We start from the raw sequence: 44065 nt of genomic DNA on the forward strand, positions 1-44065 counted from the left end.
CTTTTGGTTACTTTTGGGGCTCTTTTCCAAAAGTGACCCGCTGTAAGAGCGGAACCCATAGCCGCCGTAACCTAAATAACGGATATGTCCCCAAACAACGGACACCCCCCCAATCAATACCCCCGCCCCCGATCCACCTCACCCACCATCTCCTCCCCCCGCTCAAACCGCCGAATATTCTCCAACAACACCCCAAACGCACTCTCCGGCTGCGTCATCGCCGCAATATGCGGCGTCAACAACACCTGCGGATGCCCCCAAAACGGATGATCCGCCGCCGCCGGCTCCTCCCGCAGCACATCCAACACCGCGCCACTCAACTGCCCACTCCCCAGCGCCTCCAACAAATCCTCTTCCACCAAATGCCCCCCGCGCCCCATATTGATCAGCGCCGCTCCCCGAGGCAGTTGCGCAAACAGCCGCCGATCCAGAATCCCTTGGGTCTGTTCCGTCAACGGCAGCACACACAGCACAATATCGCACTGGCTGAGAAACGCCGGCAGTTGCGCTTCCCCCGCATAACACGCCACCCCCGGCACCCGGTGCGCACTGCGCGCCCAGCCCGACAACGCAAACCCCAACGGCGCCAACGTCGCCAAAATCTGCTGAGCCTGGGCACCCAACCCCATCACCCCCACGCGTCGATGCGCAGCCGGCTGTAACAGATGCGCCTGCCAGCACCGTGCAACCTGCTGCTGGTGGTAGCGCAACATGTCCCGGTGCAGGCTGAGCACCGCCCAACTGGCGTATTCGCACATGCCACGGGTGATGCCAGGGTCCAGCAGGCGCACCACGGGCAGTTGCGGTGGCAAACGGGAAAGGTCGAGCTGATCGACCCCGGCCGACAACGCGAACAACACTTTCAGGTTGGGCAGCACGTGCGCCAGATCTTCCGGCGCCTGCCAGGCGGCGAGGTACTCGACGTCTTCGGGGTTGCCGATGTCCGGCCAGGCGCGCCATTCGATGTCCGGTGCGTGTTCGGCGAAGAGTGCCTGCCAGTGTCGGCCGCGCACCGGGTCAGCGTTGTAGAGCAAGGCCATGGGTGTTTCCTGCTGGATGAAGGTAGCGATTATCATCGCCCAAAGCCTGGCGCAGGATCTGTTGAAAGGCAGGGCCAAAACAGTCGATCCGAATTTCTCACGGGCCAAGTTCGGCTGAGTTCGTTGTGGGCACACCGTAATCTGGACAGCATCGCAACCACCTCCAGGTTGCCGGACTCACGATGGGAAATGCCATGAATAGCAAAGTCGACGAAACCCCTCATTTGCTCCGTCAGCGCGAGCAGTTCGTGCCCCGTGGGCTGGTTACCGCGCACCCGCTGGTGATCGACCGCGCCCAGGGCGCCGAGTTGTGGGACGTGGATGGCAAGCATTACCTGGATTTTGTCGGCGGTATCGGCGTGCTTAACATCGGTCACAACCACCCCAAGGTGGTTGCCGCCGTGCAGGCCCAATTGCAGAAGGTGTCCCACGCCTGTTTCCAGGTGGTGGCGTACCAGCCTTATCTCGACCTGGCCCAACGCCTGTGCGAAATGATCGGCGGTCAGGAGGCCTATAAAGCGGCGTTCTTCACCTCCGGCGCCGAGGCGGTGGAAAATGCGGTGAAGATCGCCCGCGCCCACACCAATCGTTCGGCGGTGATTGCCTTTCGTGGTGGCTTCCACGGCCGCACGTTGCTCGGCACCACACTCACCGGCATGAGCCAACCCTACAAACAGAACTTCGGGCCGTTTGCGCCGGAAGTGTTCCATACCCCCTATCCGAACGCGTATCGCGGGGTGACCAGCGAGGTCGCGCTCAAGGCCCTTGATGAGTTGCTGGCAACCCAGGTGGCGCCGGAACGTGTGGCGGCAATCATCATCGAGCCGGTGCAGGGCGACGGTGGTTTCCTGACTGCGCCGCCTGCGTTCCTGCAGGCGCTGCGTGCCTTGGCAGACAAGCACGGTATCGTGCTGATTCTTGACGAGATCCAGACCGGCTTCGGTCGCACCGGCACCTGGTTCGGTTTCCAGCACGCCGGCATCCAGCCCGATTTGGTCACCGTCGCCAAGAGCCTGGCCGGTGGCCTGCCGTTATCCGGTGTGGTCGGCAAGGCGCAGATCATGGACGCACCACTGCCCGGCGGGCTGGGTGGCACCTACGGCGGCAACGCGCTGGCCTGCGCGGCAGCATTGGCGGTGATCACGGCATTCGAAGACGAACACTTGTTGGCCCGCAGCCAAGTGCTGGGCGAGCGCCTGCGCCACGGCTTGCTCGGCTTGCAGGCGCGCTACCCGAACATCGGCGACGTGCGCGGCACCGGCTTCATGCTGGCCATCGAATTGATCAAGGATGACGCGGCGCGTACCCCGGATGCCGACCTCAATCAACGGGTCATCGATGAGGCCCGTGCCGGTGGTTTGCTGGTCATCAAGTGTGGCGTGCACCGCAACGTGCTGCGCTTCCTCGCACCGCTGGTGACCACCGAGGCCCAGGTTGACGAAGCGCTGCAGATTCTCGACGCCGCGTTGGCACGGGTCTTGAACTGAGGCTGTGCCCGCTCGGGGCGAAACGCATCAAAGGAGGCTTGACCCACCATGGGGCTGACAGATTATCGAGCGTTGCTGATCGATTGCGATGAAGTGCTGGTGGATCGTGATTCCGGGGTGTGGGCGGCGCTGCAGCCGTTGCTCGACAGCCGGGGCGGGCAGCCGTCCAGGGAGCAGGTGCTGGCCGAGTTCAATGCGGTGGTGGCCAAACTCTATCCGCGCTTCGCTGAGCTAGGCTTCAGTGGTGTGTTGTGTTTCGCCCATCGCCAACTGGCGGAGGCCTGGGGGCTGCACGCCAGTTGGGAGGAGGGCATGAGCTTTGCCCGATCGGCGGGCAATTGGTCGTTGTTCGAGGATGCGCCGGGGGCGATGCTGTACCTGCGCAAGTTTTATCGCCTGCTGGTGCGCGGCGACCGCGACGCCGAGGATCGTGGGGGGTTGTGCGAGCGATTGGGGATTGCACCGGAAGATTTCATTTCCCTGGCCGAAGACCCGCAATGGCTCACGGATCAAGGCGCGCAGCTGCAACCGGTGCTGCATGTCACGCGACCGTCGGTCGCTGCACACGCGGCGCTGGACCGCTGTTTGATCGGCCGCCACCGGGCGCGGCAGCCTTCGCCCTGTGCGGCACACTACTGCATCAACAGCATGGCGGATCTGGTGGCGCAGCATCAGCTGTCTTTACGGCGCTGATTTTGCTAGAAGATTGTCTTAAAAATGGCAGTCAAGAGGTACGCAATGGAAGGGCTCGTAAAGCTGGACCGGATCGACATCAGCATTCTGGTTGAATTGCAGAAGGACGGCCGGATGACCAATGTCAGCCTCGCCGACGCCGTGGGCCTGTCTGCCAGCCCGTGCCTGCAACGGGTCAAGCGGTTGGAGTCGGCCGGGTATATTTCCAGCTACAAGGCGCATTTGAACCTCGCCAAGATCACCGATTCGGTCACGGTATTTACCGAGATTACCCTCAGCGACCACAAGCGCGAAGATTTCGCCAAGTTTGAATCCAATATCCGTTTGGTGGATGAAGTGTTGGAATGCCACCTGATCAGCGGTGGCTACGATTACCTGGTGCGTTTTATGACCCGCAGCATTCAGCACTATCAGGAGGTGGTTGAAAGTCTGTTGGATAAGAATATCGGGATTTCCAAGTATTTCAGTTACATCGTGATCAAATCGCCGGTGCTCAAGGATGGTGTGCCGTTGCGCAAGTTACTGCGGCATTGAGGTTGCCTGCCGATCAGGTGACCTCGCTTCGGTTGTAACGGGGACATCTCGCCTAGGCTCGGTGTGCCCTCACTCCGGCTTGAATCCGTGGGTCGCTGGGTTGCCCACGGATTCAAGATCAAAAGCAAAGCAAAAGCTAGGCAAACCTGAACGAGGCGCCATGAGCCGAGCTTGGCAGGCGATCGCTGCCGTCGGCGCTCAGGCGCGAGCGCAGCGTGCCGCTTTGCGCGGTGGTGCGGTACAGGCCGCGCTTTTGCAGGGCGGGGATGATCAGTTCGACAAAGTCATTCAGGGAGCCGGGGCTGATCAGTGGGTTGAGCATGTAGCCGCTGGTGCCGGAAATGCGCGCGTGTTCTTCGATCTTGTCCGCGATGTGTTCCGGGGTGCCGACCAGGATCAGGTCGCTGCCTCGGGTGACGTTGGCAAAGCGCTGGCGTACTTCGCCGGCGGTCAGGGGCTTGCCGCTGCCATCGGGTTTCATCACGTAGGAGGTCATGCCTTCGGTGTGGGTCGACAGTGCTTCGTTGTCGGCGTAGCGGCTGATGTCGATGCCGGTGTCGCCGGCGTAGCTCACCAGTTGTGCTTGCAGGTGATAGTTGCTTTGCAGGCTGTCGTATTTTTTCTGCGCTTCGATGGCGGTGGGGGCGGTGACGATGCGCAGCACGGTGAGTGATTTCACATCGGCGGCCTGGCGGCCACGGGCTTCGGCCTGGCGCCAGATGTCTTCCAGGCCCTGGCGGATTTCCAGTGGGTTGGACTTGGCGATAAACACCAACTCCGCATGCTTGGCCGCGAACTGCCGACCCCGCGCCGACCAGCCCGCCTGGATCAGCAAAGGCGTACGCTGCGGCGACGGCGAGGTGAGGTGCGGGCCGGCCACCCGGTAATGTTCCCCGGCATGCTGGATCGGCCGTACCCGTGAACCGTCGGCATAGGTGTGCGCCAGCTTGTCGGCGAGCACTGCGTCATCGGCCCAGCTGCCTTCCCACAGTTTGTAGACCACGTCGAGAAACTCCTCGGCGCGTTCGTAGCGGTCGTCGTGCTTGATCATCTGTTCCAGGCCGAAGTTACGCGCGGCGCTGGAGAGGTAGGAGGTGACGATGTTCCAGCCGATGCGCCCGTCCGACAGGTGATCCAGGGTGCTGAAACGTCGGGCATGGGTAAACGGGTGCTCGTAGGTGGTGGTGACGGTGACGCCGAAGGCGAGTTTTTCGGTGAGGGCCACCAAGGCTGGAATGATCGTCAGCGGGTCATTGGCGGGGGCCTCTACCGCCCATTTCAAGGCCGCAGCCTCGTTGCCCCCGAACACATCGTAAAAGCCCAGCACATCGCCGAAAAACATCAGGTCCAGGTGGGCTTCATCCGCCGTGCGGGCCAGGTTCGACCAGTACTTGAGGGTGTTGATGCCCAGCCTTTCATCGGCCGGGTGGGTCCACAGGCTGGGCGCGCCGCCGCAGCCGACACTGGCTTGTTCGTAGAGGCCGAATAACAGCGGGGTAGGATCGGACATGGTGCTTCCTGCCAATAAAAAAGATGGGGCGACTGACTATCGCCCGTGGAGATAGGCCTTGCCGTAGTGCCGCTCCAGCCGGGCCTGGATCAGTTCCAGTCCGATGGATAGCAGCCAGTAAATCACGGCGGCGGTGGTGAGCATTTCGATGTAGCGGTACGACGAGCGACCATAGGATTGCGCCAGGAACATCACCTCCCACACGCCCATCACCGAGACCAGCGAGGAGTCCTTGAGCATCGAGATGAACTGGCTGGTGGTCGGCGGAATAATGGTGCGCATGGCCTGGGGCAGTACGATCTGCCAGAACGTCACCGCCCGGCCCATGCCCAGTGCGGATGCGGCGTTACGTTGGCCTTGGGACACGCCGAGGATGCCGGCGCGAAAGATCTCGCTCAGGTAAGCCCCGTAGTTCAACGACAACGCAATGATCCCGGCACTGATCGCGCCTGGCACCACCCCCAGCTGGGGCAGGCCGAGGTAGATCAGCAGGATCTGGATCAGCAGCGGCGTGCCGCGAAAGAACGAGGCGTAGAAGCTGGCGATGCCGAACGCCACCGCGCTGTTCGACAACCGCGCCAGGGCGGTGGCGAAGCCCAGCGCCAGCGACAGCCAGATCGAGCAGAAGCATAAAAACAGCGTCAGCGCCGCGCCTTGCAGAAACCCCTGGGGCGACAGGTGCAGCCCCACCAGGTTCTGCCATTTGTCGGCGACGATGGCGAACTTCAGGTCGAAGCTCAGGAACATCCCGGCAAACAGGCACAGCATCACGCCCCAGGTCAGCCACAGGCGTACTCGGAATGACAACAGCGTGCGTTTCACCGGCGGCGGCTTCACCACGGCGGGTGGGGTTGGGAAAACACTCATTGGGTGATGTCTGAGCCGATCCATTTCTGCGAGATCTTCGCCAGCGTGCCGTCGCTTTTCAGCTCGGCCAGGACTTGGGCCAGCTTGGCGTCCCATGCCGGGTCGCCTTTTTCGGTGGCCACCACGTTGGGCTCGGCGTACAGCGCATCGCCGGTGATCTTGAAGCGTGGGTCGTGGTCGATACGTTCCTTGGCGGTGACCAGGTTGGTGACCATCGCATCCAGGCGCTTGCCGGTGCCCAGGGCGAGGTCCTGGAAGGCGATGGTTTCGTTGTCATAGGGCACGGCCTGTACGGCCTTGAACGGGTAATCGATGGGCTTGCTCGCGCCTTCGATCACCAAGTCCTTGGCCAGGTAGGCTTCGTAGGTGGAGGCGCTGACCACGCCGACTTTTTTACCGCTGAGGTCGGCCGCCGATTTGATCGCGTTGTCGTCGGCATTCACCACCACCACGGCGGGCGAGGCGTAGTACTCGAACGGGAAGTTGAAGACTTGGCCACGGGCGGCGCTGGGGGTCATGGAGCAGATGCACACGTCATAGCGGCCATTCCAGCGCCCGGCGGCGATGACTTCCCAGGAGGGGGTTTCCAGTTTCAATTTCACGCCGAGTTTGTCGGCCACGGCCTTGGTCACGTCCACGTCAAAACCATCCAGCTGGTTTTGCTCGTTGAGGAAAGAGAAGGGCGGGTAGTTCTCCATCAGCACACCGACCAACTGCTTGGATTGGGTGATGCGGTCCAGGGTTTGCCCGGCGAACAAGGCCGGGCTGGCCAGAAGGAAAGTGAGGCTGAAGGCGGCGGCAGTGCGTACGTTCATAAAAAGCATCCAAGCGAGTTTTTTATATTTAAACGCGATAAATGCTTTCTGTTTAATGATTTAAAGTGCTGACGAGTGCGCTTTCAGTTATATATTTTGCGATTTACTGCAGGTCCAGTGCGCGCTGCTTGAGTTGGCGCTTTTGCTCGAACGGCAACTTCTCATCATCCCCATAGGGCGCGCTGTACCAGTTGCCATAGGTCGGGTTGGGCAGCAGGAACCAGCGTTGCCCCAACCAGTTCACGTAGGGCTCGACGGCCTTGCGTTGTGCCGCGAGGCTGTTGTGCTCGGCCTGTACGAAGTCGCCGAGGGAATCACCGGCCATCAACAACACACGGGCATGGTTGGCGACCCACTGGCGGCGGCAGTTCTTGCCGTAGCCGGCGCTTTCACAGTGGCCGGTGGGTGTGCTGGCGGCGAGTATTTGTTCATTGCTCTCAATCGGGAAACCGCGCAGCCGCAGGTTTTTCACCGTGGCCGCGACCTGGCTGTGTTCACGGTTGGTCAGGTAGTAAACCTTGATGCCTTTTTGCTGCGCCGCTTGCAGGAACGCCACGGAACCGGGAAGCGCCTGGGCCTTGGCTTGATCGACCCAGGTGTTCCAGCGGTCATAGGAATACACTTGGTTATTGACCACGTCGCGGGCGTTGAGCGGCACGTTGTCCAGCAGGGTTTCGTCGATATCCACCACCAGCGCCGGCGGTAGCCCGTTCAGGTTGCGCGGGGGAAAAGGCAGGGCGTCCCAGGTGGGATCGGCCAGGGCCACGTCCAGTTGGCGGGTCGCGTTGGCGAACAGTTGGCGGTAGATCAGCTCATGCTCGATGGAAGTCTGGGTCCAGAGCACGGCGTCGAGTTGGTCGTTGGCCGGCGGGGTGTGTTGACAGCCCGCCAGCAGGCACAGGCTGGCGAAGAGCAGGTTACGCATGGTGAGGTCTCGTAGGGGGGACAAGCCGATGGCTCAGTTTACAGTTCCAAGCCCTGATAGGGTTTACCCACGCCAGGCGGGGCGCAGATTCTCATCAATCATCCAGTGCGACTGCCCTGGCGTAACGCGTGTGCTGCATGGTCAGGCCAATACGCATCGTCATCGAGCCGCCGTCGCTATTGACGTGTTGGGACATACGATCGCCTTGCACAAACCTTTTCCGCTTCAAGGGTGGGAGTCGTAGAAATGAGGTGTTGCTTGAGTGTCTTGGGCGCAGCCCTTTGCGCGGAAGGTGACCTAGAGAGCGCCAGGCGGGAAATATAGGCAGTGCGACGTTCGATTGCACATCACGCTTGCGCGTCCGGCTGGCGATCAATCCAATGGGTCTTGATGCCCTTGGCCCACGCCACGGTGTAGAAGCAGCTCAGCAACACGATGCCCCATTGCTCGGCATTGATCGACGACCAGAACCAGAACGGCTGGCCGGCCATGCCGAACAGGCAGGCGTAGCGGCGCACTTTCAGGCGTTTGCTCTGGCTGAACCAGATGGCGACGACGCCGAGGGCGGCGATCATGATTTGGGCGATCAAGGGCAGGCTCCTTTGTTGTGGCTGTACTCGGACCCCATGTGGGGAGAGAGCAATCCCCTCCCACAGGTTGAGTGGCGGTGTTCAGGGCTTATTTGTCCTTGCGCGCATCCAGGGTCTTCTGGTGCTCGGCCAAAAACGGCTGTTCCGCGGGATCAAAACGATCAATCCCGGCGGTAAAGCGATGCCAGTACGGGTACAACGGCTGGCGCCGCGTCACGGCTTCGATACGCGAAGACTGTTCCTCGGTCAGCTTCAGTTCAGTCGCGGCGAGGTTATCGTGCAAGTGCGCTTCGGTGCGGGCGCCGACGATCAGCGAGGTGATCCCCGGCCGGTCCTTGAGCCACGCCAGGCACGTGCGCGCGACCGAGACACCATGCTCATCACCGACGGCGGCGAGGGTTTCGATGATGTCCAGCGCGCGCTCCTGGTCATGCACGTAGGGTTCCGGCCAGCCGCTGCCCTGGCGGGTGCTGGCCGGCGCGGGGTGCCCGCGTCGAGTGGAGCCGGTCAGCAGCCCTTCGCCCATCGGTCCCCACACCAGCGTGCCCACTGATTGGTCCAGTGCCAGGGGCAGTAATTCGTATTCGGCCTCACGGGATTCCGGGGTGTAGTAGATCTGCTGGGTGATGGGTTTGAGCATGCCGTGCAGCTCAGCCTTACCCAGGGTTTTCATCATTTGCCAGGCGGTGAAATTACTGGTGCCGAAGTAGCGGATCTTGCCCGAGCCCACCAGCAGCCGCAGCGCTTCGAGGGTTTCCTCGATGGGCGTCATGCCGTCCCAATTGTGCAGTTGGTAGAGATCGATATGGTCGGTGCCCAGGCGTTTCAAACTGGCTTCGCAGGCGCGAATCAGGTGGTAGCGCGATGAGCCGGAATTGTTCGGGTTGTTGTCCACGGGGCTGCGGCCCTTGGTGGCCAGCAGGATATCGTTGCGCTTGGCGCCCAAGGCGTTGCCGACCACTTCTTCGGCCAGGCCGTGGGAGTAGAGGTCGGCGGTGTCGACCATGTTCACACCCGCGTCGAACGCGATATCGAACATGCGCTTGGCCTGTGGCACGTCCACCGCGCCGCACGGCTCAAATTCGGCGCGACCGCCAAAAGGCACGGTGCCCAGGATGATTTCGGACACCAGCAGGCCGGAATGGCCCAGTTGTCGGTATTGCATGTCGCCTCCTACTTAACGTTGCACGTGAAGGTGTGAACGACGTGGGGTGCGATAGTTTGAATTTTTTCATGAAAACTTCGTGCGCCTGCCTCACCATTACGCCCAACAGGATTTAACAGGAACCCGCGTCCATGAGCGCACTGATCGAAACCCGCGCCCTCACGCGCCTGGACGAGCGCCGCCAGGTGCCGTTGCTCCAGCCCACCGATTTCACCCTGCACGCCGGCGACCGCGTGTCGATCACGGGTGCGTCCGGCTCCGGCAAAAGTGTGTTCCTGCGCGCGCTGGCACTGTTGGATGCGCCCACGTCCGGGCAGATCCTGTGGAACAACCAGCCGATCGGCAACGCGCAGATTCCTCACTACCGCAGCCATATCAGCTACCTGTCCCAACGCCCGGCGCTGCTCGAGGGCTCGGTGCAAGACAACCTGTGCTTTCCCTTCAGCCTCAAGACCTTGCGCACCCGCCGCTTCGATCTGGCGGCCGTCACCACACTGCTCGGGCATGCCGGCAAGGCGCCGGATTTTTTGGCCAAGCGCGCCGCCGACCTGTCGGGCGGCGAGTCCCAGGTGGTGTCGTTGATCCGCACCCTGCAACTCAACCCCGAAGTGCTGTTGCTGGACGAGCCCACCGCCGCCCTCGACCCCACCTCATCCCGCGAGGTGGAAGCGCTGATCGATGCCTGGTTTGCCGCTGATCGATCCCGTGCCTGTATCTGGGTCTCCCACGACCTGGATCAGGCCCGGCGCATGAGCGACATCCACTGGCAAATGGACGCGGGTGTATTGAGCGGAGCGAGCCAGGCATGAATTATCAGAACCTTACCGCGCTGGACATGGGCATCGCCGCGTCGCTGATCCTCATCAACGGCGCACTCTCGCTGCTGCTACGCCTGGGTCTGGGCCGCCAGTTGCTGTGGGCGGCGGTGCGCACCGTGGTGCAACTGTTGGCCATCGGTTATCTGCTGGGCTGGGTGTTCGAGTTCGCCTACTGGTACGTGGTGCTGCCGTTGATGTGTGCGATGACCCTGATCGCCGGCCTCTCGGCTGCGGGCCGTGGGCGGCGCACTTACCGGGGGCAGCGCGCCGACAGCGTGCTGTCGGTATGGGGCAGTTCGTGGCTGGTCACCGCTGTGGGGTTGTTTGCGGTGATCCGTATCCACCCGTGGTACGAGCCGCAATACGCGATCCCTATCCTCGGCATGATCCTCGGCAACACGCTGACCGGCGTCTCCCTGGGCATCGAACGCATGACCCAGGAGCTGACCTCGGGGCGCAACACCATCGAGATGATCCTGGCCCTCGGCGGCTCACGCTGGGAAGCGGCGCAGGAAGCCATCCGCCAGGCGGTGCGCGCGGGGATGATTCCGACGCTGAACCAGATGACCGTGGTGGGCATCGTCAGCCTGCCAGGCATGATGACCGGGCAAGTGCTGGCCGGGGAGAGCCCGGTGGATGCGGTGCGGTATCAGATCGTGATCATGTTTCTGATCGCCGCCTCATCGGCGCTGGGCACGGTGGGTGCGGTGTTGCTCACCTACCGGCGACTGTTTTCCAGCAGCCATCGGTTCTTGCGTGACAGGCTCGAGGAGCGCTGAAGCACACCACCGTTCCCCCCAGGGTGGCCATTGTCTGGTCAGGGCGCTTGTTGTGGCGAGGGAGCTTGCTCTCGCTGGGCTGCGTAGCAGCCCCAATCAGGTCTCCGCGTTTTTCCAGACAATTCGCGTTGGCAGGTTTTGGGGCCGCTTCGCCGCCCAGCGCGAGCAAGCTCGCTCGCCACAGGAAGCTAGCGTATCTGGCAGTTATGTCGTGTTTTGCTAGGCTACGAACTGCCGCCACGGCTGGCAGGGCGCAGCATCGGTCTATCCCACATGAGGTACTCGCCATGAACCCGATCGAACAAACGCCCTGGCATGCCGGTGAGCGTCACCTGCAAGAGACTGTTGGCGTGGCCGACCGCATGGCCGTGGTCGGGCCCAAAGTGATTCGTGATCACCTGCCTGAGCAGCATCGGGATTTTTACCCCTTGTTGCCGTACCTGATCTTGGGCGTGGTGGATGAACGCGGCATTCCCTGGGCGACCATGATTGAAGGCGCCCCAGGCTTTGCCCACTCGCCGGCCCCACAGACCTTGCAGATCGACAGTCTGCCGTCGGCCGGTGACCCGGCCCGCAGCGCACTGCGAGACGGCGCATCCGTCGGCCTGCTGGGCATCGACCTCAACACTCGCCGCCGCAACCGTATGAACGGACGGATCGGCGCGCTCGATCACGAGGGCTTTTCGATTGATGTGGTGCAGAGCTTCGGCAACTGCCCCAAGTACATCCAGCTGCGGCCCGTCGACGCCGTCGCCCGCAAACCCGGCACGCTCGTCGAGCGTTCCGACAGCCTGGACGCCGCCGCTCAAACGACAATCCGCAACGCCGACACCTTCTTCGTCGCCAGCTACGTCGAGGTCGACGGCCAGCGCTCGGTGGACGTTTCTCATCGGGGTGGCAACACGGGTTTTGTGCGGGTTGAAGGCAACCTGCTGACCATTCCCGACTTCGCCGGCAACTTGTTCTTCAACACCCTGGGCAACCTGCAGGTGAACCCGGTGGCGGGGTTGCTGTTTATCGATTTTGAATCGGGGGACGTGCTGCACGTGGCCGGGCGCACCGCGCTGATCCTGGACGGCCCGCAAGTGGCCCTGTTCGCCGGCGCCCAGCGCTTGTGGACGGTGAGCGTGGAACACGTGGTGCGGCGCCCGGCGGCGCTGGCGTTGCGGTGGCAGTTCGCGGAGTTTTCGCCGTTCAGTCTGGCGATGGGGCAGTGGTAGCCTGGCTCGGACCGTAGGAGGCGGTAAATGTGAACGCAGTCACTGATATCTGGCGCATCACCACCTCCCTGTCACAAATGATGGCCTATCTTGTAGTGAGCGGGCTTGCCCCGCGCGGGGCTGCGCAGCAGCCCCAAAGCCGCCCCTGTACATTCACTTGATACGCCGCAGTGGTCCGATTGGGGCGGCTTCGTCACCCCGCGTGCTCGCCATGGGCGCAGGCATGCCATCCCCCCACGCGCCCCCCAGCGCCGTATACAAATTCACCTCCGCCACCAACTGCGCCAGGCGGTCCACGATCAATGCCTGCTGCGAGCTGAACAACGCACGTTGCGCATCCAGGAAGGTGAGGTTGCTGTCGACGCCGCTGCGGTAGCGGTGTTCGGCCAGGTTGTAATACTGCTGGTTGGCCGCGACGAAATCCCGCTGCGCGTCCAACTGGTCGATAAAGGTCTGCCGCGCCGCCAGGCCGTCGGCGACTTCCTGGAAAGCGGTCTGGATGGATTTTTCGTATTGCGCCACGCTGATGTCTTTTTGCAACTTGGCATAGTCGAGGCTTGCGCGCAGGTTGCCGGCGTTGAAGATCGGCAGGTTGATCTGCGGTTGGAACGTCCAACTGCCCGAGCCCCCCTTGAACAGTCCCGACAGTTCGGTGCTGGCGCTGCCGGCATTCGCGGTGAGGCTCACCGAAGGGAAAAACGCCGCGCGTGCGGCGCCGATATTGGCGTTGGCGGCGCGCAGTTGGTATTCGGCCTGGAGGATATCCGGGCGGCGTTGCAGCAGGTCGGAGGGCAGGCCCGCCGGTACGCGCGCCACCCAGTCAGCCGCGAGTGGGCGCGCGGGCAGTTGTTCGTCCACCGGGCCGCCCACCAGCAGGGCCAGGTTGTTGAGGTCCTGGGCCACTTGGCGCTCGTAGCGGGCCACGCTGGCGCGGGTGCTTTCGACGCTGGTACGGGCTTGGACCACGTCCAGAGCCGAGGCTTTGCCCGCGGTTTTACTGCGGCTGGTGAGGCGCAGGCTGTGGTCGTTGGCCACCAGGGTTTGCTGGGCGAGGGCCAGCAATTCCTGGTCGGCGCGCCAGGTCAGGTAGGCATTCGCGACGTTCGCCACCAGGCTCAGTTGCGCGCTGCGCCGGGCCTCCTCGGTGCCCAGGTAGGTGAGCATGGCCTGTTCGCTGAGGCTGCGCACGCGGCCAAAAAAATCCAGTTCGTAGGCACTGATACCCAGGGTCGCGGAGTAGCTGGAGGTAATGGCCGGCTTGCCCGTGCCATTCACATCGCCGGGCAAACGCCGACGCTGGCCGGCCCCGGTGGCGGACACGGCGGGGAAAAGATCCGCACGCTGGATACGGTACTGTGCCTGGAACGCCTCGACGTTCAGCGCCGCCACCCGCAGGTCGCGGTTGTTGACCAAGGCATCGCGAATCAACTGCTGCAGCGCCGGGTCGTGGAACAGCTGCTGCCAGTCAGCGCTGCCGGCCTGCGCCTGTGCATACACCCCCTGCTGCGGATACTGCACAGGCACCGGCGCTTGCGGCCGCTGGTAGTCCGGGATCAGCGAGCAACCGCTGAGCATCGATGCCATCGCGAAGGTGCTCAATGTGCGCATCAGGCCCCCACCATCCATTTGGCCAGGCCATGCCGGCCACTCACGCCCAGCTTGGCGGCGGCGCGCTTGAGGTAGGTTTCGATGGAGCTGTTCTTCACACTGAGTTTTTCCGCCATCTGCGGCACGGTACCGCCGGTCAGCAGGCCGAGGCACACCTCTTGCTCGCGTGCCGACAGGGTGATGTCGCCCAGGGACAGGCGCTTGTAGAACTCACGCTGCAATTGGGATTGCTCCAGCAGGGTATGGGCCGCTTCGATCTCTGGGTGCGGTGCCTGGCGCAGGCTTTGGGCGTGGCACTCGATCAGCGGCAGCAGGGTGTCCGACAGGCATTTGAGAAACGACAGCTCGGGCAGGGAAAAACCGCGGTGGTTTGGCGGCCGGTAGAACGAAATCACACAGCGCCGGTTGCCCTGGCGCGACACCAGGTTGCACTGGTGCGAGGTGCCGCGAGGGTATGCACTCTTGGCCTTGGCCTTCAGTTGGATCAGCAGCGGGTCGTGCATGCCGAGCATTTCCCGCAGCAGCGGGTGATCGTCCATGGAGTTCAGGGCCAGGGGCGGTGGCAGGTCCTGCTTCTGGCCGGCGCTGCCCAGCAGCTTGATATCGAGCACGCGGTCGCGCAGCTCGTCGAGGGTCCATTCGCTGAGGTCCACCAGGTGGATCGGTACCCATTTGTCCACCAAGTGCAGCATGTGCGCGGCGAAATCCGGGTGGCCGCTGTTGGCAATCAGTTCGCCCATTTCTGCATAAAAATTCGGGCTTTGCGTGTTGGCGGTAGTGCTGATCAAACTCATAGCCATCTCATCCTTGATGTCGAAAACCGTCAACAGATTCTCTGAGCCTCTGCGGGGGCGATCCGTTGCTCACCCACCAGAGTCGGTATTCGAAATTGTATTTAGCCAGGGGATTCGTCCTACGTATGTAGCGGAAACGAGGGACACAACGTGCCATAAAAACAACGTCATTAATTCGACGTTTCTGAGCGATGATTCCGGCCACGAAAAATCAGGAGATGCTTTTAGATTTATTTAACTGTTTGATAAATATGGAAAATAATTATTTTTTAAAAACCTCTATCCAACCTGACATCGGCCAGATATAGCCAATCTCCTACATCTCTTTAATCGTTTCAGCAATGAACCCTCAGCCAAGCCCGTTCCGTGCGTTTGGATGTCCGGGTTTAGGGTGACAGACAGCCCCGGGGCCCCATGCTCCAATCCGGCCCATTCGTCGTAATGGGCCTCCCTGCGCGGCCAGTGCCTGACCCCCATGAGAAGGATCTTATGAAGCATTCCTCCCGCCTGCCGGCCAGCTTCCCCCTTACCGCCGCCCAACAGGACATCTGGCTCGACCAACTGCGTGCAGGTGACTCACCGCTGTACAACATCGGCGGTTATGTGGACTTTGCCGGCGCCGTCGACCCGAACCTGATGCAGCGTGCCATCGAGCTGCTGGTGGCCAAGCACGATGCGTTGCGCACGCAATTGCACAGCGACGCCAACGGCCTGCCTCGGCAGACCTTCGCCGCCACGGTGGCCGTGGACCTGACGCTGCACGACGTGAGTGCAGCCCCCGACCCGCACGCCGCCTGCCACGCCCTGATGCAGGCGCAAATGGCCTTGCCGTACGCGCTGCAGGGCGCGCCACTGTTCCGCTTCTTGCTGGTCAAGCTGGATGCCGATCACTACCGCCTCGGCACCCAGGCCCACCATCTGATTCTCGACGGCTGGGGCTTCGGCCAAATGCTGCAATCCCTCGCACGGCTGTACACCGCCCTGGCGCAAGGCCAACAGCCGGAGCCGCTGGCGCCGTCCTATATCGACTTTATCGACGCGGACGAGCGCTACCGTGCCTCGGCTCGCTATGCCCGCGACCGCGCCTATTGGCTGGCCAAGTACCCGGTGCTGCCGGAACCGCTGCTGACCCCGCGGCACGCCGCCAAGGCGTCCAGCAACACCCTGGTGCAAGCGTTTCCGGCGGCCCTGCTCAACCGCATGGAGCAGGTGGCCAACCGTTACCAGGCGTCGGCATTTCATGTGCTGCTGGCGGCGATGTATGTGTATTTCACGCGCACCGCCCAGCGCCAGGAGTGGGTGGTGGGGCTGCCGATTCTCAACCGTTCCAATGCGCAGTTCCGTTCGACCGTCGGGCTGTTCACCCAGGTCAGCGCAGTACGGTTGCAGTTCGATGAGCAGTTGCCGTTCAGTGCCGTGGTGCGTGGCGTGCGCGACCAGCTCAAGCAGGATTTCCGCCACCAGCGTTTTCCCCTGAGTGAGATGAACCGTGAGTTGGGCGTGCGCCGCAGCGATCGCGGCCAGTTGTTCGACCTGTCGGTGTCTTACGAGCAGGACGACCATGAGCTGCGCTACGGCGCCACCGAGGCGCGTGCGGTCAAAGTCTCCAACCACCATGAGCCGCTGCCGCTGGCGATCCACTTGCGCAGCAACCGCTACCAGGACACCGCGTGCCTGCATTGCGTGTACAACGAGGCGTACTTCGAGTACGACGAAGTGCTCGCCCTGGCGCAACGCTTTACCTGGCTGCTGGAGCAAGGGCTGGAAAACCCTGCGTTGAAGCTCAGTGATTTCTCGGTGGTGACGCCCGCCGAACAGGCCCGGTTGCACCAGTGGAACGCCACCACCCAGCCCGGTACGCAGCCGCAGACCCTGCACGCGCGCATCGAAGGCCAGGCCGCGCGCACGCCGGACGCGGTGGCGGCGGTTTATCAGGGCCGGCAGCTGAGCTACGCCCAACTCAACCAGCAGGCCAACGCCCTGGCCCATCAACTGCTGGAGCGTGGCGTACAGCCGGACGACCGCGTGGTGATCCTGGCGCGGCGCGGGCTGGACACGCTGGTGGGGTTGCTGGCGATTCTCAAGTCCGGCGCCTGCTACGTGCCCGTCGACCCGGCCCATCCGGCCGAACGCCTGAACTACTTGCTGCAAGACAGCGATCCGGTGGTGGTACTGACCCAGCATGACCTGCTGCACCGTCTGCCTGCGCTGGATGTGCCTGTGCTCCAACTGGACCGCCCGACCTTTCACTTGGGCACCAACCCCCGCGTAGCGGTCAGCCCCTCCCACCTTGCCTACGTGATCTACACCTCAGGCTCCACCGGCTTGCCCAAGGGCGTGATGGTCGAGCACCACACTGTCTCGAACCTGGTGGACTGGCATTGCCGGGCCTTTGACCTGCACGCCGGCAGCCACACCGCCAGTGTCGCCGGGTTTGGTTTTGATGCGATGGCCTGGGAAGTCTGGCCGGCACTGTGTGTGGGCGCCACGCTGCACCTGCCGCCCGCCCATGACGGCGCCGAAGACATCGACGCGCTGCTCAGCTGGTGGCGCGCGCAGCCGCTGGACGTGTGCTTCCTGCCGACGCCTGTGGCCGAATACGCCTTCAGCCAGGGCCTGCAACACCCAACGCTGCGCACCCTGCTGATCGGTGGCGACCGTCTGCGCGCTTTCCCCCAGGCGCAGTCCTTTGCCGTGATCAACAACTACGGCCCCACCGAAGCCACGGTGGTCGCCACCTCCGGCCGCATGGACGTGGGCAAGCCGCTGCATATCGGCGCGCCGATCGCGAATGCCACCGCGTACGTGCTCGACGAGCAGCAACGCCCGGTGCCCATCGGCGTAGCAGGGGAGTTGTACGTGGGGGGCAAAGGGGTGGCGCGCGGCTACCTGAACCGCCCCGATCTCAGCGCCGAACGCTTTCTGGATGACCCTTTCACCCAGGGCCGGATGTACCGCACCGGTGACCTGGCGCGCTGGCTGCCGGACGGCAACCTGGAATACCTGGGGCGCAATGACGACCAAGTGAAAATCCGTGGCGTGCGCGTCGAGCTGGGCGAAATCGAATCCGCGCTGGCCGCCCACCCGCATATCCAAGAGGCCGTGGTGCAGTCGCGCGAAGGGCAATTGCTGGCCTGGTTCGTGCCGCGTGAAGCCGTGCCGATCGAGGCCTTACGCAGCCACCTGCAAGCTTCGCTGCCCGACTACATGCTACCGGCCGCCTACCAGCCAATGGACGCGCTGCCCCTGACCGCCAACGGCAAACTCGACCGCAAGGCGTTGCCGGCACCCAGCCAGGACGCCTTCGTCACACGCCGGTATGAAGCCCCGCACGCGGGCGTGGAAACAGTCTTGGCGCAGCTGTGGGCCGAGCTGTTGCACGTGCATCAGGTGGGCCGCCACGACCACTTTTTCGAACTCGGCGGGCATTCCTTACTGGCGGTGCAATTGGTGCAACGCATGCGCCAGGTCGGGCTGCGCGCCGATGTGCAGGTGTTGTTCGGCCAGCCGACCCTGGCGGCATTGGCGGCGGCCAGTGACTACAGCGAGGTGGATGAGGCGGACCTGGCCGAACCGGATCAGGCCAGCCTGGCGCTGATCGTCGCCGGCATCCCCGGTGGCGCGGCTAATGTGCAGGCGGTCTATCCGCTGGCGCCGTTGCAGGAAGGGTTGCTGTACCACCACCTCACCGATGAGCACGACCCCTACCAGCAGCAGGCGCTGTTCAGCTTTGCGCGACGCGAGCAATTGGACGCGTTTGCCCAGGCCTTGCAACAGGTGATCAACCGCCACGACATCCTGCGCACCAGCCTGGCGTGGGAAGCCCTGGAGCAACCGATGCAGGTGGTCTGGCGCCAAGCACAGTTGCGCGTCGAACCGCTGCGCGAGGGGCATGAGCCGCTGGATTTGCGCCAGGCGCCGCTGATGGCCCTGGACTATGCCGAAGAGCCGCAGCAGCAACGCTGGGTCGCGCGGCTGCGCTTCCATCACTTGGTCAACGACGCCACCTCGACCACGCTGCTGATGCAGGAAATCCGCGCCCACTTGCTCGGTCAACAGGCGCAACTGCCGGCGTCGGTGCCGTACCGCAATGTGGTGGTGCAAGCCCGATCACCGGCGCGCCAGGCAGGGCATGAAGCGTTTTTCCGTGAGCAGTTGGGGGATGTGGACGAGCCGACCCTGGCGTTCGGTCTACAGGCGCGCCAGGCGGATCGGGCGCAAACCGACGAAGCCGAACGCGCACTGGGCGACCGTCTGCATCAGCGCGTGCGGGCACAGGCGCGTGGGCTGGGCGTGAGCGCCGCCAGCCTGTTCCATCTGGCTTGGGCCCAGGTACTCAGCCGTGTCGCGGGCCGCGATGATGGGGTGTTCGGCACTGTGCTGCTCGGCCGTTTGCAGGCCGGTGAGGGCGCCGACCGCGCCTTGGGCATGTTCATCAACACCTTGCCGCTGCGGGTGCGCCTGGCCGGGCGGACGGTGGCCGATGCCCTCACGGACACCCACACCCAGCTCAGCGCCTTGCTCGCCCATGAACAAGCCTCCCTTGCACTGGCCCAACGCTGCAGCAGCGCGTCGCCGTTGTTCAACAGCCTGCTCAATTACCGGCACACCGACGCCGAGCGCGACCTGAACCTGGTGCGGGGCATCGCCTTGCTCAGCAGCGAAGACGTCCTCAGCTACCCGCTGATGCTGACCGTGGACGATATCGCCAGCGGCTTCCGAATCAAGGCCAAGGCCCCGCGCAACGTTGGCGCCGGGCGCCTTTTGGATTACCTCGAAACCGTACTGGTCAACCTGGTGGACGCGTTGGAGCAGGCGCCGCAAAGGCCATTGCGCGAGGTGCAGGTGCTACCCGCCAGTGAGCTGAAAACCCTGCTGGTGGACTTCAACACGACCGCCACCGACTACCCCGACACCCTCACCGTGCAGGCGCTGTTCGAAGCCCATGCGCGGCAGATCCCCCACGCCGTGGCGGTGCAGGCCGGCACGTTGCAACTGACCTACCGCGAACTCAACGAACGCGCCAACCAGCTGGCCTTCCACTTGCGCGAACGTGGCGTTCAACCGGACTCTCGCGTGGCGCTGTGCGTCGAGCGCGGACTGGACCTGGTGGTGGGCCTGCTGGCCATCCTCAAGGCGGGCGGCGCCTATGTGCCGCTGGACCCCGGCTACCCGCGTGAGCGTCTGGCCTACATGCTTCACGACAGCCAACCGGTGGCGCTGCTGGTACACGCCGCGACGCGCGATTTGCCGGGCGAGGTGTCGATCCCGGTGATCGACTTCGACCACTGTGCCTGGCGCCAGGCACCCATCGGCAACCCGCTGGTGCCGGGTTTGAGCGTCGCCAACCTGGCCTACGTCATGTACACCTCGGGCTCCACCGGCACGCCCAAAGGCGTGATGATCGAACATCGCGGCCTCGGCAACCTGCTGCACTGGGGCTCGCAACTGTGCCCCAACGCTGAAGGCGGTGCGCTGTTGCAACGGGCGCCGTTCAGCTTCGACGGTTCGGTGTGGGAGCTGTTCTGGCCGCTCGCCAATGGCATGCGCCTGGTACTGGCACGCCCCGATGGGCATCGCGAGCCTGCCTACCTGGCGCAGGTGATTCGTGAGCAGCAGATCACGGTGATCAAGTTCGTGCCGGCGATGTTGCAGCAGTTCCTTGAACTGGAAGAGTCGGCCCTGTGCACCAGCCTCACCGACGTATTGTGTGGCGGCGGCGAGCTCACCGAAGCCCTGGCCCGTGGCGTGCAGGAGCGATTGCCCAAGGTGCGCCTGCATAACGTCTACGGCCCCACCGAGGCCACGGTCGACAGCAGCGCCTGGACGCTGGAACCGGGCGCACCGGTGCCCGCGCTGCAACTGCCGATCGGCCGGGCGATCAACAATACCCGCTTGTATGTGCTCGACGCGCAGGATTCGCCGGTGCCGATGGGCGTCAGCGGGCAGCTGCATATCGGTGGCGTCGGCGTGGCCCGTGGTTATCTGGGGCTTGAGCAGATGACCGCCGAGCGCTTTATCGACAGCCCGTTTGTGCAAGGGGATCGGCTGTACCGCACCGGCGACCTGGTGCGTTACCTGCCGGATGGCAATCTTGAGTTTCTCGGGCGCAATGACTTCCAGGTCAAACTGCGCGGTGTGCGCCTGGAACTGGGGGAAATCGAGTCACGGCTGGCGGCGCATCCGGCGTTGCGCGAAGTGGCGGTGTTGATTCGGGAAGAGCGGCTGGTGGCGTATTTCACCGTGCGTGCCGACGCGCCGAGCCTGGAAGCGCTGCGCGCTCATGTGCTGGAGCAATTGCCGGAGTACATGGTGCCGGCGGCGTTTGTGCGGCTTGATGAAATGCCCCTCAACCCTGCGGGCAAACTCGACCGCAAGGCATTGCCGGCGCCGGGGTTGGAGGCGGTGGTGAGCCGAGCGTATGCCGCACCGATCGGGGAAGTGGAGACCGTGATGGCCGGGATCTGGGCGGAGGTCTTGAAGCTGGAGCGGGTAGGGCGGCATGACCATTTCTTTGAACTGGGCGGGCATTCGTTGCTGGCGGTGAACCTGGTGGCGCGAATGCGCAAGGCCGGGTTGGAAGTGGATGCGCGGAGCGTGTTCAGCCAGCCGACGTTGGCGCAACTGGCGGCGTGTACCTTGACGCAGGTAAAGCGTGTGGAGATCCCGCAAACCGCCATTCCTCAACTCAATCGCCGTCGCAGGATCTGAAGTGGCGGGCGGGCCCTGAAGGGGCTGGCTGAAAGCATTCAACTTACTGCGGGCAAGGGCCTTATAACTCGAATGTTTTCGGCTATGCGATTCAGCTATTGGATTGTTCATGAGGTAATGCCTTTAATTCGGGACCTAACTCATTGTTGTTCGAAATAAATCAGCGCTGTCTGGCGTTGTAATGAGTCATCGTTGCGCCTTAGAGATTAGCCATGAGCAACCCCGTTGCCCCCGAGCCTTTGATCCGCCTGGTTGGCCTGTGCAAGACGTATGGTGCCCAGCAGGCGCTGGATCAAGTCACCCTGGATATTTACCCGGGCGAGGGGGTGGCCTTGCTCGGTGCCACGGGAGCGGGCAAATCGACCTTGGCCAAGGTCCTCAGCGGCAGCCTGGCGCCGGATAGCGGCGAACTGTGGGTCGAGGGCCAGCGCCAACGCTTTACCTCGCCGTTGTCGGCACGCCGGCTCGGCATCGTCGCCGTGCATCAACGGCCCGACGATGCCATCGCCCCCGGCCTGAGCGTGGCCGAGAACCTGTTGCTCGATGAGCTGGGGCAGCCCGACGCGGATTTTCTGCTCAACCGCAAAAGCCTCCTGCAACGTGCCGAAGCCATCGCCGCCGGGCTGGGCCTGGACCTGCCGCTGCAACACCCGGTCGAACGCCTCGGCCAGGCGGACCGTCAACTGCTGGTACTGGCGCGTGCCTTTGCCCAGCAACCCAAACTGCTGATCCTTGACGAACCGACGGCGGCCTTGTCGGAAACCGACGCCGAACGCCTGCTCGGCCTGATCGACAGCCAGCGCGCACGCGGTGTGGCCATCCTCTACATCTCCCAGCGCTTGTCCGATCTGCAACGCGTCACCAACCGCGCGCTCGTGTTGCAAGCCGGACGCCTGACCGGCGACCTCAATACCCGGCACTTGCCGAGCGCGGCGTACACCCTGTTCGGGGAGGTGGCCGAGCATCCTGCGGTGCCCCCTGACAAGGCCTTGCCGGTGCCGTTTCTGGAGCGGTTTACCCGCGCCGGGTTTATCCGCAACCGGGCGGAGGGGCGGGCGGTACAGGAGCACGTGGCCGGGTTGGGGGGTAGCCTGGGGCCTATCGGCACCGTGGACCCCGGCAAGGCTCGCAAGACCTGATCAGCGCGGCGATGGGATAAACGCCACGCTGCCTCCCTCACGCTTCGCAAACCACCGCTCGCCGTTGTCCGGCTGTGTGGTGATCACGTGATGATCCGCGCCCAGGTAGGCCAGTGGCGTTGGGTCGTCCTTGGAGAATTGCGCAACGATAATCGTGTGTTGCGGGTCGAAATTCTGGCCGCTGGTGTTGGCCAGCCAGGCCATGAACGCGGCGCTGTCGCCCTGGCGCGGGAAGTCCTGGGTTTCGGCTACGTAGTAGAAGGGTTTGCCGTGGTTTTGCAGGTACAGAGGCAGTTTGTTGTCGACTTCCACCAGCACCATCTGCCATTGGTTCCACGGTGCTGTTTGGGTCGCCTGGGTTTCCACGTCCTCGGCAAAACGCGTCACGCCGCCATTGCCGTTGGTCCAGGGATACAGCACCCCGAGCACCAGTAGCATCAGCACGGCGGCGCTTGCGAAACCTTTCTGCCAGCGCGGCCAACTCGCCGGGTTTTTCGCCAGCCGTTCACTCACCCACCAGGCCCCCAGCAACTGCGCGAACGGCACCAACGGCAGCACGTAGTAACTGCGTCGGCTGCCACTGGCGGTGAAGAACACGAACAGCAACCCCAGGCCCCACACCAGCCAACGTACGTTGGGCGGGGTCTGGCGCCAATGCCGCAGCGCCAGCCACAGGCCAAGCAGCCAGCACGGCACCCATGGCAGGGTGTAGGCGGGCAGGTAGATCAGGTACGTGTAGATCGGGCCCATGTGGTCGAACGGGTCGAAAAAGCGCACCACGTTTTCGCGGAACACCAGCGCCAAGCCACTTTCGCCGTAGCTGGGTGCGCCGTAGACATGGGACAGCACGAACGGCACGGCATACACCGCGCCCGCCATCAGCAGGGCGAGTGGCAGGCGCAGGTTGAGATGGCGTTTGTAGCGATGCTCACTGAGCAGGTGCGGCAGCAGCACCAGGCCGGGCAGCACAAAGCCGATCAAGCCCTTGAACAGGGAGGTCACCGCCAACAACAGAAAGAACACGGTGTAGCGCCCAAGCCGTGTGTCCTGCGGCCCGCGCCAATACCACCACACGGCCGCCAGTACGCCGCACACCGTGAGCACGTCCGCCGTGGCTACACGCGCCCAGAACAGAAAGTAGAAGGTGGTGGCGAGCATCCAGCCGGCAATCAGCCCGGTGCCCTTGCGCAACAGTTGTTCGCCGATCAGGTAGATCAGCCACACGCTCAGCCAGGCGCCGATCACGGACGGCAAACGTAACGACCACGGGCCGAGGCCGCCCATCGCGTGGGCGGTCGCGGTGATCAGCCAGTAGGAAGGCAGGGGCTTGTCGTAATAGGGCACGCCTTTGAGATACGGGTCGAAGTAGTCGCCGCTTTGCAGCATCTGCAAGGCAATGTTGGCCCAGCGGGTTTCGGGGCCCCACAGGTCGCGTGCGCCGAGGCCGGCGAGCAGCAGCACGGCCGTGACACCCAGCAATACCACCAGGGCGCCGCGTTCGGTTTTCCAGAAGGCCGCCATCAGGGCGATTTCGCGTAGATGATCAGTTCGAGGGCGCCCTTGTAGTAGCGTTTGCCCCCCGGCGGCAGTTGCCCTGCCTCACGCATCTCGCTGGTGCTTCTGACCCGCATCAGCACGCCCACCGAGCCGTGCTGGCGCGCGTCCTTGAGCCACGTCTGCACCTGTTCCAGTGCGACTTTGCGCTGCACCGAACCTGCGTACTGCAAGCCGTAGCGCAACTCGCCCTCGGTGTCATACAGCGCCACCGTCGGGCGCTGCAGGCGCCAGGCCAGGGCGCTGGCACTCTCCAGTTCGTTGCTCAGCAGTGCCTGGGTCTGTTGCAACTCTTCCAGGTGCTCGAGCACAAACTGGTCGGGCATTTCGTTGTCGGCGATCCACGCCGGCATGCTCGCCGGCAACAGGATCACCAGCAGGCCGATGCCCAGTGTCGGCGTGGCCCATAGCGTCAACGGGCGGAACGCTTGCAGCAGGTTAGTGAGGATCCATGCCAACAGCACGATAAAGGCCAGCGACAGGCTGAACATTTCGGCGTGGCTGTTGCTGTACAGCGGCCGGGCGATCTGCAGGTAGATCAGGCCGACCATGGCGACCATGCCGATCACGAAGTTGAGCAGGCCGTTGAGGCAGAGGGTGCGGGCACGGCCGGTGCTGATCAGGTCGACCAGGGTATGCCCCATCAACAACGCCAGGGGCAGCAGGCACGGCATGATGTAGGTCGGCAGCTTGCCGTTGCTCAGGCTGAAAAAACCCAGCGGCAGTAGCAGCCACAGGGCCAGGAAGGTGATTGCCGGCTGGCGTTTGTGCTGCCAGGTGGTGCGCAGGGTGGCGGGCAACAGCCCGGCCCAGGGCAGGCAAGACACCGCGATGATCGGTAGGAAGAACCACCACGGCCGCACGTGTTGCGCGTTGTCGGCGCTGAAGCGGCGAATGTGTTCATTCCAGAAAAAGAAGCGCCAGAAGTCAGGTTCCTGATGATGGATCGCCAGCGCCCACGGCAGGCAGACCACTGCGGCGACGGCGATTGCCAGCGGGCCGTAGCGCAGCAATTCTCCCAGGCGCCGTTGCCAGAGCATGTAGGGCACGGCAATCAGCACCGGCAGCACCCAGGCCAGGAAGCCTTTGGTCAGGAAACCCAGGGCGCAGGCCAGGCCCACCACGGCCCACGCCCCTAGACGGCGCCGCAGTGTGGTGCTGTCGAGGGCAAACCACAGGGCCACCAGGCTCAGGTTGACCCACAGGGTGAATTGCGGATCGAGGTTGGAATAACCCGCTTGCCCGGCCACCAGGCCGAAGCTCAGGTAGAGCAGGGCGCAGGCGAAGCTTTTGCGTGGGTCATTCCACAGGCGACGGGCGATCAGGTAGGCCAGCAGCACGCTTAAGCCGGTGGTCAAGGCCGAGGCGATGCGTACACCGAACAGGTTCTGGCCAAACACGGCCTGGCCGAGGGCGATCAACCAGTAGCCGCCGGCGGGCTTTTCGAAGTAGCGGATACCCATGAAGTGTGGCGTGACCCAATTGCCGCTCAGGAGCATTTCCTGGCTGATCTGGGCGTAGCGGGTCTCGTCGGGGATCCACAAACCGTGCAGGCCCAGCGGCAATAGGTAAAACGCGACAAAGGCCAGCAACAATATCGGCAGCGGTTTTAATCGGGTCATGAAAACGTCGCTCCCTGACGTTTAGTGATGGATGTTTGAAGTAATGAAGTAGCGGAGACAGTCACGACGTTCACTGAATTACACAAAATATTCATGAGGTCCTTAATTAAAAGGCGCAACTAAACATGCCAGAACCGGGCTGTCTTTTTGCTGAACAGGCAGGAGGGGAGAGTTATTAAAGTTGTTTCAGCGCGGCGGGCCAATCCGGGTTATTGACGATACCCAATGTCTTGAACTTGCCGTTGGGCAATACCTGCACGAACAGGGCGCTGCCGTACTGGGGGAATGTGGCGTGGGGGAAACCCAGGGTGCTTTCGAAGTCGGCAATACAGCCGCTGTGGGTGACGAAGACCAGGTTGCGTCCCGGGGTTTTGTGGCTGAGCAGTTCTTCGCCCATGGCCGCGCCGCAGACGGCTTGCTGGCCGGAGGTCAACTCGTTTTTGCCGAACATGAAGCGCAAGGTCTGGGCGGTGCGGATGGTCGGGCTGGCAAGCACGTCACTGCCTTCCATGCCCAACGTTTTAAAGGCTTTTCCCAGGTTTTCCGCGTGCTGGCTGCCGCTGATCGTCAAGCCTTCGACAGGCCCCAGGCAGGGGTTGGTGGAGCGGTCGCAGCGCTCTTCGTGACGCACCAGCACGATCAGGTCGCCATCACGCCAAAGGGGCAGCACATGGGAGTTCAACAGGCGGTTGCCGACGCCCAGGTCGCGTGGCGAGGCGTGCCAGAACAGGCTGCCGGCGAGCAGCAGGCCGACCACGAAAAGCCCCAGCCACAGCGGTTGCAAGCGCTTGAAAAAGGCTCGCCGCGAGCGTGGTTTGGTCAGGGTAAGGTCAACCACTTCATTCACCATGGGCACTGTTGGCAGCGTTGTAATTAGTTAGGCGCAACGTGTGGGCGAATGCCTCAGTGACGCAGGAGGCTGTCACAGGGCGGCTGTCTTTTCGCTGAACATGTTGCGGTTAAAAGTTGTCAGGCAGGGCAACTAACAAGTTGCCGACGAATGACCGATGGCCGGTAATCTAAACAGCCATGGGTGGGCAGTCGGTGAAATCCATGTGAAAAATTTGCATGGCCTTGGGCGGCAGCCGTTATTCTCGATGGCCACCCATCAAACGAGAGTTGTCATGTTGCAGGTGCACGCCGTGTTTAAAAGCTATGTCACTCCGCAAGGGCCGCTGGCGGTGTTGGCCGGTGTGGACCTGCACTTGGCCGAGCGCAGCAGCCTGGCGTTGATGGGCGAGTCGGGCAGCGGCAAGAGCACCCTGTTGCACCTGGTGGCCGGGCTCGACCGGCTGGACGGCGGTAGCATCCAAGTGGGCGAGCAACGCCTCGACCAGCTCAGCGAAGCGCAATTGGCCCATTGGCGGCGCACCGAAATCGGCCTGGTGTTCCAGCAGTTCAACCTGATCGGCAGTTTGCGGGTCGAGGACAACCTGGCGTTCCAGGCGCGGTTGGCGGGGCGGTTTGACCCGCAGTGGCAAGCGCAATTGGTTGAACGCCTGGGCCTGGGCGATCTGCTCAAGCGTTACCCGGAACAACTCTCCGGGGGCCAGCAGCAGCGGGTCGCGGTCGGGCGCGCATTAGCCTCAAAACCGGGCCTGTTGTTGGCCGACGAACCCACCGGCAACCTTGACGAAGCCACCAGTGACGAAGTTTTGCAACTGCTGCTGGACCTGCTGCGCGACAGCCCCACCAGCCTGTTGATGGTCACCCACAGCCCGCGCATCGCCGCACGGCTGGACCGGCAGGTGGTGCTGCAGCGTGGGCGTGTCGTCCCTGCAGGCGCCGCTTGAGATGGCGGTGTTTTACTGGACATTACGCGCACTGCTCAGCCACTGGCGACGGCATCCCGTGCAATTTTTCAGCGTGCTCACCGGCCTGTGGCTGGCCACGGCGCTGCTGATTGGCGTGCAGGCCCTCAACGGCCAGGCGCGCGACAGCTACGCTCGCGCCAGCCAGTTGATCGGCGGTGAACCCCAGGCCAGTCTCAATGCGCCGGACGACGCGAGTTTCCCCCAAGCCGTGTTTGCCCAATTGCGCCGCGCCGGCTGGCCGGTGTCGCCGGTGGTGCAGGGGCGGGTGCAGCTCCAGGGGCATGAGGCAGTACGCTTGCAATTGATGGGCATCGACCCGGTGTCGTTGCCCGGCAGTGGCGCGGTGGCGGGGCAGCGCTTGAGCCAGGCCCAGATGCTGGCGTTCTTTGCGCCGCCGGGGCGCACCTGGATCGCGCCGCAGACCTTGCAGGCCTTGGGGCTGCACGCAGGGCAGCGGCCGACCACGATGAATGGGCACACCTTGCCGCCGCTGCAAGCCCAGGCGGATATGGCGCCCGGCCTGTTGCTCACCGATATTGGGTTTGCCCAAGCCGTGCTGGAGATGCCCGAGCGCCTGTCGCGCCTGTTGGTGGACAAAACGTTCGCCGCCGGCCATCCCACGCCGCCCGCCGGGTTGCAGCTTAAGCAGGGCGAGGACAATAACCTCGCGCGCCTCACCGAGAGCTTTCACCTGAACCTCGACGCGCTGGGCTTTCTGTCCTTTGTGGTGGGGCTGTTTATCGTGCACGCGGCCATCGGCCTGGCCCTGGAGCAACGGCGCGGGTTGCTGCGTACGTTGCGGGCCTGCGGGGTCAGCGTGCGGATGTTGATTATCAGCCTGAGTGTGGAACTGGGCGTGCTCTCGTTGTTGGGGGGCGTGCTCGGTGTCGTCAGCGGTTACCTGTTGGCCAGCCTGTTGCTGCCGGATGTAGCCGCCAGCCTGCGCGGGTTGTATGGCGCCGAGGTGCCGGGGCAGTTGAGCCTGAGCCCGTGGTGGTGGGTGGCGGGGCTGGGCTTGAGCTTGCTCGGTGCCTTGCTCGCCGGTGCCGGCAGCCTGTGGCGGGCGGCGCGTCTGCCACTGCTGGCGCTGGCCAATGCCCAGGCCTGGCATGAGGCTCATGGGCGCTGGTTGCGCCGTCAAGGTTGGGTGGCCGGTGCCGCGTTGCTGGTTGCGGTGCTGGCGCTGTGGTTGGGCAACAGCCTGGCCGCCGGTTTTGTGCTGATGGCCACGCTGTTGCTCGGTGCCGCCCTCGGTTTACCCGTGGTGCTCAATGGCCTGCTCAAGGCCGTGCTGGGGCGCAGCCGTTCGGTGCTCGGCCAATGGTTTCTCGCGGACTGCCGCCAGCAATTGCCGGCCTTGAGCCTGGCGCTGATGGCGCTGCTATTGGCCTTGGCCGCAAATATCGGTGCGGGCTCCATGACCTCCGGCTTTCGGCACACCTTCAATAACTGGCTGGAACAACGCCTCACGGCCGAGCTGTACCTCAACCCGCAAAACCCGGCCCAGGCGCAGCAACTCAGCACTTGGCTGGCCCGGCAACCGTTGGTGCAAACCGTGCTGCCCACCTGGCAGGTCGCCGTGCAATTGCAGGGCTGGCCGGCGGACCTGTTTGGCGTGATCGACGACCCGACCTATCGTCAGCACTGGCCGCTGCTGGACGCAGCGAGCGAACCGTGGGACCAGTTGCAGCAAGGCGACACCCTGATGCTCAGCGAGCAACTGGCGCGCCGGCTCGACGTGAGGCTGGGCGATAGCGTGAGCATTCCCACGCCACACGGTGCGTGGGCGCCGACAGTGGTCGGGATCTACGCCGACTACGGCAACCCCAAGGGCCATGTGCTGGTCAATGCCCAGCACCTGCTGGCCCACTGGCCGACGCTGTCACCGGCCCGTTTCAACCTGCGGGTAGCGCCGGCGGATGTGGCGCCGTTGGTGCGCGAGGTGCAACGCGCCTTTGCCCTGGAAGACAGCCGTATCGTCGATCAACAACAACTCAAGGGCTGGTCGAGCCAGGTGTTCGAACGCACCTTCGCCGCCACGGCCGCGCTGAATAGCCTGACGCTGGGCGTGGCCGGTGTCGCGCTGTTTATCAGCCTGTTGACCCAAAGCCAGAGCCGCCTTGGGCAACTGGCGCCGCTGTGGGCACTGGGCGTCACGCGTCGGCAATTGATGCTGCTCAACCTGGGCCAGACCTGGCTGCTGGCGGTGCTTACACTGGTGCTGGCGTTGCCGCTTGGGCTGCTGCTGGCCTGGTGCCTGGATGCGGTGATCAATGTGCAGGCGTTTGGTTGGCGCCTGCCGTTGCAGGTGTTTCCGTGGCAGCTCGTGCAATTGCTCGGGTTGGCGATGCTGGCGACCTTGCTGGCTTCGGCCTGGCCCCTGTGGCAGTTGTATCGCAGCCGTCCTGCGGACTTGTTGAGAACGTTTGTCCATGAAGATTAACGGCCTGCTGCTGTGTGTGTGCTTGTTACTGGCCGCTTGCGACAAAGTCCCCGCGCCGCAGGAGAGCTTCGCCGGTCTGGGCAGTGACGCGGCGGACTTTGCTCAAGTGCTACCTGGCAAGGTGTTCAGTTTCCCTGAGGATCATGGCCCCCATGAGGGTTTTCGTATCGAGTGGTGGTACGTCACCGCCAACCTCAAGGACGCGCAGGGCAATGTATTCGGCGTGCAATGGACGCTGTTCCGCAACGCCCTCAAGGCGGGGCCGACGCAAACGGGTTGGCACGACTCGACCCTTTGGCTTGGCCATGCGGCCGTCACTTCCGCCACCCACCACTACGCCGCCGAACGTTTCGCGCGCGGTGGCGTCGGCCAGGCCGGGGCCGAGGCGGTGCCGTTCAACGCCTGGATCGACGACTGGAATTTCGCCACCCGCGCCGGTGCCACCAGCCCCTTGGCGGACATGCAACTCAAGGCCAGCGGCGCGCAGTTCGCCTACGACTTGCACCTGACGTCCAGCCGCCCAGTGGTGCTGCAGGGCGACAACGGCTACAGCCGCAAATCCGACCAGGGCCAGGCGTCCTATTACTACAGCCAGCCCTTTTTCAACGCCAGCGGCAGCGTCAGCATCGACGGCAAGGTGTATCAAGTCACCGGCCCGGCCTGGCTCGACCGCGAGTGGAGCAGCCAACCCCTGACCGCCAGCCAGACCGGTTGGGATTGGTTCTCCCTGCACCTGGACCGTGGCGAGCAGTTGATGCTGTTCCGAGTGCGGCAAACCGACGGCGCGTCTTACCTGACCGGCACCTGGATTGATCGCGAGGGCCAGACACAAACGTTGCACAACGCGGATATCCAGCTGACACCCCTGGAAACCACCACCATTGACGGGCGCAAAATGCCTACACGCTGGTCGCTGAAAATTCCCAGCAAACAGCTGGACATCACCCCCCAGGCGGTCAACCCGAACGCCTGGATGAACCTGAGTATTCCGTACTGGGAAGGGCCGGTGCGGTTTGAGGGGGGAGTGGGGTACCTCGAGATGACCGGGTATTAGTTCGGAAAATTTCCTGTAAAAATACTGGACATGCATACAGTGATTGGCTAGATTCCATCCCAGGTGACCGGATGTCACCTGAGCTTCACTTTTTAACTATGGATGGATAAAAAATGAAATCGAAAAAAGCCTTTATGCTGGGCGCGGCCATGGCGGCCTCCTGCTTCGTTTCGGCCTTTGCCCTGGCCGAGCAATACCCTCACCTGGCTGCGCAAGCCGTTAAACCTGACATCAAGCAAAGCCTGAAAGCCGCGGGTAAAGTCCCGGCCACTAAGGCGTCGGCGGCGCTGAAAAAGCAACTGAGCGCAGGCGCCCAACTGAAAAAGCCAGTGTTCGCCGCGAAGGCCAAGGCCGACTCGGTGGTGGAAGACCACAGCGCACCTGCGCCGGTCACCCAGGTCAAGAAAGCTGGCGCTCAACCAGCCACCGCCGTGCAAGCGGCGCTGGTCCAGGGCTGTGAAACCACGCTGGACGTGAATGAGCTGTACACGGTCAATGGTGTGCAAACCGGTGACCTGCTGTGCTACCACTTCAACCTGCCGCAGACGGCCCGGATCAATGCGCTGCTGGTCGGCCAGACGGCCGGTACCGACATGTCCTTGACCCTGTTCCAGGACGATGGCCAAGGCAATCCGATCCCGCTGGGCACTTCCAATAACCCCGGTACCGGTGACGAAAGCCTCAGCGGCGTATTGCCGGCGGGTGACTACTACTGGTTCATGGAAGCCAATGCGGCGGTCTCGGGTTCGAGCTTCCAGTTCGGTGTGGCGGTCAATGCCAATATCGATGCCTTCGAACCGAATGACACGCCGGACACGGCCTTCCAACTACCGGACACCCTGAACTACATCAGCGGCAACGCCGACAGCCTCGATGATGTCGATTACTTCGACTTTACCGCTGTGCGTGGCCAGAGCGTGGGCATTGCCCTGTCGGCCGATGCCGCCAGCGGCAGCACCCGTGGCAAATGGATCCTTGAGCGCTTCGATGGCAGCCAGTGGGTCACCGTAGGTGCCAATATCGTCTCGACGTCGATCCCGAGTCCGGGTGTGGGCGGTGTGGTCAAGGTGCGGGTGCGTCCGAACCAGCACCCGAACGAGCCGTGGAGCGCGACGGGTAAATACACCCTGTCCTTTGGTTCCAACCCACGTGTCGACAACCCGGATATGAAAGGCGAGGCCAACGTGTTGCGCATCCCGTATTCCGCGTCTGATGTGGGCTACGGCTACATGACCACCCAGGCTTATCGAAACCTGACCTGGAAAATGAACCTGTCCGACAGCACCGGCGCGCCACTGGTGGGGCTGCACCCGATTGTCTATCTCGACCAGCACATCAACCCGGACACCGGCAATATCGTCTACAAGGCGTATTCGGCGGCGACCGACAGCTCCGGCCAAGCCGGTGGCACGATCAACGTGGGCACGTGCTCCGGTGACTTCCAGACCACCTTTGTCGATTACTCCCAGGGCTACAACAACACCTGGCGTACCGACTTCAACTACGGCGTGTGGCGCATGGAGGTGCTGGAATACCCAGGCATCGGCGTCGGCGGTGAAAACACCGAGTTCGTCAGCTTTGGTCACCTGTGCAACCAAACCCTGCTCAGCAGCACCAAGAGCTAAACGCGTGTAACTGCAAGCAATGAGGGCATACAGGCCGAGCGCCTGTGTGCCCTTTTTGCGTCAGGGCGCCAACGCCAGCGCCAACGGCACGCGCGCCATGCTCGTGCTTTTCAACGAACCCAGGTACAACCAGTTGCCATACTCCCGGGCCGTGGTGATGGGCGAGTAATTCCCCGCGCTGCCGTCCTGCAAATTGGCGATGACCTTGCCCTCGGTATCCAGCCCCAGCACAAAGGCTTTGCGCTCGATCGGCTTGGGCACCACCATCAGCGCGCGCACCATCACCTTGCGCAGCAGCGGGTAGCCGGCAAAGCTGTCCAGCAGTGGATTGCGCGGTGAGTAAAGCGCCACCCAGAAGCGGTCCTGGCCGTTGAAGCTGAGGTTGTCCGGCAGGCCGGGCAGGTTGTCGATGAACAAGTCATGAGTGCCCGCGCGCTCACCTTTGAGCCAGTAACGGCTGATGCGATAGGCGCCGGTTTCATTCACCAGCACGTAGTTTTCATCCGGGCCCAGGGCTACGCCGTTGGCGAATTGCAGCTGGTCCAGCAGTACCTCGGTCGTGCCGTTGCTGAAGTCATAGCGCAGCAGCCGACCATCACCACCATGCTCGATCACCGCTTCACCGTCTTGCCCATAACCCCAGCGGCTCGACGCATCGCTGAAGTAGGCATAACGCCCGCTGGCGTCCACGGTGACGTCATTGGCGAACCCCAAGGGGAGGCCATGGGCGCCGGTGCTCAGGGTGGTCAGTTGGCGATTCGTCGCTAGTGCGAGCAGGCCCTTCATCCCATCGGCAATGATCAAGCGCCCGTCCGGGTGCAGCGCCATGCCCAGGGGGCGTCCGCCGGTGTTGGCCAGCACATCCAGGCTTCGGCTGTCGGGCGAGGTGCGGATGATGCGACCGTCATGCAAGCCGATGATCAGATAGCCCTGGGCGTCCAACAGCAAGGCCTCTGGCCCGGCGATGTCTTGGGCGCCGATTTTCTGCACGCCCTTGAGGCGCTGGTTTTCGGCGTAAGGGCCGTCTTTCATCGACGGCGCTTTTGGCGGTACCCAATTCACCGGTTGTACTTTGGTCGGCATCAGCAGCAAAAAGGCGATCACCACCAGAAACAACACAAACAGCCAATGACGCAGTTTTTTTGCACGGGTACTCATGACGGTTCCTGCTTGTCGTGGGCGCTCGGCTCCCAGTGCAGGGTGCCGAACAGGTAATCCATCAGGGGGAGGACGATATTGAAGTTACGCCCCTGCATCAGCTCACGACGGTGATGCAGGGCGTGCAAGCGGTGCATCTGGCGCAGCCACGGCAGGCGCGCCACCGGGTGGCCGACAGGCAGGTGCTCGCAGGCGTGAAACACTTCGTAAAGCAAATACCCGAGGATCATGCACCCGGCGAACAGCCCGGCGACGTTGGGGCTCCATTGCTTGAGCAACCACCAGGCGGGCAGGGTGATAGCCAGGCTGTGCAGCACGATCAGCCAGGCTGGAAACAGGATCACTCGCCAATCCCGAGGGCTGTCATAGGTCATATGGCCGGGGGTGAAGAAGCTGTGATGGTCGCCGGTGTGGCGCGCATAAAACAGCCGGGCCAACCCATGTTTATGGTGGCCGAGGTGGCGGTGGACGAGGTAGATGCAGAGGTTGAAGAACACCAGGGTCGCGGGCACGCTCAGCCATTGCAGTGCGGTGATTTGATGCGTCGATGACCAGGCCAGGGTGATGCAGACGATGCCGTAGCCGAACACAAAACTGGCGTGAAGCCATGGGTTGTAGTGTGGCGCGACGCTGGCGCGGTAGCGGGCGCGAAAGGTCTCGGTGGGGTGGGACATGGCGGGCAGCTCGGATTTTTTTGTTGGAGGCTGAGCTTAGTTGGTGGTGGGGAATGTGCGAGTTTTAACGCGCCACAGCAAGCCCTTCCCACATTTCGACGGCAGTCGACCAGCGGCCCCTTGCGTCTGCCGAATTTCCTTGCTAGCTTCTCGCAAAATGTTAACGATAACATTTGCTCTAAAAATAAAAACAAAACAGAGAATCACGCCATGAAAATGCTCCCGAAAACCCTGTGTTTATTGGCTGTAAGCATCACCCTCGGCACCGCTGCCCCTGTTTTTGCCGACGCGGCAAAACCCATCCGCATCGGCGCGTCCTTCCAGGAAATCAACAACCCTTATTTCGTCACCATGAAAAACGCCCTGGAGGAAGCCGGGGCGACCATCGGCGCGAAATTGATCATCACCGACGCCCGTCACGACGTGTCCAAGCAGGTCAGTGACGTCGAAGACATGCTGCAAAAGGGCATCGACATCCTGCTGATCAACCCCACCGACTCGGTGGGCGTGCAATCGGCGGTCAAATCCGCCCACGCCGCCGGTGTCGTGGTCGTCGCGGTGGACGCCCAGGCGGACGGCCCGCTGGATTCCTTCGTCGGCTCGAAGAACTTCGACGCCGGCTTCCAGGCCTGCGAGTACCTGGCCAAGCACATTGGCGACAAAGGCAATATCGCCATCCTCGACGGCATTGCGGTGGTGCCGATCCTGGAACGCGTACGCGGCTGCAAAGAGGCCGTGGCGAAGCACCCGGACATCAAGATTGTCAGCATCCAGAATGGCAAGCAGGAACGTGACCAGGCGCTGACTGTCACCGAGAACATGTTGCAGGCCCAGCCCACCCTCAAGGGCATTTTCAGCGTGAATGACAACGGCTCGCTCGGTGCGCTCTCGGCCATCGAAGCCAGCGGCCTGGACGTGAAGCTGGTCAGCGTCGATGGCGCGCCGGAAGCGATCAAGGCGATCCAGAAGCCCGGCAGCAAATTCATCGCCACCTCGGCCCAATACCCACGTGACCAGATCCGCCTTGCGCTGGGTATCGCCCTGGCCAAGAAGTGGGGCTCGCAAGTGCCCGCCACGATCCCGGTGGACATCACCCTGATCGACCAGGCCAAGGCCAAGGATTTCAGCTGGTAAATCACCCAGGCCCCACGTAACCCGTGGGGCTTGAGGTCTCCTTCTGAATACGAGGTCGGCGGTATGAGCAGTCTTCTGAAGCTGGAAAACATCTGTAAGCGTTACCCGGGCGTACAGGCCCTCAAGTCCATCAACCTGCAGGTCGAGCGCGGCGAGATCCATGCCTTGCTCGGGGAGAATGGCGCGGGCAAATCGACGCTGATGAAGATCCTCGGCGGCGTCGAGCATCAAGACGAAGGCCAGATCCTGATCGATGGCCAGGCGCAGCATTTCGCGACCTACCGTGATGCGATTGCTGCCGGTATCGGCATCGTGTTCCAGGAGTTCAGCCTGATTCCCTACCTCACGGCGGTGGAAAACATCTTCCTCGGCCACGAGCTGAGCAACCGCTTCGGCCTGCTGCGCAAGCGCGACATGGTCGAGGCCAGCGAGGCGTTGTTCAAGCGCCTGGGTGTGACCCTCGACCTGCAATGCGCGGTCAAGCACCTGAGCGTGGCCGAGCAGCAGTTCGTCGAAATCGCCAAGGCCCTGGCCCTGGATGCGCGTCTGCTGGTGCTGGATGAACCCACCGCCACCCTCACGCCCAGCGAGGCCGAGCTGCTGTTCGAGATCATGCGCGAACTCAAGCGCCAGGGCGTCGCGGTGATTTTCATCTCTCATCACCTGGAGGAGATTTTCCAGGTGTGCGACCGCATCAGCGTGCTGCGCGACGGCGGCAATGTGGGCGTCACCGATGTGGCTGACAGCGACATCGACCGGCTGGTCGAGATGATGGTCGGGCGCCGCCTGGAATGCAGTTTTCCGCCCAAGCCGAGCAGCGCACGCGGCCCGCTGTTGTTGGAGGTCAAGGACATCCAATTGGTGCGCAACGGCCCCCACAACAGCTTCCAGCTGTACAAGGGCGAGATCCTCGGCTTTGCCGGCTTGGTCGGGTCCGGTCGCACCGAACTGGCGTTGGGCATGATGGGCGCGCTGCCGTCGGTGAGCAAAGACGTGTGGCTGCGCGGTGAAAAAATCACCCTCGACGACCCGGCCCAGGCGCTGGCACACGGCATCGGCCTACTGCCGGAAAGCCGCAAGAGCGAAGGGCTGATCACCGATTTCAGCATCCGCGAAAACATCTCCCTGAATAACCTGCCCAAGTACCAGAACGCCTCGGGCCTGATCGACAAAAGTCGTGAATGCGCCAGCGTTGAAAGCCTGATGAAGCAACTGTCGATCAAAGCCCCGAGCAGCGAAAGCCGGGTGTTCAACCTCAGCGGCGGCAACCAGCAAAAGGTCGTGATCGCACGCTGGATCAACCACCACTGCGACGTGCTGGTGTTCGACGAACCCACCCGTGGCATCGACGTGGGCGCCAAGGCGCAGATCTACGCGCTGATGCGCAGCCTCACCGAACAGGGCTACGCAATCATCATGATTTCCTCCGAACTGCCCGAAGTCATCGGCATGTGCGACCGGGTCGCCGTGTTCCACAAGGGCGCCATCGTCAAGCTGCTGGAAGCGTCCGCCGTCAATCCTCAAGAGGTCATGCGCCATGCAACAGGGGGCTCAAGTGAATACGTCCATTAATACCGTCGACAGCAGCCGGCTGCGCCTCAACCTGGCGCGGCTGGTGCGCTCGCCGGCGTTTTACCCCTTTGTCGGGTTGGTGGTGGTCACCGTGGTGATGATCCTCGCCAGCGACACCTTCCTCACCGCCAGCAACCTGTCGAACATCGCCCGCCAAGTGTCGATCAACGCGATTATCGCGGTGGGCATGACCTGCGTGATCCTCACGGGCGGCATCGACTTGTCGGTGGGGCCGGTGATGGCGTTGTCCGGCACGCTCACGGCCGGCTTGATGGTCGCGGGCCTGCCGCCCGGCCTGGCGATTGGCGCCGGCATGCTGATCGGCGTGGCCTTCGGCATCGGCAATGGCCTCTTCGTCGCTTACCTGCACATGCCGCCGATCATCGTCACCCTGGCGACCATGGGCATCGCCCGTGGCCTGGGCCTGATGTACACCGACGGCTACCCGATTTCCGGGTTACCGGACTGGTTTGCGTTTTTCGGCCGCGAAAGCCTGTTCGGCATTCAGGTGCCGATCCTGATCATGCTGCTCACCTACCTGGCCGCCTATGTGCTGCTGCAACACACGCGCATCGGCCGCTACATCTACGCCATCGGCGGCAATGAAGAAGCGGTGCGCTTGTCCGGCGTGCGCGCCGCGCGCTTCAAGCTGCTGGTGTACGGCATCAGTGGCCTGACGGCGGCGATTGCCGGGCTGGTACTGACCTCACGCCTGATGAGCGGCCAGCCGAATGCCGGCGTGTCGTTTGAGTTGGATGCGATTGCCGCCGTGGTACTCGGCGGCGCGTCGATTGCCGGCGGGCGCGGCGTGATCGTCGGCACCTTGCTCGGCGCCATGCTGCTCGGCGTATTGAACAACGGACTGAACATGCTCGGCGTTTCGCCCTACGTCCAGAGCGTGATCAAGGGCGGGATCATTTTGCTGGCGATTTTCATCAGCCGTCAGCGCCATAAATAAACTCAAGACAGGACCGAACACCATGGACAAGCACACCGAAATGCAAGCCGTCGTCTGCCACGGCCCTAAAGACTACCGCCTGGAACGCATCGGCAAACCCCAGGCGCGCGCCAATGAGCTGGTGATCCGCATCGCCGCCTGCGGCATCTGCGCCAGTGACTGCAAGTGCCACTCCGGCGCGGCGATGTTCTGGGGCGGCGACAACCCGTGGGTCAAGGCGCCGGTGGTGCCGGGGCATGAGTTTTTCGGCTATGTGGTGGAAGCGGGCGAGGGCGCCGAAGAGCACTTTGAAGTCGCGGTGGGCGACAAGGTGATCGCCGAGCAGATCGTGCCCTGCGGCAAGTGCCGCTTCTGCAAATCCGGCAAGTACTGGATGTGCGAGGTGCACAACATTTTCGGCTTCCAGCGTGAAGTGGCCGAAGGTGGCATGGCCCAGTACATGCGCATCCCCAAGACCGCCATCGTGCACAAGATTCCCGAGTCGGTGTCGCTGGAAGACTCGGCGCTGGTGGAGCCGATGGCGTGTTCGATCCACACCGTCAACCGTGGCGATGTCCAGCTCGACGACGTGGTGGTGATTGCCGGTGCCGGGACCCTCGGCCTGTGCATGGTCCAGGTCGCCGCGTTGAAGACCCCGAAGAAACTGGTGGTGATCGACATGGTCGACGAGCGCCTGGAACTGGCGAAGCACTTCGGCGCCGACGTGGTGATCAACCCGTCACGCGACAACGCCCGCGAGATCATCAACGGCCTCACCGATAACTATGGCTGCGACGTCTACATCGAAACCACCGGCGTACCGGCCGGCGTGACCCAAGGCCTGGACCTGATCCGCAAGCTCGGGCGTTTTGTCGAGTTCAGCGTGTTCGGTGCCGAGACCAGCGTCGACTGGTCGATCATCGGCGACCGCAAGGAGTTGGACGTGCGCGGCGCGCACCTCGGCCCGTATTGCTACCCGATCGCCATCGACCTGTTCGAACGCGGCCTGGTCACCTCCAAGGGCATCGTCACCCACGATTTCCCGCTGGATGACTACGCCGAAGCGTTTGAGCTGGCCAACTCGACCAAGTCAATCAAGGTGCTGTTGAAGCCGGTGGTCTGAAGATGAACTACGTGATGGGTGTCGACATAGGGACCCAGAGCACCAAGGCGCTGCTGGTGGATGCTCAAGGTACGATTATCGCGCAGCACAGCCAGGGGTATCGCGTGGATACCCCGAAAGTGCGCTGGGCCGAACAATGGCCGCAGGTCTGGCTCGATGCGGTCGAGACGTGCGTGGCGCAGTGCATGGCCAAGGCCGGCGTGGCCAAGGAACACGTGAAAGCCCTGTGCATCAGCAGCCTGTACGGCGGCTCGGGGATTGCGGTGGATGCAGCGCTCACACCGCTGCACCCGTGCCTGATCTGGATGGATCGCCGCGCCGGTGAGCAGGTCGCCTGGGTGCGTGAGCACGTGGACCTGGAGCGGCTGTTCGCGGTGACCGGTAACTCGGTGGACAGCTACTACGGCTTCACCAAGATGCTCTGGCTCAAGCAGCACCAGCCGCAAGTGTGGGCCAAGACCCGTTACCTGCTGCCGCCCAACAGCTATATCAACGCGTGCCTCACCGGTGAGCTGGCGGTGGACCATAGCAGCGCCGGCAATATCGGCGGGGTGTATGACGTGGCGGCGCGCGGCTGGTCGGGCGAGATGCTCGACGCGCTGGGCATACCGCAAGCGATGATGCCGGAGCGCCTGGTGTATTCCGGTGAGGTGGTGGGCGGCCTGCTGGAGGAGTGGGCGGCGCGCCTGGGCCTGCAGACCGGCACGCCGATCCTGGCCGGGGGTGTCGACGCGGCCATGGCCACGTTGGCCGCAGGCGTTACGCAACCGGGCAACCATGTGGCGATGATCGGCACCAGCATGTGCTGGGGTTACCTGAACCAGCAGGTGGACGCGCACCATGGGTTGGTGAGCATGCCCCACGTCTACAACGGCCACCGCGACCTGTACATCTTCGGCGGTGCGATCACGGCGGGTGCGTCGGTGAGCTGGTTTCGCGAGCAGTTCTGCCAGGCCGAGGAACAGCAAGCCAAGGCCACCGGCCAGGACAGCCTGGTGCTGCTGGAACAGCGTGCGATGAACATCCCGGCGGGCAGCGAAGGCCTGTTGTTCCAGCCGTACCTGATGGGCGAACGCAGCCCGGTGTGGGATGACCGTGCCAGTGGCAGCTTTGTCGGCTTGAACCTCTACCACAGCCGCATTCACCTGTACCGCGCGGTGCTGGAGGGGGTGAGTTTCGCCCTGCGTCACAACATCGAAGCGGGCACGCGCGGCGCGCATTCGCTGGATTCACACTTGATTGTGGTGGGTGGGGCGAGCCATTCGGACCTGTGGATGCAGATCATCGCGGACGTTACGCGCTACCCGGTCTACACCATCGTGCAAGAGGTGGAAGCGGCATTGGGCGCGGCGTTGCTGGCGGCGCATACGGTGGGGTTGGTGAGTGATGAGGAGATGTACAAGGGGTGGGTGCAGCTGGCGTTGCGGGCGGAGCCAAAGGTTGAAAACGTCGGGGTTTATGACCGGGCGTTTGCCGAGTATTTGAAACTGTACCCCGCTTTGAAACCGATCATGCACAGCCTACAAACCAACTGATTCAACACAGTCCAAATGTGGGAGCTGGCTTGCCTGCGATAGCGGTGTATCAGTCGCAGATGTACTGGCTGAACCACCGCCATCGCAGGCAAGCCAGCTCCCACATTGGATCTTCATTGTTTTTGAGATCTCTATTCATGAACGCAGCCTTCAACTTCACCCACCACCGTATCCTCGTCACCGGCGCCAGCAGCGGCATCGGCCGGGAAATCGCCCTGCAACTGATCGCCAGCGGCGCTGAAGTCTTCGCCCTCGGTCGCGACGCGCAGGCCCTGGCTCAACTCGGCTGCCACGCCTTGTGCCTGGATATCGCCGACAGCACCGCCCTCGACAAAGCCCTGCAAGCCCTTCCGCCGCTGCACGGCCTGGTCAACTGCGCCGGTATCTCGCGCCTGGAGCCCGCCGCCGCGATCAGCGCCGAGGCCTTCGACCAGGTGATGCAGGTCAACGCCCGCGCCGCCGCCCAGGTCGGCAGCCGCGTGGCGGCGAAAATGATCGAGGCGAACATTGCCGGCAGCATCGTCAATGTCTCCAGCCAGGCCGCACTGGTAGCACTGGACGATCACCTCGGCTACTGCGCTTCCAAGGCGGCGCTGGATGCGATCACCCGCGTGCAATGCGCCGAGTGGGGCCGCTTCGGCATTCGCGTTAATAGCGTCAACCCCACCGTCACGCTCACGCCGATGGCGGCCATGGCGTGGTCCGACCCGTCCAAGCGCGACCCGGCGCTGGCGGCCATTCCCCTTGGGCGTTTTGCTGAAACCGTGGAAGTGGCCTTGCCGGTGCTGTTCCTGCTGAGCAGCGCCGCAAGCATGATCAGCGGCGTCAGCCTGCCCATCGACGGCGGCTACACCAGCCGCTAGCCGTTTTCCAACTGGCCGGCGATCACCACCTTGTCCCGTGGTTTGTACGGGTCCTCAAGGCGGTCGAGCAGCAGGCGGACCGCGCTGCTGCCGGCCAGGGACGCATCGTGGGCTACACACGCGATGGGCACGCCGAAGATATCGGCGAAAGGCAGGCGGTCGATGCCGCAGATGGTCAGGCTGTCGTGGGGAATGTTGTGCATGCGCAACGCGCGCAGCGCGCCGAGGGTGATCAACTGGTTGAAGCCCATGATCGCGTCCGGCGCCGAGTGTTCGGCCAGGTAGTCGAGGGTGTGCAGGTAGGAGGGCATCAGCGTGTAGTCGCCGGCCTGGACTTCGACGTGCACCTGCGGGTGTTCGGCCAGCACTTCGCGCAGGCCCTTGAGGCGCTCAACGGTGATGCGTGAATGCTCGGGGCCGGTCAGCACCAGCAGGCGCTTGAGGTCGGGCGTCTGGCGCAACAGATAATGCGCGGCCTGGATGCCGCTGTGGTAGTTGTCGAGCACCACGCGGCTGAACGGGCTGTCATGGATCGTGCGGTCGAGCAGCACCACCGGCGTCTTGCCGTTGCCCAGGCGCTCGAGGTAGTCGGGCTGGTAGCTCGGCTCATCCGAGACCGGCGACAGGATTATCCCGGCCACGCGGTAGCCCAGCAGCGTATCCACGGCTTTGCTTTCCAGCTCTTCGAGCTCATCGGTGTCCACCAGCATGATGGTGTAGCCGTGCTGTTTGGCCTCGCGGGAAATCGCCTTGATCATTTCGCTGTAGAACGGGTTGTCCACCGAGGCGGTAATCACGCCGATGATCAGGCTTTCACTGCGCTTGAGGCCACGGGCGAAGGCGTTGGGCACGTAGTCCAGCTCTCGCGCCACTTCGAGAATGCGCGCCAGGGTGGCCGGCTTGACCAGGTCGGGTTTGCTCAGCGCGCGGGACACCGTGATGGTGGTCATGCCGACTTGTTTGGCGATGTCGCTGATGGTGACGGACTTTTTCTTGTTCATCGGTAAGGCTGCGAAAGGAAACACCCGCAGGCTAGCATGCGCGCAGGCGTAGGGTGATTCAAATCAGCGGGTCCCAGCGCTGCGACCAGTCACTTTCAGCCTTGACCACTTCGCGCAGCAACGCCAGTGCCTGTTGCAACACCGCCGAATCCCGCGCCCGTGAATACACCAGGAACGTGGGGAAGCTGAACTCCGGCGCCTTGGGCACACGTTGCATCACGCCGCTGTCCAGGTAGCTTTGCACCACGCGCGTGCGGAAATACCCGGCGCCGCCGTTTTCGAGGATGTACTGTAACGCCAGCGGGCCGAGGTTGAAACTCAGCGCGGCACGCGCCTTGTCGGGCAGGGCGGCGTCATGCTGCTGGCGAAAGCCTGGGCCCCAGTCGATATACACGTAGGGGGCCGGGTTGCTCACCAGTTGCACCAGGATCAGTTTTTCTTCCAGCACTTGCTCCACCTGCAAGCCCGGCCAGTATTGCGGCTGGAACACCAGCGCGGCGTCGAGTACGCCGAGTTCCAGTTGGCGCAGCAGGTATTCGCCTTCGCGGATTTCGGTGCGCAGGGCGTGTCCGGGGATGTGCTGGCGCAGGGCCTGGGCCCAGCCGAGCATCAATGGGTTGCACAGGCTGACCTCACCGCCGATGTGCAGCACATTGCGATAGCCATCCGGCAGCGGCAGGTCGCGGCGCGCAGCTTCCCAGGTTTGCAGCAACTGGTTGGCGTATACCACGAAGGCTTCGCCATCGGCGGTCAGGCGTGCGCCGGCGCGGTTGCGGATGAACAGCGTGCTGCCGAGCTGGCTTTCCAGGTTTTTCACCCGCGCGGTGATGGCGGTCTGGGTAACGTGCAGTTTCTCGGCTGCGGCGGCCAGGCTGCCGCAGCGGGAGATTTCGAGGAAGGTGCGTGCCAGTTCGATGTCCATGAAGCCCCCGGGGATGAATGGGGGACAGTGTAATGGAATGCGGTTGAAACTGTGGGAGGGGGCTAGTCCTTCGGCTGGCGGCCTGACAGACGACTGCGATTCAAATGTGGGAGGGGGCTTGCTCCCGCCGGCGGCCTGGCAGACGACCAGGATGTTGGGTCAGACTGGGTACATATCCGTTATTTGGGTAACGGCTGCTATGGGGTCCGCCCTTACGGCGGGTCACTTTGGAAAAGAGCCCCAAAGTAACCAAAAGGCTCTTGCCCCAACACTCGGCACCTCGCCTAGGCTCGGTGTGCCCTCACTCCGGCTTGAATCCGTGGGCCGCCGTCATGGGCC

At 63.1% G+C, this 44065-nt stretch carries 34 protein-coding genes; 18 read left to right on the top strand and 16 right to left on the bottom strand.

The window, feature by feature from the left end; all coding sequences use genetic code 11:
• Positions 1–113: 113 nt before the first annotated feature.
• The gene (locus tag AO064_RS27795) at positions 114–1040 is read right to left on the bottom strand and encodes a 2-hydroxyacid dehydrogenase (protein ID WP_064055260.1); all 927 of its coding nucleotides are present in this window, start codon (positions 1038–1040) and stop codon (positions 114–116) included.
• A gap of 194 nt (positions 1041–1234) precedes the next feature.
• On the opposite strand from AO064_RS27795, the gene gabT reads away from it, so the two are divergent.
• From gabT to AO064_RS27810, 3 genes are read left to right on the top strand one after another with little or no spacing between them, the layout of a single operon-like run.
• Positions 1235–2527 carry a 4-aminobutyrate--2-oxoglutarate transaminase gene (gene gabT, locus AO064_RS27800; protein ID WP_064055261.1) on the top strand — a complete coding sequence of 431 codons (1293 nt, stop codon included), beginning with the start codon at positions 1235–1237 and terminating at the stop codon, positions 2525–2527.
• A gap of 48 nt (positions 2528–2575) precedes the next feature.
• Positions 2576–3220 carry an HAD family hydrolase gene (locus tag AO064_RS27805; protein ID WP_064055262.1) on the top strand — a complete coding sequence of 215 codons (645 nt, stop codon included), beginning with the start codon at positions 2576–2578 and terminating at the stop codon, positions 3218–3220.
• Positions 3221–3265: 45 nt separating this feature from the next.
• Positions 3266–3754 (top strand): Lrp/AsnC family transcriptional regulator, encoded by a 489-nt coding sequence (locus AO064_RS27810; RefSeq protein ID WP_003174918.1) that lies wholly within the window; start codon positions 3266–3268, stop codon positions 3752–3754.
• Between the two features lie 136 nt (positions 3755–3890).
• Here AO064_RS27810 and AO064_RS27815 read toward each other — a convergent pair whose 3' ends face one another.
• The 6 genes from AO064_RS27815 to AO064_RS27840 all read right to left on the bottom strand — a co-directional run bounded on the left by AO064_RS27815 (position 3891) and on the right by AO064_RS27840 (position 9626).
• A complete protein-coding gene (locus AO064_RS27815; RefSeq protein WP_043205600.1) occupies positions 3891–5264 on the bottom strand; it encodes an LLM class flavin-dependent oxidoreductase in 1374 nt (457 codons plus the stop codon).
• Between the two features lie 36 nt (positions 5265–5300).
• Positions 5301–6131, bottom strand: a complete 831-nt coding sequence (locus AO064_RS27820) for an amino acid ABC transporter permease (RefSeq protein ID WP_015884825.1) — start codon at positions 6129–6131, stop codon at positions 5301–5303.
• Positions 6128–6946, bottom strand: a complete 819-nt coding sequence (locus AO064_RS27825) for a transporter substrate-binding domain-containing protein (RefSeq protein ID WP_064055263.1) — start codon at positions 6944–6946, stop codon at positions 6128–6130. Before AO064_RS27825 ends, AO064_RS27820 begins: the two co-directional genes overlap by 4 nt.
• 103 nt (positions 6947–7049) lie before the next feature.
• Complete coding sequence (locus AO064_RS27830) at positions 7050–7871, bottom strand: 5'-nucleotidase, lipoprotein e(P4) family (RefSeq protein WP_043205596.1); 822 nt, start codon at positions 7869–7871, stop codon at positions 7050–7052.
• A gap of 347 nt (positions 7872–8218) precedes the next feature.
• Positions 8219–8461, bottom strand: a complete 243-nt coding sequence (locus tag AO064_RS27835) for a hypothetical protein (protein ID WP_082893995.1) — start codon at positions 8459–8461, stop codon at positions 8219–8221.
• A gap of 88 nt (positions 8462–8549) precedes the next feature.
• The gene (locus AO064_RS27840) at positions 8550–9626 is read right to left on the bottom strand and encodes an aldo/keto reductase (protein WP_064055264.1); all 1077 of its coding nucleotides are present in this window, start codon (positions 9624–9626) and stop codon (positions 8550–8552) included.
• 131 nt (positions 9627–9757) lie between these two features.
• Between AO064_RS27840 and AO064_RS27845 the strand changes: the two genes are divergently transcribed.
• The 3 genes from AO064_RS27845 to AO064_RS27855 all read left to right on the top strand — a co-directional run bounded on the left by AO064_RS27845 (position 9758) and on the right by AO064_RS27855 (position 12443).
• Entirely contained in the window at positions 9758–10435 is a 678-nt protein-coding gene (locus tag AO064_RS27845; RefSeq protein ID WP_064055265.1) for an ABC transporter ATP-binding protein, read from the top strand.
• On the top strand, positions 10432–11223 hold the full coding sequence (locus AO064_RS27850; RefSeq protein WP_015884804.1) for an ABC transporter permease: 792 nt from the start codon (positions 10432–10434) through the stop codon (positions 11221–11223). Before AO064_RS27845 ends, AO064_RS27850 begins: the two co-directional genes overlap by 4 nt.
• A 287-nt stretch (positions 11224–11510) precedes the next feature.
• The gene (locus AO064_RS27855) at positions 11511–12443 is read left to right on the top strand and encodes a pyridoxamine 5'-phosphate oxidase family protein (protein ID WP_064055266.1); all 933 of its coding nucleotides are present in this window, start codon (positions 11511–11513) and stop codon (positions 12441–12443) included.
• 153 nt (positions 12444–12596) lie between these two features.
• On the opposite strand, the gene adeC is transcribed toward AO064_RS27855, so the two are convergent.
• Both adeC and AO064_RS27865 read right to left on the bottom strand, forming a co-directional pair.
• Complete coding sequence (gene adeC, locus AO064_RS27860) at positions 12597–14051, bottom strand: AdeC/AdeK/OprM family multidrug efflux complex outer membrane factor (RefSeq protein ID WP_064055425.1); 1455 nt, start codon at positions 14049–14051, stop codon at positions 12597–12599.
• Positions 14051–14845 (bottom strand): helix-turn-helix transcriptional regulator, encoded by a 795-nt coding sequence (locus tag AO064_RS27865; protein WP_064055267.1) that lies wholly within the window; start codon positions 14843–14845, stop codon positions 14051–14053. The genes adeC and AO064_RS27865 overlap by 1 nt, the downstream gene beginning before the upstream one ends.
• Positions 14846–15334: 489 nt before the next feature.
• On the opposite strand from AO064_RS27865, the gene AO064_RS27870 reads away from it, so the two are divergent.
• Positions 15335–21556, top strand: coding sequence for a non-ribosomal peptide synthetase (locus tag AO064_RS27870; RefSeq protein WP_064055268.1), 6222 nt, complete (start codon positions 15335–15337; stop codon positions 21554–21556).
• Positions 21557–21768: 212 nt separating this feature from the next.
• Complete coding sequence (locus AO064_RS27875; protein WP_064055269.1) at positions 21769–22695, top strand: ATP-binding cassette domain-containing protein; 927 nt, start codon at positions 21769–21771, stop codon at positions 22693–22695.
• Here AO064_RS27875 and AO064_RS27880 read toward each other — a convergent pair whose 3' ends face one another.
• The 3 genes from AO064_RS27880 to pmrG form a co-directional block, all read right to left on the bottom strand.
• Complete coding sequence (locus tag AO064_RS27880) at positions 22696–24216, bottom strand: ArnT family glycosyltransferase (protein ID WP_064055270.1); 1521 nt, start codon at positions 24214–24216, stop codon at positions 22696–22698.
• Positions 24216–25871: a lipid IV(A) 4-amino-4-deoxy-L-arabinosyltransferase gene (gene arnT / locus AO064_RS27885; RefSeq protein WP_064055271.1), complete on the bottom strand. Its 1656-nt coding sequence runs from the start codon at positions 25869–25871 to the stop codon at positions 24216–24218. The genes AO064_RS27880 and arnT overlap by 1 nt, the downstream gene beginning before the upstream one ends.
• 175 nt (positions 25872–26046) lie before the next feature.
• Positions 26047–26721, bottom strand: a complete 675-nt coding sequence (gene pmrG, locus AO064_RS27890) for a lipopolysaccharide core heptose(II)-phosphate phosphatase PmrG (protein WP_064055272.1) — start codon at positions 26719–26721, stop codon at positions 26047–26049.
• Positions 26722–26995: 274 nt separating this feature from the next.
• Here pmrG and AO064_RS27895 point away from each other — a divergent pair, with 274 nt between their 5' ends.
• The 4 genes from AO064_RS27895 (at position 26996) to AO064_RS27910 (ending at position 32807) form a co-directional block, all read left to right on the top strand.
• On the top strand, positions 26996–27664 hold the full coding sequence (locus AO064_RS27895) for an ABC transporter ATP-binding protein (protein WP_046036508.1): 669 nt from the start codon (positions 26996–26998) through the stop codon (positions 27662–27664).
• 1 nt (position 27665) lies between these two features.
• Complete coding sequence (locus AO064_RS27900) at positions 27666–30128, top strand: ABC transporter permease (protein ID WP_064055426.1); 2463 nt, start codon at positions 27666–27668, stop codon at positions 30126–30128.
• Positions 30118–31182 (top strand): lipocalin-like domain-containing protein, encoded by a 1065-nt coding sequence (locus tag AO064_RS27905; RefSeq protein WP_064055273.1) that lies wholly within the window; start codon positions 30118–30120, stop codon positions 31180–31182. Before AO064_RS27900 ends, AO064_RS27905 begins: the two co-directional genes overlap by 11 nt.
• Positions 31183–31295: 113 nt before the next feature.
• Positions 31296–32807, top strand: coding sequence for a hypothetical protein (locus tag AO064_RS27910; protein WP_064055274.1), 1512 nt, complete (start codon positions 31296–31298; stop codon positions 32805–32807).
• 60 nt (positions 32808–32867) lie between these two features.
• On the opposite strand, the gene AO064_RS27915 is transcribed toward AO064_RS27910, so the two are convergent.
• Both AO064_RS27915 and AO064_RS27920 read right to left on the bottom strand, forming a co-directional pair.
• Positions 32868–33965, bottom strand: a complete 1098-nt coding sequence (locus AO064_RS27915) for an SMP-30/gluconolactonase/LRE family protein (protein WP_064055275.1) — start codon at positions 33963–33965, stop codon at positions 32868–32870.
• Positions 33962–34639 carry a sterol desaturase family protein gene (locus tag AO064_RS27920; protein ID WP_015884790.1) on the bottom strand — a complete coding sequence of 226 codons (678 nt, stop codon included), beginning with the start codon at positions 34637–34639 and terminating at the stop codon, positions 33962–33964. The genes AO064_RS27915 and AO064_RS27920 overlap by 4 nt, the downstream gene beginning before the upstream one ends.
• A 210-nt stretch (positions 34640–34849) precedes the next feature.
• On the opposite strand from AO064_RS27920, the gene AO064_RS27925 reads away from it, so the two are divergent.
• From AO064_RS27925 to AO064_RS27950, 6 genes are all read left to right on the top strand, one after another.
• Positions 34850–35773: a substrate-binding domain-containing protein gene (locus tag AO064_RS27925; RefSeq protein WP_015884789.1), complete on the top strand. Its 924-nt coding sequence runs from the start codon at positions 34850–34852 to the stop codon at positions 35771–35773.
• Between the two features lie 63 nt (positions 35774–35836).
• On the top strand, positions 35837–37345 hold the full coding sequence (locus AO064_RS27930; RefSeq protein ID WP_064055276.1) for a sugar ABC transporter ATP-binding protein: 1509 nt from the start codon (positions 35837–35839) through the stop codon (positions 37343–37345).
• A complete protein-coding gene (locus AO064_RS27935) occupies positions 37311–38303 on the top strand; it encodes an ABC transporter permease (protein ID WP_015884787.1) in 993 nt (330 codons plus the stop codon). Before AO064_RS27930 ends, AO064_RS27935 begins: the two co-directional genes overlap by 35 nt.
• A gap of 22 nt (positions 38304–38325) precedes the next feature.
• On the top strand, positions 38326–39405 hold the full coding sequence (locus AO064_RS27940) for an alcohol dehydrogenase catalytic domain-containing protein (RefSeq protein ID WP_064055277.1): 1080 nt from the start codon (positions 38326–38328) through the stop codon (positions 39403–39405).
• Between the two features lie 2 nt (positions 39406–39407).
• Complete coding sequence (locus tag AO064_RS27945; protein ID WP_064055278.1) at positions 39408–40940, top strand: FGGY-family carbohydrate kinase; 1533 nt, start codon at positions 39408–39410, stop codon at positions 40938–40940.
• Positions 40941–41077: 137 nt separating this feature from the next.
• Positions 41078–41803 (top strand): SDR family oxidoreductase, encoded by a 726-nt coding sequence (locus AO064_RS27950; protein WP_064055279.1) that lies wholly within the window; start codon positions 41078–41080, stop codon positions 41801–41803.
• Here the strand turns inward: AO064_RS27950 and AO064_RS27955 are convergent.
• Entirely contained in the window at positions 41800–42804 is a 1005-nt protein-coding gene (locus AO064_RS27955; protein WP_015884783.1) for a LacI family DNA-binding transcriptional regulator, read from the bottom strand. The two genes, AO064_RS27950 and AO064_RS27955, sit on opposite strands and share 4 nt — an antisense overlap.
• 58 nt (positions 42805–42862) lie before the next feature.
• Positions 42863–43726, bottom strand: a complete 864-nt coding sequence (locus tag AO064_RS27960; RefSeq protein WP_064055280.1) for a LysR family transcriptional regulator — start codon at positions 43724–43726, stop codon at positions 42863–42865.
• Between the last annotated feature and the right edge of the window lie 339 nt (positions 43727–44065).

This window comes from Pseudomonas marginalis, from assembly GCF_001645105.1.
Taxonomy (GTDB): domain Bacteria; phylum Pseudomonadota; class Gammaproteobacteria; order Pseudomonadales; family Pseudomonadaceae; genus Aquipseudomonas; species Aquipseudomonas petroselini.

Bases quoted from the DNA above. Each gene is read 5' to 3' on its own strand.
- AO064_RS27795 (WP_064055260.1), bottom strand. From the start codon at position 1,040: ATGGCCTTGCTCTACAACGCTGACCCGGTGCGCGGCCGACACTGGCAG.
- gabT (WP_064055261.1), top strand. From the start codon at position 1,235: ATGAATAGCAAAGTCGACGAAACCCCTCATTTGCTCCGTCAGCGCGAG.
- AO064_RS27805 (WP_064055262.1), top strand. From the start codon at position 2,576: ATGGGGCTGACAGATTATCGAGCGTTGCTGATCGATTGCGATGAAGTG.
- AO064_RS27810 (WP_003174918.1), top strand. From the start codon at position 3,266: ATGGAAGGGCTCGTAAAGCTGGACCGGATCGACATCAGCATTCTGGTT.
- AO064_RS27815 (WP_043205600.1), bottom strand. From the start codon at position 5,264: ATGTCCGATCCTACCCCGCTGTTATTCGGCCTCTACGAACAAGCCAGT.
- AO064_RS27820 (WP_015884825.1), bottom strand. From the start codon at position 6,131: ATGAGTGTTTTCCCAACCCCACCCGCCGTGGTGAAGCCGCCGCCGGTG.
- AO064_RS27825 (WP_064055263.1), bottom strand. From the start codon at position 6,946: ATGAACGTACGCACTGCCGCCGCCTTCAGCCTCACTTTCCTTCTGGCC.
- AO064_RS27830 (WP_043205596.1), bottom strand. From the start codon at position 7,871: ATGCGTAACCTGCTCTTCGCCAGCCTGTGCCTGCTGGCGGGCTGTCAA.
- AO064_RS27840 (WP_064055264.1), bottom strand. From the start codon at position 9,626: ATGCAATACCGACAACTGGGCCATTCCGGCCTGCTGGTGTCCGAAATC.
- AO064_RS27845 (WP_064055265.1), top strand. From the start codon at position 9,758: ATGAGCGCACTGATCGAAACCCGCGCCCTCACGCGCCTGGACGAGCGC.
- AO064_RS27850 (WP_015884804.1), top strand. From the start codon at position 10,432: ATGAATTATCAGAACCTTACCGCGCTGGACATGGGCATCGCCGCGTCG.
- AO064_RS27855 (WP_064055266.1), top strand. From the start codon at position 11,511: ATGAACCCGATCGAACAAACGCCCTGGCATGCCGGTGAGCGTCACCTG.
- adeC (WP_064055425.1), bottom strand. From the start codon at position 14,051: ATGCGCACATTGAGCACCTTCGCGATGGCATCGATGCTCAGCGGTTGC.
- AO064_RS27865 (WP_064055267.1), bottom strand. From the start codon at position 14,845: ATGAGTTTGATCAGCACTACCGCCAACACGCAAAGCCCGAATTTTTAT.
- AO064_RS27870 (WP_064055268.1), top strand. From the start codon at position 15,335: ATGAAGCATTCCTCCCGCCTGCCGGCCAGCTTCCCCCTTACCGCCGCC.
- AO064_RS27875 (WP_064055269.1), top strand. From the start codon at position 21,769: ATGAGCAACCCCGTTGCCCCCGAGCCTTTGATCCGCCTGGTTGGCCTG.
- AO064_RS27880 (WP_064055270.1), bottom strand. From the start codon at position 24,216: ATGGCGGCCTTCTGGAAAACCGAACGCGGCGCCCTGGTGGTATTGCTG.
- arnT (WP_064055271.1), bottom strand. From the start codon at position 25,871: ATGACCCGATTAAAACCGCTGCCGATATTGTTGCTGGCCTTTGTCGCG.
- pmrG (WP_064055272.1), bottom strand. From the start codon at position 26,721: ATGGTGAATGAAGTGGTTGACCTTACCCTGACCAAACCACGCTCGCGG.
- AO064_RS27895 (WP_046036508.1), top strand. From the start codon at position 26,996: ATGTTGCAGGTGCACGCCGTGTTTAAAAGCTATGTCACTCCGCAAGGG.
- AO064_RS27900 (WP_064055426.1), top strand. From the start codon at position 27,666: ATGGCGGTGTTTTACTGGACATTACGCGCACTGCTCAGCCACTGGCGA.
- AO064_RS27905 (WP_064055273.1), top strand. From the start codon at position 30,118: ATGAAGATTAACGGCCTGCTGCTGTGTGTGTGCTTGTTACTGGCCGCT.
- AO064_RS27910 (WP_064055274.1), top strand. From the start codon at position 31,296: ATGAAATCGAAAAAAGCCTTTATGCTGGGCGCGGCCATGGCGGCCTCC.
- AO064_RS27915 (WP_064055275.1), bottom strand. From the start codon at position 33,965: ATGAGTACCCGTGCAAAAAAACTGCGTCATTGGCTGTTTGTGTTGTTT.
- AO064_RS27920 (WP_015884790.1), bottom strand. From the start codon at position 34,639: ATGTCCCACCCCACCGAGACCTTTCGCGCCCGCTACCGCGCCAGCGTC.
- AO064_RS27925 (WP_015884789.1), top strand. From the start codon at position 34,850: ATGAAAATGCTCCCGAAAACCCTGTGTTTATTGGCTGTAAGCATCACC.
- AO064_RS27930 (WP_064055276.1), top strand. From the start codon at position 35,837: ATGAGCAGTCTTCTGAAGCTGGAAAACATCTGTAAGCGTTACCCGGGC.
- AO064_RS27935 (WP_015884787.1), top strand. From the start codon at position 37,311: ATGCAACAGGGGGCTCAAGTGAATACGTCCATTAATACCGTCGACAGC.
- AO064_RS27940 (WP_064055277.1), top strand. From the start codon at position 38,326: ATGGACAAGCACACCGAAATGCAAGCCGTCGTCTGCCACGGCCCTAAA.
- AO064_RS27945 (WP_064055278.1), top strand. From the start codon at position 39,408: ATGAACTACGTGATGGGTGTCGACATAGGGACCCAGAGCACCAAGGCG.
- AO064_RS27950 (WP_064055279.1), top strand. From the start codon at position 41,078: ATGAACGCAGCCTTCAACTTCACCCACCACCGTATCCTCGTCACCGGC.
- AO064_RS27955 (WP_015884783.1), bottom strand. From the start codon at position 42,804: ATGAACAAGAAAAAGTCCGTCACCATCAGCGACATCGCCAAACAAGTC.
- AO064_RS27960 (WP_064055280.1), bottom strand. From the start codon at position 43,726: ATGGACATCGAACTGGCACGCACCTTCCTCGAAATCTCCCGCTGCGGC.